The organism is Streptomyces sp. NPDC005805, assembly GCF_040630445.1.
In the GTDB taxonomy this organism is placed as follows: domain Bacteria; phylum Actinomycetota; class Actinomycetes; order Streptomycetales; family Streptomycetaceae; genus Streptomyces.
This window is the reverse complement of record NZ_JBEXXN010000013.1, coordinates 1-55,113: the sequence shown is the minus strand read 5'-3', so window position 1 is coordinate 55,113 and position 55,113 is coordinate 1. Positions and strand designations below refer to the sequence as shown.

Annotated in this window: 51 protein-coding genes, 1 tRNA gene and 3 pseudogenes (2 of these 55 cut by a window edge); 32 read left to right on the top strand and 23 right to left on the bottom strand. The window is 73.9% G+C overall.

Features of this window, described 5'->3' with window-relative positions; translation table 11 throughout:
• A pseudogene (locus ABZ457_RS10150) lies at positions 1-45 on the bottom strand (EamA family transporter); its annotated part reaches 111 nt to the left of the window's first position; the annotation flags it as partial.
• Between ABZ457_RS10150 and ABZ457_RS10145 the strand changes: the two are divergent.
• The 5 genes and pseudogenes from ABZ457_RS10145 to ABZ457_RS10125 all read left to right on the top strand — a co-directional run.
• Positions 1-534: pseudogene (locus ABZ457_RS10145) on the top strand (LysR substrate-binding domain-containing protein) (its annotated part extends 5 nt beyond the left edge of the window); the annotation flags it as partial. The pseudogenes ABZ457_RS10150 and ABZ457_RS10145 sit on opposite strands and share 50 nt — an antisense overlap.
• Positions 535-672: 138 nt before the next feature.
• The gene (locus ABZ457_RS10140) at positions 673-1,182 is read left to right on the top strand and encodes an HAD domain-containing protein (protein ID WP_359156105.1); all 510 of its coding nucleotides are present in this window, start codon (positions 673-675) and stop codon (positions 1,180-1,182) included.
• Positions 1,183-1,295: 113 nt separating this feature from the next.
• Positions 1,296-1,775: a helix-turn-helix domain-containing protein gene (locus ABZ457_RS10135; protein ID WP_359155953.1), complete on the top strand. Its 480-nt coding sequence runs from the start codon at positions 1,296-1,298 to the stop codon at positions 1,773-1,775.
• A gap of 34 nt (positions 1,776-1,809) precedes the next feature.
• Positions 1,810-2,430: a hypothetical protein gene (locus ABZ457_RS10130; RefSeq protein ID WP_359155951.1), complete on the top strand. Its 621-nt coding sequence runs from the start codon at positions 1,810-1,812 to the stop codon at positions 2,428-2,430.
• 134 nt (positions 2,431-2,564) lie between these two features.
• Positions 2,565-2,912 (top strand): DUF2516 family protein, encoded by a 348-nt coding sequence (locus ABZ457_RS10125; protein WP_359155949.1) that lies wholly within the window; start codon positions 2,565-2,567, stop codon positions 2,910-2,912.
• A 59-nt stretch (positions 2,913-2,971) separates the two neighbouring features.
• Here the strand turns inward: ABZ457_RS10125 and ABZ457_RS10120 are convergent, their stop codons facing one another.
• The 3 genes from ABZ457_RS10120 to ABZ457_RS10110 all read right to left on the bottom strand — a co-directional run bounded on the left by ABZ457_RS10120 (position 2,972) and on the right by ABZ457_RS10110 (position 6,786).
• Positions 2,972-4,213 carry a fused response regulator/phosphatase gene (locus ABZ457_RS10120; RefSeq protein ID WP_359155947.1) on the bottom strand — a complete coding sequence of 414 codons (1,242 nt, stop codon included), beginning with the start codon at positions 4,211-4,213 and terminating at the stop codon, positions 2,972-2,974.
• 357 nt (positions 4,214-4,570) lie between these two features.
• A complete protein-coding gene (locus ABZ457_RS10115; protein ID WP_359155945.1) occupies positions 4,571-5,671 on the bottom strand; it encodes an NlpC/P60 family protein in 1,101 nt (366 codons plus the stop codon).
• Positions 5,672-6,003: 332 nt separating this feature from the next.
• Positions 6,004-6,786 (bottom strand): class I SAM-dependent methyltransferase, encoded by a 783-nt coding sequence (locus tag ABZ457_RS10110; protein ID WP_359155943.1) that lies wholly within the window; start codon positions 6,784-6,786, stop codon positions 6,004-6,006.
• Positions 6,787-7,148: 362 nt separating this feature from the next.
• On the opposite strand from ABZ457_RS10110, the gene mshA reads away from it, so the two are divergent.
• The 3 genes from mshA to ABZ457_RS10095 all read left to right on the top strand — a co-directional run bounded on the left by mshA (position 7,149) and on the right by ABZ457_RS10095 (position 10,931).
• Positions 7,149-8,489 (top strand): D-inositol-3-phosphate glycosyltransferase, encoded by a 1,341-nt coding sequence (mshA, locus tag ABZ457_RS10105; RefSeq protein ID WP_359155941.1) that lies wholly within the window; start codon positions 7,149-7,151, stop codon positions 8,487-8,489.
• Positions 8,490-8,627: 138 nt separating this feature from the next.
• Positions 8,628-9,131, top strand: coding sequence for a YbjN domain-containing protein (locus ABZ457_RS10100; protein WP_359155939.1), 504 nt, complete (start codon positions 8,628-8,630; stop codon positions 9,129-9,131).
• Positions 9,132-9,260: 129 nt separating this feature from the next.
• Positions 9,261-10,931, top strand: a complete 1,671-nt coding sequence (locus ABZ457_RS10095) for an MFS transporter (protein WP_359155936.1) — start codon at positions 9,261-9,263, stop codon at positions 10,929-10,931.
• 79 nt (positions 10,932-11,010) lie between these two features.
• On the opposite strand, the gene ABZ457_RS10090 is transcribed toward ABZ457_RS10095, so the two are convergent.
• Positions 11,011-12,375 carry an MFS transporter gene (locus ABZ457_RS10090; protein WP_359155934.1) on the bottom strand — a complete coding sequence of 455 codons (1,365 nt, stop codon included), beginning with the start codon at positions 12,373-12,375 and terminating at the stop codon, positions 11,011-11,013.
• Positions 12,376-12,561: 186 nt separating this feature from the next.
• Between ABZ457_RS10090 and ABZ457_RS10085 the strand changes: the two genes are divergently transcribed.
• The 3 genes from ABZ457_RS10085 (at position 12,562) to ABZ457_RS10075 (ending at position 14,016) form a co-directional block, all read left to right on the top strand.
• Positions 12,562-13,323, top strand: a complete 762-nt coding sequence (locus ABZ457_RS10085) for a phosphoglyceromutase (RefSeq protein ID WP_359155932.1) — start codon at positions 12,562-12,564, stop codon at positions 13,321-13,323.
• Between the two features lie 147 nt (positions 13,324-13,470).
• On the top strand, positions 13,471-13,722 hold the full coding sequence (locus ABZ457_RS10080; RefSeq protein WP_359155930.1) for a DUF6332 family protein: 252 nt from the start codon (positions 13,471-13,473) through the stop codon (positions 13,720-13,722).
• Between the two features lie 144 nt (positions 13,723-13,866).
• Positions 13,867-14,016 (top strand): hypothetical protein, encoded by a 150-nt coding sequence (locus tag ABZ457_RS10075; RefSeq protein ID WP_359155928.1) that lies wholly within the window; start codon positions 13,867-13,869, stop codon positions 14,014-14,016.
• 70 nt (positions 14,017-14,086) lie between these two features.
• Here ABZ457_RS10075 and phoU read toward each other — a convergent pair whose 3' ends face one another.
• Complete coding sequence (gene phoU / locus ABZ457_RS10070) at positions 14,087-14,764, bottom strand: phosphate signaling complex protein PhoU (RefSeq protein WP_018847142.1); 678 nt, start codon at positions 14,762-14,764, stop codon at positions 14,087-14,089.
• 201 nt (positions 14,765-14,965) lie between these two features.
• Between phoU and ABZ457_RS10065 the strand changes: the two genes are divergently transcribed.
• Positions 14,966-16,282, top strand: a complete 1,317-nt coding sequence (locus ABZ457_RS10065) for an ATP-binding protein (RefSeq protein WP_359155926.1) — start codon at positions 14,966-14,968, stop codon at positions 16,280-16,282.
• Positions 16,279-16,959 carry a response regulator transcription factor gene (locus ABZ457_RS10060; RefSeq protein ID WP_018847140.1) on the top strand — a complete coding sequence of 227 codons (681 nt, stop codon included), beginning with the start codon at positions 16,279-16,281 and terminating at the stop codon, positions 16,957-16,959. The genes ABZ457_RS10065 and ABZ457_RS10060 overlap by 4 nt, the downstream gene beginning before the upstream one ends.
• A gap of 164 nt (positions 16,960-17,123) precedes the next feature.
• Here the strand turns inward: ABZ457_RS10060 and ABZ457_RS10055 are convergent, their stop codons facing one another.
• Positions 17,124-17,816 (bottom strand): DUF461 domain-containing protein, encoded by a 693-nt coding sequence (locus ABZ457_RS10055; protein ID WP_359155923.1) that lies wholly within the window; start codon positions 17,814-17,816, stop codon positions 17,124-17,126.
• 610 nt (positions 17,817-18,426) lie between these two features.
• Here ABZ457_RS10055 and ABZ457_RS10050 point away from each other — a divergent pair.
• From ABZ457_RS10050 to ABZ457_RS10025, 6 genes are all read left to right on the top strand, one after another.
• On the top strand, positions 18,427-18,909 hold the full coding sequence (locus ABZ457_RS10050) for a CarD family transcriptional regulator (RefSeq protein WP_003953493.1): 483 nt from the start codon (positions 18,427-18,429) through the stop codon (positions 18,907-18,909).
• 395 nt (positions 18,910-19,304) lie between these two features.
• Complete coding sequence (ispD, locus tag ABZ457_RS10045; RefSeq protein ID WP_359155921.1) at positions 19,305-20,042, top strand: 2-C-methyl-D-erythritol 4-phosphate cytidylyltransferase; 738 nt, start codon at positions 19,305-19,307, stop codon at positions 20,040-20,042.
• Positions 20,032-20,565: a 2-C-methyl-D-erythritol 2,4-cyclodiphosphate synthase gene (gene ispF, locus ABZ457_RS10040; protein WP_359155919.1), complete on the top strand. Its 534-nt coding sequence runs from the start codon at positions 20,032-20,034 to the stop codon at positions 20,563-20,565. Before ispD ends, ispF begins: the two co-directional genes overlap by 11 nt.
• A gap of 179 nt (positions 20,566-20,744) precedes the next feature.
• On the top strand, positions 20,745-22,148 hold the full coding sequence (gene cysS, locus ABZ457_RS10035; RefSeq protein ID WP_359155917.1) for a cysteine--tRNA ligase: 1,404 nt from the start codon (positions 20,745-20,747) through the stop codon (positions 22,146-22,148).
• 97 nt (positions 22,149-22,245) lie between these two features.
• The gene (gene rlmB / locus ABZ457_RS10030; RefSeq protein ID WP_359155915.1) at positions 22,246-23,196 is read left to right on the top strand and encodes a 23S rRNA (guanosine(2251)-2'-O)-methyltransferase RlmB; all 951 of its coding nucleotides are present in this window, start codon (positions 22,246-22,248) and stop codon (positions 23,194-23,196) included.
• A gap of 148 nt (positions 23,197-23,344) precedes the next feature.
• Entirely contained in the window at positions 23,345-24,958 is a 1,614-nt protein-coding gene (locus ABZ457_RS10025) for a DoxX family membrane protein (RefSeq protein ID WP_359155913.1), read from the top strand.
• Positions 24,959-25,187: 229 nt separating this feature from the next.
• Here the strand turns inward: ABZ457_RS10025 and ABZ457_RS10020 are convergent, their stop codons facing one another.
• The 3 genes from ABZ457_RS10020 to ugpC all read right to left on the bottom strand — a co-directional run bounded on the left by ABZ457_RS10020 (position 25,188) and on the right by ugpC (position 27,819).
• The gene (locus ABZ457_RS10020) at positions 25,188-25,910 is read right to left on the bottom strand and encodes a nucleotidyltransferase family protein (protein ID WP_359155911.1); all 723 of its coding nucleotides are present in this window, start codon (positions 25,908-25,910) and stop codon (positions 25,188-25,190) included.
• Between the two features lie 98 nt (positions 25,911-26,008).
• Positions 26,009-26,446, bottom strand: a complete 438-nt coding sequence (locus ABZ457_RS10015) for a hypothetical protein (protein WP_359155909.1) — start codon at positions 26,444-26,446, stop codon at positions 26,009-26,011.
• A 242-nt stretch (positions 26,447-26,688) separates the two neighbouring features.
• A complete protein-coding gene (gene ugpC, locus ABZ457_RS10010) occupies positions 26,689-27,819 on the bottom strand; it encodes a sn-glycerol-3-phosphate ABC transporter ATP-binding protein UgpC (RefSeq protein WP_359155907.1) in 1,131 nt (376 codons plus the stop codon).
• A 178-nt stretch (positions 27,820-27,997) separates the two neighbouring features.
• On the opposite strand from ugpC, the gene ABZ457_RS10005 reads away from it, so the two are divergent.
• Positions 27,998-28,074 (top strand) — tRNA-Thr (locus ABZ457_RS10005).
• A 191-nt stretch (positions 28,075-28,265) separates the two neighbouring features.
• Positions 28,266-30,393, top strand: a pseudogene (locus ABZ457_RS10000) (restriction endonuclease).
• 81 nt (positions 30,394-30,474) lie between these two features.
• On the opposite strand, the gene ABZ457_RS09995 reads toward ABZ457_RS10000, so the two are convergent.
• The gene (locus ABZ457_RS09995; RefSeq protein ID WP_359155905.1) at positions 30,475-31,866 is read right to left on the bottom strand and encodes an FAD-dependent oxidoreductase; all 1,392 of its coding nucleotides are present in this window, start codon (positions 31,864-31,866) and stop codon (positions 30,475-30,477) included.
• A 190-nt stretch (positions 31,867-32,056) separates the two neighbouring features.
• Between ABZ457_RS09995 and ABZ457_RS09990 the strand changes: the two genes are divergently transcribed.
• Positions 32,057-32,941 carry an aminoglycoside phosphotransferase family protein gene (locus ABZ457_RS09990; RefSeq protein ID WP_359155903.1) on the top strand — a complete coding sequence of 295 codons (885 nt, stop codon included), beginning with the start codon at positions 32,057-32,059 and terminating at the stop codon, positions 32,939-32,941.
• Between the two features lie 25 nt (positions 32,942-32,966).
• A complete protein-coding gene (locus tag ABZ457_RS09985; protein WP_359155901.1) occupies positions 32,967-33,467 on the top strand; it encodes a GNAT family N-acetyltransferase in 501 nt (166 codons plus the stop codon).
• On the opposite strand, the gene ABZ457_RS09980 is transcribed toward ABZ457_RS09985, so the two are convergent.
• Positions 33,456-34,472 (bottom strand): zinc-binding dehydrogenase, encoded by a 1,017-nt coding sequence (locus ABZ457_RS09980; RefSeq protein ID WP_359155899.1) that lies wholly within the window; start codon positions 34,470-34,472, stop codon positions 33,456-33,458. The genes ABZ457_RS09985 and ABZ457_RS09980 overlap by 12 nt on opposite strands.
• A 112-nt stretch (positions 34,473-34,584) precedes the next feature.
• Positions 34,585-35,784, bottom strand: a complete 1,200-nt coding sequence (locus ABZ457_RS09975; RefSeq protein ID WP_359155897.1) for an FAD-dependent oxidoreductase — start codon at positions 35,782-35,784, stop codon at positions 34,585-34,587.
• A 177-nt stretch (positions 35,785-35,961) separates the two neighbouring features.
• Between ABZ457_RS09975 and ABZ457_RS09970 the strand changes: the two genes are divergently transcribed.
• Positions 35,962-36,651 carry a pentapeptide repeat-containing protein gene (locus ABZ457_RS09970; protein WP_359155895.1) on the top strand — a complete coding sequence of 230 codons (690 nt, stop codon included), beginning with the start codon at positions 35,962-35,964 and terminating at the stop codon, positions 36,649-36,651.
• 38 nt (positions 36,652-36,689) lie between these two features.
• Here ABZ457_RS09970 and ABZ457_RS09965 read toward each other — a convergent pair whose 3' ends face one another.
• From ABZ457_RS09965 to ABZ457_RS09955, 3 genes are all read right to left on the bottom strand, one after another.
• Positions 36,690-37,190, bottom strand: a complete 501-nt coding sequence (locus tag ABZ457_RS09965) for a hypothetical protein (protein WP_359155893.1) — start codon at positions 37,188-37,190, stop codon at positions 36,690-36,692.
• Positions 37,191-37,300: 110 nt separating this feature from the next.
• Positions 37,301-37,921: a response regulator transcription factor gene (locus ABZ457_RS09960; protein WP_359155891.1), complete on the bottom strand. Its 621-nt coding sequence runs from the start codon at positions 37,919-37,921 to the stop codon at positions 37,301-37,303.
• Positions 37,918-39,168: a sensor histidine kinase gene (locus tag ABZ457_RS09955; protein ID WP_359156103.1), complete on the bottom strand. Its 1,251-nt coding sequence runs from the start codon at positions 39,166-39,168 to the stop codon at positions 37,918-37,920. The genes ABZ457_RS09960 and ABZ457_RS09955 overlap by 4 nt, the downstream gene beginning before the upstream one ends.
• A 374-nt stretch (positions 39,169-39,542) precedes the next feature.
• Here ABZ457_RS09955 and ABZ457_RS09950 point away from each other — a divergent pair, with 374 nt between their 5' ends.
• Together ABZ457_RS09950 and ABZ457_RS09945 are read left to right on the top strand one after the other, a co-directional pair.
• Positions 39,543-40,091: a heme-binding protein gene (locus ABZ457_RS09950; RefSeq protein ID WP_359155889.1), complete on the top strand. Its 549-nt coding sequence runs from the start codon at positions 39,543-39,545 to the stop codon at positions 40,089-40,091.
• Between the two features lie 268 nt (positions 40,092-40,359).
• Complete coding sequence (locus ABZ457_RS09945) at positions 40,360-41,769, top strand: M1 family metallopeptidase (RefSeq protein WP_359155887.1); 1,410 nt, start codon at positions 40,360-40,362, stop codon at positions 41,767-41,769.
• Between the two features lie 138 nt (positions 41,770-41,907).
• Here ABZ457_RS09945 and ABZ457_RS09940 read toward each other — a convergent pair whose 3' ends face one another.
• Complete coding sequence (locus ABZ457_RS09940) at positions 41,908-42,483, bottom strand: TerD family protein (protein ID WP_359155885.1); 576 nt, start codon at positions 42,481-42,483, stop codon at positions 41,908-41,910.
• 218 nt (positions 42,484-42,701) lie between these two features.
• Between ABZ457_RS09940 and arfB the strand changes: the two genes are divergently transcribed.
• A complete protein-coding gene (arfB, locus tag ABZ457_RS09935) occupies positions 42,702-43,136 on the top strand; it encodes an alternative ribosome rescue aminoacyl-tRNA hydrolase ArfB (protein ID WP_359155883.1) in 435 nt (144 codons plus the stop codon).
• Positions 43,137-43,199: 63 nt separating this feature from the next.
• On the opposite strand, the gene ABZ457_RS09930 is transcribed toward arfB, so the two are convergent.
• The gene (locus tag ABZ457_RS09930) at positions 43,200-43,703 is read right to left on the bottom strand and encodes a flavin reductase family protein (protein WP_359155881.1); all 504 of its coding nucleotides are present in this window, start codon (positions 43,701-43,703) and stop codon (positions 43,200-43,202) included.
• A gap of 517 nt (positions 43,704-44,220) precedes the next feature.
• On the opposite strand from ABZ457_RS09930, the gene cdgB reads away from it, so the two are divergent.
• Together cdgB and ABZ457_RS09920 are read left to right on the top strand one after the other, a co-directional pair.
• Positions 44,221-45,912 (top strand): diguanylate cyclase CdgB, encoded by a 1,692-nt coding sequence (gene cdgB, locus ABZ457_RS09925; RefSeq protein WP_359155879.1) that lies wholly within the window; start codon positions 44,221-44,223, stop codon positions 45,910-45,912.
• A gap of 140 nt (positions 45,913-46,052) precedes the next feature.
• Positions 46,053-47,078: a carbohydrate-binding protein gene (locus tag ABZ457_RS09920; protein ID WP_359155877.1), complete on the top strand. Its 1,026-nt coding sequence runs from the start codon at positions 46,053-46,055 to the stop codon at positions 47,076-47,078.
• A gap of 102 nt (positions 47,079-47,180) precedes the next feature.
• Here ABZ457_RS09920 and ABZ457_RS09915 read toward each other — a convergent pair whose 3' ends face one another.
• The 3 genes from ABZ457_RS09915 to ABZ457_RS09905 form a co-directional block, all read right to left on the bottom strand.
• The gene (locus tag ABZ457_RS09915; protein WP_359155875.1) at positions 47,181-48,110 is read right to left on the bottom strand and encodes a 1-phosphofructokinase family hexose kinase; all 930 of its coding nucleotides are present in this window, start codon (positions 48,108-48,110) and stop codon (positions 47,181-47,183) included.
• A gap of 147 nt (positions 48,111-48,257) precedes the next feature.
• Positions 48,258-49,412, bottom strand: coding sequence for an N-acetylglucosamine-6-phosphate deacetylase (gene nagA, locus ABZ457_RS09910; RefSeq protein WP_359155873.1), 1,155 nt, complete (start codon positions 49,410-49,412; stop codon positions 48,258-48,260).
• The gene (locus ABZ457_RS09905; protein ID WP_359155871.1) at positions 49,412-50,344 is read right to left on the bottom strand and encodes an ROK family protein; all 933 of its coding nucleotides are present in this window, start codon (positions 50,342-50,344) and stop codon (positions 49,412-49,414) included. The genes nagA and ABZ457_RS09905 overlap by 1 nt, the downstream gene beginning before the upstream one ends.
• A gap of 353 nt (positions 50,345-50,697) precedes the next feature.
• Between ABZ457_RS09905 and ABZ457_RS09900 the strand changes: the two genes are divergently transcribed.
• The 3 genes from ABZ457_RS09900 to otsB all read left to right on the top strand — a co-directional run bounded on the left by ABZ457_RS09900 (position 50,698) and on the right by otsB (position 53,273).
• Entirely contained in the window at positions 50,698-51,915 is a 1,218-nt protein-coding gene (locus ABZ457_RS09900; RefSeq protein WP_359156101.1) for an extracellular solute-binding protein, read from the top strand.
• A gap of 250 nt (positions 51,916-52,165) precedes the next feature.
• Positions 52,166-52,384: a DUF3263 domain-containing protein gene (locus ABZ457_RS09895; protein ID WP_359156099.1), complete on the top strand. Its 219-nt coding sequence runs from the start codon at positions 52,166-52,168 to the stop codon at positions 52,382-52,384.
• Between the two features lie 10 nt (positions 52,385-52,394).
• A complete protein-coding gene (gene otsB / locus ABZ457_RS09890) occupies positions 52,395-53,273 on the top strand; it encodes a trehalose-phosphatase (RefSeq protein WP_359155869.1) in 879 nt (292 codons plus the stop codon).
• On the opposite strand, the gene ABZ457_RS09885 is transcribed toward otsB, so the two are convergent.
• Entirely contained in the window at positions 53,270-54,667 is a 1,398-nt protein-coding gene (locus tag ABZ457_RS09885) for a trehalose-6-phosphate synthase (RefSeq protein WP_359155867.1), read from the bottom strand. The genes otsB and ABZ457_RS09885 overlap by 4 nt on opposite strands.
• Positions 54,668-54,725: 58 nt before the next feature.
• Positions 54,726-54,890: an LPXTG cell wall anchor domain-containing protein gene (locus tag ABZ457_RS09880; RefSeq protein WP_359155865.1), complete on the bottom strand. Its 165-nt coding sequence runs from the start codon at positions 54,888-54,890 to the stop codon at positions 54,726-54,728.
• Positions 54,891-55,113: the final 223 nt, after the last annotated feature.

The window sequence follows — 55,113 nt, the reverse complement described above, 5'->3', positions numbered from 1 at the left end:
GAGCACACCGAGCACGGCGGCCCGCCACCACCAGGACCCAGCAGGACCGGGCGAGCGCGGTCGCGGCGGTGGACATCCCCGAGGTCCTCCAGGACTCCGGGACCGGCACCCCCGTGTCCGGGCCGCCCTGCAGGTCGGCCGGAGCAACGAGTTGACGGCCCAGGTGGCGGCGGGGGAGCCGGACGTCGCCTTCCCCGGCCTTCAGGAACGGGACCGGCCCCGGGGCGTGGGGGTCCGCGAGCCGGCCCGGGACGCGTCGGTGGCGGTGCTGCCGGCCACCCCCTGGCGGGCGCGGCTCGTATCCCCCTGGCCCGGCTCGCCGACGAGCCCTTCGCCGACTTTTCCCGCCGGCTCCCCGGGCCACACCCGGAGCGACCTCGCCTTCGCCGAGGCCGGCCTCCAGCGCGAGGTCGCCTTCGAGGTCCCGACGCGGACCTGCTCAAGCGCCTCGTCCGCCGCGGCCTCGTCGTCGCGCTCCTGCCCGCGTCCTGCATCGGCACCGGCGGTGAGGCCCTGACCACCGTCCCGGTCCCGGACGGCCCGCGCCGCGTCGAGTACCTGATCCGGAGCGATTCCAACCCGCCCCCGGCCCCTGCACGCCTTCCTGGAGATCATGGACGGGCGCATGACGCGGGCTACGGTTCCCTCACGACCGGTCCCGGGCCGCGCCCTCTGCTCTTCCTCGACGTCGACGGCCCTCTCATCCCCTTCGGGGCCACGCCGGAGCAGTACCCGGAGGGATACCCGCTCTTCCGCCCGCCCTCCGCCCGCCGGACGGACGACACGAACCCGCTCCTCGCCCGGATCAACCCCGAACACGGGCCACGACTCCATGCGTTGGGGTGCGAACTGGTGTGGGCGACGACCTGGACGACGAACGCGAACGACCGCGTCGCCCCCTGGCTCGGCCTCCCGGCCCTGCCCGTGGTCACCTGGCCCGACGACCCCGACGACCCCGACGAGGGCGATCCCCACGGCCTCCACTGGAAGACCCGCCCCCTCGTCGACTGGGCGGCGGGCCGTCCCTTCGTCTGGCTGGACGACGAACTCACCGCCACCGAACGCACCTGGGTCTCCGCCCACCACCCCGGCCCCGCCCTCCTCCACCGCATCGACCCCCGCCACGGCCTCACGGACGCGGACTTCACGGCTGTGGCGGAGTGGGTGCGCGCCAACGGGTAGACGGACACGGGAAGCCGCCGCGTCCGCCGGGCCGGCGCCCGCGCGGGTGGTGGGCGACACTTTTGCAAGCAGGTGCTTGCAAAAGTTAGCAGCGGTGCGGCACCATCGAGGGCATGGCATCGCTCAACGTCGGCAATCTCGGTGACTACCTCCGCGAGCAGCGGCGCAGCGCGCAGCTCTCGCTGCGGCAGCTCGCCGACGCCGCCGGGGTGTCCAATCCGTATCTGAGCCAGATCGAGCGCGGGCTGCGCAAGCCGAGCGCCGAGGTGCTCCAGCAGGTCGCCAAGGCCCTGCGTATCTCCGCCGAGACCCTGTACGTCCGTGCCGGGATCCTCGACGAGCAGGAGCGGGATCCGCTGGAGACGCGGGCGGTGATTCTCGCCGACCCTTCGATCAACGAGCGTCAGAAGCAGGTGCTGCTGCAGATCTACGAGTCCTTCCGCAAGGAGAACGGGCTCGACGCGGCGGAGCCGTCCGGGGAAGCCTCCGTGGACGGTGACGCGGGCAGCGCCGGGGACACCGCCGATGACGGCCCCCGCACGGCCGGCGCGGGCGGTGCCGAACCGAGCAGGAACGATCCGAGCACGTACTGAGACCACCCCATCTGCGTTCGGGAGGACGACAGTCATGGCCATCACCGATGACCTGCGCAAGACCTTCAGCGACCCGACTCCGCTCTACTTCGCCGCCGGCACCGCCGACCTCGCCGTCCAGCAGGCCCGCAAGGTCCCCGCGTTGATCGAGCAGCTCGCCGCCGAGGCCCCCGCGCGCATCGACGCCGTGCGCAACACCGACCCCAAGGCCGTGCAGGACAGGGTTACCTCGCAGGCCAAGGAGGCGCAGGCCACGGTGCAGGCCAAGTTCGCCGAGGCCGTCGGCGGTCTCGACACCGACCTGAAGAAGCTCGGCGAGAGCGCCCAGGACCTCGCGCTGCGCGGTGTGGGCGTGGCCGCCGAGTACGCGGTCAAGGCCCGCGAGGCGTACGAGCGCGTCGCCGAGCACGGCGAGCAGGCCGTGCGCTCGTGGCGTGGCGAGGCGGCCGAGGAGATCACCGAGATCGCCGTGGCCGTCGAGCCGGAGCCGGTCGTCCCCGCGCCCGCCTCCCCGGAGGTCGTGGAGGCGAAGACCGCCGAGGCGAAGGCCGCTCAGACCAAGCCCGCGCCGGCCGAGGCGAAGAAGCCCGTGGCGAAGAAGGCCCCGGCGCGCAAGCCCGCCGCCAAGAAGGCGACCGGGCCCGCCGGAGCCTGATCCGGCAGCGGAACGTGACCCGGGACGGGGCGCCGCGGTGACGCGGCGCCCCGTCCGGCTCGTCGCGGCCGGAGCCTCCGCGGAGGTACCTTGGCCGCGAGGCGGCACACACGACTGACGAGGCGGTGCTCGGCATGCTGGCTGACAACTTCGACTTCGGGCTCATGATGATCACCAGACTGGTGTTCGTCGTGACCTCCCTGACGGCCCTGGTGATGGCCGCCATGGCACGCGAGGACGCCTACCGTGCCGCGGACAAGAAGACCAAGTCCTTCTGGCTGATCATTCTCGGCCTCGCCGCAGCCGTGAACCTGATCCCGTTCATCTCGATGCTCTTCCTGTCGATCGCCGGGCTCATCGCGGCCATCGTCTTCTTCGTCGATGTGCGGCCCGCGCTCCAGCAGGTCTCCGGTGGCGGCGGACGCCGTGGCCGGGGCTCCAGCAGCGACGGCCCCTACGGTCCCTGGAACGGCGGCCGGTAAGCGGCACCAGCGGGCGGGCTCCCGGCCCGCCTCGGCCGTCCCGCGGCGGCGCGCCCGCGTCAGCCGCGCCGTGTGTCCCGGCTGAGCAACAGCACCGCCACGTCGTCCGTCAGATCGCCGCCGTTCAGCTCGCGCACCTCGCCGACCGCCGCTTCGAGGAGGGCCTCGCCCTCCAGACCGTCGGCGAGCAGGCGGTTGACCGTCGCGAGCATGCCGTCCTGGCCGAGGCGCTGCCGGGTGTCCGGGCCCGTCCGGCCCTCGATCAGGCCGTCCGTGTACATCAGCAGGCTCCATACACCGCCGAGCTCCACCTGCCGGCGCGGCCAGCGGGCGCGCGGCAGCAGGCCGAGGGCCGGGCCGCCGTCCTCGTAGGGGAGGAGCTGCGCCGCGCGGCCGTGGCGGGCGATCAGCGGGGCGGGGTGGCCGGCGAGGCACAGGCCGGCCCGCCGCCCGTCGGGGGCGATGTCCACGGTGCAGAGCGTCGCGAAGATCTCCTCGCTCTCCCGCTCGTGCTCCAGGACCCGCTGGAGGGTGGAGAGCAGTTCGTCGCCGCACAGACCGGCGAAGGTCAGGGCGCGCCAGGCGATGCGGAGTTCGACGCCGAGGGCCGCCTCGTCCGGGCCGTGGCCGCAGACGTCGCCGATCATGGCGTGGACGGTGCCGTCCGGGGTGCGGACGGTGTCGTAGAAGTCGCCGCCGAGCAGGGCGCGGGAGCGGCCGGGGCGGTAGCGCGAGGCGAAGCGCAGGTCCGAGCCCTCCAGCAGCGGGGTGGGGAGCAGGCCCCGTTCCAGGCGGGCGTTCTCCTGGGCGCGCAGACGGGACTCGGCGAGCTTGCGCTGCGCGGTGTCGGCGCGCTTGCGCTCGACCGCGTACCGCACGGCCCGGCTGAGGAGCCGGCCGTCCAGCTCCTCGCGCACCAGGTGGTCCTGGGCGCCGACGCGGACCGCCTCGGCGGCCAGGTCGGCGTCACCGGCGGTGGTCAGCGCCAGGACGGCGTGGCGCGGGGCGAGCCGCAGGACGTGCTTGAGGGCGCCCAGCTCCTCGTCCTGGACACGGCCGGGCAGGGCCAGGTCGACGAGGACGCAGTGGACGTCGTCGGTGAGCAGTCGCTCCGCCTCGGTGAGGTTGCGGGCGGTGCGGATGCGGACCCGGGCGCCCGAGGCGTCGAGGAGTTCGGGGACGCCGAGGGTGCCCGCCGGGTCGTCCTCGATCACCAGGAGCGTCAGGTCGCCCCCGGTCTTGCCGCCAGGAGCGGTCTCCGCGACGGGGGCGTTCCTCTGTCGCGGTACGGGTACGGGCATCGGTGCTGTTTCCTTCCCTCCCCCCCGAGGGCGCGGCAGGCGCCGAACGACGTCCCGCCAGACGGGGACCATAGCGGTAGGCGGCGGCCGAACGGAATGGCGATCGGTGAAGAGTCATTGGCATATGCCGCGCATGGGGGCACAGTTGCCCGTCCGGTCATGACGAAGGTCACGCCCTGATGGGCGAGGCGCCCGATTCGCCCCATCCGGCAGGTGGCGCAGCTCACTTGTGGCACGCGGCGATGGACAGGCACCCGCCGCGGCGGGCACCGGCCCGCCCGGCCGTGGGACGCACATCACGCGCGCCGCGCCGGGCCGGAAGCCCCCAAGGGCGGTGCGGGCAGGCCCGGCCGGGGCCTACTTGTCGGGGCGGACGACCCCGAGAATCCGCATCGAGCCCGCGCCCGCCAGCGTCACATGCCGGCCCGGCCGGGGGGAGTGGACCATCGTGCCGTCCCCCACATACATCCCGACATGGCTGGCGTCGGAGTGATAGATGATCAGGTCGCCCGGGCGCATCTCCCCGACGGGTATCCGGGGCAGGAGCCGCCACTGCTCCTGGGAGGTGCGGGGGATGGTCCGCCCCGCGGCCGCCCACGCCTGCGAGGTGAGCCCGGAGCAGTCGTAGGAGCCGGGGCCCTCGGCGCCCCACTCGTACGGCTTGCCGATCTGAGCGGTCGCGAACTCGACCGCCTTGCGCCCCTGTTCGCTCGCCCGGCCGTCGAGCTCCTTCAGGGCGCCCGAGCCGAGCCACTGCGTCTGGGCCCGGTCCTGTGCCGCCCGCTCCAGCTGGAGGAGCCGCTGCCGCTCCTCCTTCTCCAGCTCGTCTTCCAGCTTCTTCGCCTCGGAGATCTTCTTGGTGATCTCCTTGCGGGCCTTCTCGCGCTTGAGGCGGTTGGCCTCCAGCTTCTCCCACTGGGAGCTGGCGTCCTTGCTGTAGGCCGCCAGATCGGCCTGGGCCTTGGTCAGTTCCGCGATGAGGTCCTTGGTGGCCTTGTGGCCCTGCCGGATCCGGCCCATCCCGTCCAGGAAGAGCCCCGGGTCGCCGGTGAGGGCGAGTCGGGCCTCCGGGGGCAGGCCGCCGCCGCGGTACTGGGCGCGGGCGGCCGCGCCCGCGCGGTCCTTGAGGTCGTCCAGCCGGGCCTGGCCCTCGGCCATGTCCTCGGTCAGCTTCACCATCTCCGCCGACTGCTTCTCCGCACGCTCCTCGGCCAGGTTGTAGGCGTCGGTGGCGGAGGCGGCCTGCTGGTAGAGCCTCTCTATCTTCAGGCGGACGGCTTCGAGCGACTCGCTCGGCGGCGGTGGTGCCATCGGGCCGGGCACGGTGACGGACGCCGGTGCCTGCGGGGACGGTTCGGGGGCGGCGTACGCCTGGCCCGGCGCCACGAGCACGGTCAGTGCCGTCAGCGCGCTGACCACGCCGATCGCGGCCGCAGTGGCGATGCGTCGTCGGTTCACGACTCCCCCTCCGGGTGCGCGCCCGATGCGCGCACCTGGTTAACCGTCAGTAACTTGCGCGTGACGTCCGTGATGGTGTCACGACGCGGTGGAAAACGACAGGCCCGACCGGCAGTTCGCCCCTTGCGCATGGCCCGCCCCGATGATGCCTGTGCGATGTCCGCCGGACGGAGACCCCCACCCCGTGTCTCCGTGCCCACCGTGACTGACGAGTGGAACGGGCAGGGTGTTCCCCTGCCGGCCCGCTTCACTCCTGACGGTGTACCGGATGCGTTGAAACATCCAGGATTCATCCGTGCCGGTGGTTTGAATCCAGGGAGTGTGCGGGGAGTTCAGCCCGCGGGTGCCACCGCGTGCCACTCCACCGTGACCTCGCCCTGCCGCCACCGCCGCCGGTCGTCCGCCAGCGGCCAGCAGGCCGCCAGATCGCCCACCGCCCTGACCCAGCGCTGCCGCGCGCCGAGCGAGGCGTACGGTGCCGCGGCCGCCCACGCGCGGTCGAAGTCCCGGAGGAAGGCGTGCACCGGCTCGCCCGGCACATTGCGGTGGATCAGCGCCTTGGGCAGGCGTTCCGCCAGGTCGGAGGGGCGTTCCAGGGAGCCCAGCCGGGTCGCGAAGGTCACCGTCCGCGGCCCCTCCGGTCCGAGCGCCACCCAGACGTGCCGGCGCCCGATCTCGTCGCAGGTCCCCTCCACCAGCAGTCCGCCCGGGGCCAGCCGGTCGCACAGCCGTGCCCAGACGGCGCCGACCTCGCCCTCGTCGTACTGGCGCAGCACATTGGCGGCCCGGATGAGCGCCGGGCGGCGCCGCGTCGGGACCTCGAAGCCGCCGTGCCGGAAGGTGAGGCCCGCCCGTTCGTACGGCGCCGCCGCGGCGACCCGGGCCGGGTCGATCTCGATGCCGACGACCTCGCAGCGGGGGTCCGCGGTGCGCAGCCGCCCCAGGAGTTCCACGGCGGTCCAGGGGGCGGCCCCGTACCCGAGGTCCACCGCGACGGGCGCGTCCGCGCTGCGGCGCAGGGCGGGTCCGTGCACGGCGGCGATCCAGCGGTCCATGCGGCGCAGACGGTTGGGGTTGGTCGTCCCGCGGGTGGCGGTGCCGACGGGGCGGTTCATGGCTCCGAGGGTATGCGGTGCGCCCAACGGTCCGACCGGGCCGGCCCCGACCCCGCCCGCCCCGGGAACCGGCCACCGGGCCCGCCCCGCCCGCGCCCACCCCGGGCCCGTCCCCGGCCCCGCGTACCCCGCCCGCGCCCACCCCGGGGAACCCGGCCCCCCTCGCCCCGAAGGCCCCCGGACCCCCTTCGACCCCGCTTCACCTGAGCCACCCCCGGTAATGATTTGGCAAAGTGCGGGGAGCCGGGAAATGGAATTCCCCACTCCGCTGTTGTGAGCCGTGCGGGACCCCACACCCCGCCCATTGCCGTGCCCGCAGTGCGCGCAATGACCGCCGTGCCCGCAGCGAGAGGACCGCCGACGTGAGCCAGTACGTCTCCCGCCTCGGCAGCAGCCGGATGGCCCCGCGCCTCCGGTTCCCCGGCGGCCACCGCAAGCCGCGCCGGGTGGCCATGCTCAGCGTCCACACCTCCCCGCTCCACCAGCCGGGAACGGGCGACGCGGGCGGTATGAACGTCTACATCGTCGAGCTCGCCAAGCGCCTCGCCGCCCTCAACATCGATGTGGAGATATTCACCCGGGCCACGGCCGGCGGCCTGCGCCCGGTCGTCGAGCTGGCCCCGGGCGTCCTCGTCCGCCATATCGACGCCGGCCCCTACGAGGGGCTCGCCAAGGAGGACCTGCCGCCCCAGCTGTGCGCCTTCACGCACGGCGTGATGCGGGCCTGGGCCGGCCACCGGCCCGGTCACTACGACCTCGTCCACTCCCACTACTGGCTCTCCGGGCACGTCGGCTGGCTGGCCGCCGAGCGGTGGCGCGTCCCGCTGGTGCACGCCATGCACACCATGGCCAAGGTCAAGAACGCCTCCCTCGCCGAGGGCGACACCCCCGAGCCCGCCACCCGGGTCATCGGTGAGACGCAGATAGTCGCCGCCGCCGACCGCCTGGTCGCCAACACCGCCGAGGAGGCGGACGAACTGGCCCGCTTCTACGACGCGGACCCGGCCAAGGTCGCCGTGGTGCACCCCGGCGTGAACCTGGACGTCTTCCGTCCCGCCGACGGCCGGGCCGCCGCCCGGGCCCGGCTCGGCCTCCCGCAGGACGCGTTCATCCCGCTGTTCGCGGGCCGGATACAGCCGCTCAAGGCCCCGGACGTCCTGCTGCGCGCGGTCGCCGTGCTGCTGGAACGGGACCCCTCGCTGCGCCACCGCGTCCATGTCCCGGTGGTCGGCGGACCCAGCGGCAGCGGACTGGCCAAGCCCGAGGGGCTCCAGAAGCTCGCCGCGCGGCTGGGCATCGCCGATGTGGTCCACTTCCGCCCGCCGGTCGGCCAGGAGCGGCTCGCGGACTGGTTCCGGGCCGCGTCCGTCCTCGTCATGCCCTCGTACAGCGAGTCCTTCGGCCTGGTCGCCGTCGAGGCGCAGGCGGCCGGCACGCCGGTCGTCGCCGCGGCGGTGGGCGGGCTCCCGGTCGCGGTCCGCGACGAGGAGACGGGCTTCCTCGTCCCCGGGCACGATCCGGCGCACTACGCCGACGTCCTGGCCGGTTTCGTACGCGACCCCGGCCGCTCCGAGCGCATGGGGCAGGCGGCCGCTCGGCACGCCCGGTCCTTCGGCTGGGACACGGCGGCCTCGGCCACCGCGGACGTCTACGCGGCCGCGATGCAGGAGCACCGCCAGCGCACGCGGGCCCACCACCACTGACGCCCGCCCGTCGCCCCCCGGCCGCCCGACGTCCGCCCGTCGCCCCCCGTGACGCCCGACGCCCGCCTGCCGTGACCCCCGACGTCCGCCCGCTGCGACGTACGCGCCCCGAGACGGCCGTGACGTACGCTCCCAGACATGTCTGACGCAGAGCGCGACGCGGCACAGGTCGTCGAACAGGCCCTGAAGGACGCGGAACTGGAGTGGGAGAGTCCGGCTCCGGGCAGTTACGTCGTCACCCTGCCCGGCACCCGCAAGCTGTCGACCACCTGCTCCCTGCGGATCGGGCGGCACTCCCTCTCGCTCAACGCGTTCGTCATCCGCCACCCCGACGAGAACGAGGCGGCCGTCCACCGCTGGCTGCTGGAGCGCAACCTCAAGCTGTACGGCCTGAGTTACGCGGTCGACCGGCTCGGCGACATCTACCTCGCCGGGAAGCTCCCGCTCGCCGTGGTCACACCGGAGGAGCTGGACCGGCTGCTCGGGACGGTTCTGGAGGCGGCCGACGGCGCGTTCAACACCCTGCTGGAGCTGGGGTTCGCGAGCGCCATCCGCCGGGAGTACGCGTGGCGGGTGTCCCGGGGCGAGTCCACCCGCAACCTGGACGCGTTCACCCACCTGACCCGGCGCTCCGAGGACTGACGGCCTCGACGCCCTCGTCCCCGGGCGGCCCGGGCCCCCGCCCCGGGGGTCCTGACGTCCGGCCAGCGCGAACGCGACCCGAGCGGGCCGCACATGCGCTTCCCGGCCCCCGGGTACAAACTCGATCTCATGGGTACCAAACGGTCCCCGGAGGGCTCCGCCGCCTCCTCGACGGCGGGCGCGCCGCACCAGACCCTCGCGCTCGCGGCGATGCTGTTCGCGGTGTCGATGACGTTCATCGACCAGACGATCGTCTCGATCGCCGCGCCGGACATCATCGAGGAACTCGGCCTCTCGTCCTCCGGGATGCAATGGGTCGTCAACGCCTATCTGCTCGCCCTCGCGGCGTTCTTCGCCCTCGGCGGCCGGCTCGCCGACCTCGTCGGACACCGCCGGATCATGCTGATCGGCACGCTCACCTTCGTCATCTCGTCCGTGCTGTGCGGCTGTGTCCCCGAGGGCGACTTCGCGCAGCCCTGGCTGATCGTCTTCCGGGCGACCCAGGGCCTGGGCGCGGCGCTGATGTTCCCGGCCGCGCTGGCCGTGGTCGTCAACGTCTTCCCGGTGGAGAAGCGCGGGCGGGCGCTCGCGCTGTTCTTCGGTCTGTCGGGCGCCCTGACGGCGCTCGGCCCGCTGCTGGGCGGCTGGCTCACCGGCTGGACCTGGCGGGCGATCTTCTGGGTCAACGTCCCGGTCGCGCTGATCGCCATCGTCCTCACCTTCATGGCGAAGATCCCGGAGACCCGGCGGCCCGAGAAGCTCGATGTCCCGGGCGCCGTGCTGGTCGCGGTGGGCATGGGCCTGAGCGTCCTCGGCCTCCAGCAGGCCCAGGCGTGGGGCTGGAGCAGCGTGCTGACCTGGGTGTGCATCATCGGCGGCCTCGCCGTGCTCGCGGTGTTCGTCCGCTACGAGCTGGGCGTGGAGCAGCCCCTGATCAAGATGAAGGTGTTCCGGGACAAGGCGTTCACCGTCGACAACCTGGTGCTGTTCTTCTCGATGATCGCGTTCGTCCCGGTGTTCTTCTTCGCCTCGGTGTACGCGCAGGTCTCGCTCAGCGCCTCCCCGAACCAGGCGGCCATGTACCTGCTGTACTTCTTCATCGGCTTCGCCGTCACCTCCCAGTGGGGCGGCCGGATCCTGGACAAACGGGGCGCCCGTCCGGCCATGAAGATGGGCACGGCGCTGGGCGCGGTCGGCTTCGCGCTGTGGGCCGGCAAGCTCACCGACCTGTCGATGCACGACCAGTGGCCGTATGTCGCCCTGGCCGGCGCGGGCATCGGCTTTCTGCTGGCCCCGGCCTCCACGGACGCGGTCAACCGGGCCATCGGCGCCTCGTACGGCGAGGTCACCGGCATCACCCAGACCGTGCGCAACTTCGCGGCCAGTGTGGGTCTGGCCGTCTTCGGCACGATCCTGACGCACATGACCACCAACCGGGTCACGGACACCCTCCAGAGCCGCGGCCTGCCCGAGGACGCGGCGCGGGAGGCGGGACGTTCGGTCGCCCAGTCCGTCACCGGCCACGCGGACGGCCGGACGCCGACGGGCGACGGCCCGGTGGAGACGGTGATGCGGGACTCGATGAACGCGATCCGGATGGACTTCGCCGAGGCCAACCAGTGGGTGTTCTACGGGATGGCGATCATGCTCGCGGTGGCGTTCCTGTGCGCGCTGCGCCACCCCGGGTCGCGGGTGACGGCGGACTCCGCAGCAGGGTCCGGGGCGCCGGGCCCGTCCGGAACCCCGGAGGCGCCGGGCACCGCGCCCGGCACGGCGTCCGGGACGGCGGCGGACCGCTGACCACCGCCCGCCGCACGACGGTGGCCCCCGCGGAGTGCGGGGGCCACCGTCGTGCGCCCCGCTCGGGGCAGGGCGCTCGCTAGGCGATCGCGCCCAGGTCCTTCTTCGCCGCCGGGACCGCCGAGTCGGGGGCCGTCGCCTCCACGGGCTCACCGGCCCCACTGGCTCCACCGGCCCCACCGGCCTCCGCGCCGGACAGGCCGCGCTCCTCGGCGGGCAGGCCGCGCAGCACCAGCGCGTAGCCCACCGCGCCGACCGTGCCGATCACCGCGCACAGCCCCCACAGCCACGCCGACCCCCAGGTGTCGACGACGTACCCGGACATCAGCGGGGCCACCAGCGCCGCCGCCGACCAGGACAGCGCGTACATCCCCTGGTAGCGGCCACGGGCGTGCACGGGCGAGAACCGCACGACGAGGCTGGTCTGGGTCGGCGCGTTGACGATCTCGGCGAGGGTCCACACGGAGACGGTCAGCGCGTAGAAGGCGAGGGACGACCCGGCGAACGCGGTGAGGCCGAAGCCGTAGCCCGCGACCAGCGCGGACAGCACCAGCAGCCGGCCCGGGTCGCGGTGCTCGATGAACCGGGTGACGGGGATCTGGAGAATCACGATCAGCAGGCCGTTCACGGCGATGACCAGGCCGAAGTCGGAGCTGCTGAACCCCTCGGAGGCCATGGCCAGCGGCAGGCCCATGTGCCCCTGCATGAAGACCAGCGCGACCAGGAACGACAGCCCGACGACGGCCATGAAGCGCCGGTCCCGCAGTACGGTGCCGAGCCCGGCCCCCGCGTCCTTGCCGACAGCGCCCGTGCCCGCGCCGGTGCCGACGCCCCCGCCCGCGGGCTTCTCGGGCCGTGACTCCGGGAGCTTGACGAACACCACGATCGCGCAGGCCAGGGTCATGGCCGCCTCGCCGAGGAAGCCGACGAGGTAGCTGTACTCGGCGATGAACCCGGCGGCCACCGAGGACACCGCGAAGCCGAGGTTGATCGCCCAGTAGTTGAGCGAGAAGGCCCGCACCCGGTCCTCGGGCGGCACGATGTCCGCCATCATCGCCTGGACCGCCGGCCGGGAGGCGCTGCCGGCCGCGCCGACGACGAAGGCGACGGCGGCGATCGCGGCCGGCTGCTGGACGAAGCCGAGGAGGGCGACCGAGAGCGCGGTCGAGGTCTGCGCGATCAGCAGCGTCGGACGGCGTCCGAGCCGGTCGGCCATCACCCCGCCGCCGAGGGAGGCGACGACTCCGCCGAGACCGTGCAGCGCCACGACGAGACCGGCGAAGGTGGCCGGGTATCCGCGTTCGATCGTCAGGTAGAGGGTGAGGAAGGTGGCGACGAAGCCGCCGAGACGGTTGACGAGGGTGCTCGTCCACAGCCACCAGAACGCCGGGGGGAGCCCGGAGACGCTCTGGTCCACGGCACGTCGCACAGCGGCGATCGACATACGGGTCCCCCACGGGTGTAAGTGTCCGGATCGGCATCCGCACGTTACGAGCGCGGGGGTCCCGGTCGCCACCGGATTGACGCCGACCGTCAATCGTCCGGCCGCCGGCGGGGCCGCCGTCCCTGCCCTGTTCCGCTCCTCGGGCAGGCGCGCGGGGCGCGGGAGGCGTCGATTAGGCTCAAGCCCATGGCCGACGCACCGTACAAGCTGATCCTCCTCCGCCACGGCGAGAGCGAGTGGAACGCGAAGAACCTGTTCACCGGCTGGGTGGACGTCAACCTCACGGAGAAGGGCGAGAAGGAGGCGGTCCGCGGCGGTGAGCTGCTGAAGGACGCCGGTCTGCTCCCCGACGTGCTGCACACCTCCCTCCAGAAGCGCGCCATCCGCACCGCGCAGCTCGCCCTGGACTCCGCCGACCGCCAGTGGATCCCGGTCAACCGCTCGTGGCGGCTGAACGAACGCCACTACGGCGCCCTCCAGGGCAAGGACAAGGCGCAGACGCTGGCCGAGTTCGGCGAGGAGCAGTTCATGCTCTGGCGCCGTTCGTACGACACCCCGCCGCCCCCGCTGGAGGACGGCGCGGAGTTCTCCCAGTCGGACGACCCCCGCTACGCCTCCATCCCGAGCGAGCTGCGCCCGCGCACCGAGTGCCTCAAGGACGTCGTCGAGCGGATGCTGCCGTACTGGTACGACGGCATCGTCCCCGACCTCCTCGCCGGCCGCACGGTCCTGGTCGCGGCCCACGGCAACAGCCTCCGCGCCCTGGTCAAGCACCTGGACGGCATCTCCGACGAGGACATCGCGAGCCTGAACATTCCGACGGGCATCCCCCTCGTCTACGAACTCGACGAGGACTTCCACCCGATCAACCCGGGCGGCACCTACCTCGACCCGGACGCGGCCGCGGCGGCGATCGAGGCGGTCAAGAACCAGGGCAAGAAGAAGTAGCCCGCACAGCGTCAGGCCCCTTCCCGGAGTACCCCCGGGAGGGGGCCTGTTCGTGGTCCGGAGCGGCTCGCCCCGGAAGCGTTGCCTCCGGGAGCGGGTGGCCGGTAGCTGTAAAGAGGGATGACGGCGGCGGGCGGGGAGAGGCCGATGGCTGGGCGGCGCAGTCAGGGGGAGCGGGACGCGGCGACCGTGGAGATCGGGTTCGCGCTGGTGTCCGGGGTGGTGCTGGCGCTGGTGGCCGGGCTGGTGCTCGCGAGTCCGATTCTGGTGCTGGGGCTCAGCGCGGGCGCGATGCGGGGCGTCGGGGTCGTCGCGGTGGCCGGGGCCGGGGTGGTGCTGGTGTGGCGGGTGGTCGCGGTGCTGGTGCGGTTCGAGCGCGGGTGGCGGCGCCCGGGGTGAGGGGGCGCGCGGTGGTGTGCGCGGCGTGGGCACGGGCGCTTGCGCGTGTGCGCCGTTGAAGCGGCGCGGACGGCGGGCGTGCAATGGGCGCAGCAGCGGCATGTCCGTGCCGGTGATCAGCGCAGCTCAGGAGGACGCGTCCCCATGACCGAGACCCCCGTGAACGACCCCCAGGACGCCCGCCCCGCCGGGGCGGTGCCGCTGACCGTCCTCGGTGCCTGCGGCTGCGGATCGGGCTGCGGGTGCGGCTGCCAGTCGGGCAGCCCCTGCCAGTGCGGCGGCTGCTCCGGCTGACGGGCAGGCAGGGGCAGGGGAGGGCGAGGAAGGGGGGCGGACGCCGGCCGGCCCGGCGTCCGCCTGTCGGCTAGGCGCCCTCGACCGGGGTCGGCTGCTGGAGCTCGTCCGCGTGCTCGCCCGTCACCAGGTAGACGACCCGCTTCGCGACCGAGACCGCGTGGTCCGCGAAGCGCTCGTAGTAGCGGCCGAGCAGGGTCACGTCCACCGCCGTCTCGATGCCGTGCTTCCAGCGGTCGTCCATCAGGTGCTGGAAGAGCGTGCGGTGCAGCAGGTCCATCTCGTCGTCGTCCTGCTCCAGCTGGAGCGCGAGGTCGACGTCCTTGGTGATGATCACTTCGGCGGCCTTCGCCATCAGCCGCTGCGCGAGCTGTCCCATCTGCAGGATCGTCGCGTGCAGGTCGTTCGGCACCGCACGGTCCGGGAAGCGCAGGCGGGCCAGCTTGGCGACGTGCTGGGCCAGGTCGCCCGAGCGCTCCAGGTCGGCGCTCATCCGCAGCGAGGTCACCACGATCCGCAGATCCGTGGCCACCGGCTGCTGCCGGGCGAGGAGCGCGATCGCCCGGGCCTCCAGGTCGTGCTGGAGGTCGTCCACCTTCTGGTCGGCGGCGATCACGCTCTCGGCGAGCTTGAGGTCGGCGTCGAGCATGGCCGTCGTGGCGCGCCCGATCGCCGACCCGACGAGTCGGGCCATCTCGACCAGGCCCTCGCCGATCGAGTCCAGTTCCTCGTGGTACGCGTCCCGCATGGGAAGTCCCTCTCTTGTTCGGGCCGGGGTCCGGGTGGGGCTCCGAGACCCCCACGCTCCCACGTTCGGTTCCCGAGTGGTCCGGACAGTCCCCCGCAAATGAACCGGCACCGTCCCCTCGGTGAACTCTGGGCGACGACTGTTCGAGGTGCCACCCTTACGGCTGGGAGCGTCCCCGGCGACCCGCATAACCTGGTGAGCATGGACGTGAACGCGGCAGTCGCCGCAGCCGCAGCGATTGCCGGTCTGTGCACCGGTGTCATCGCGGTGCTGGCGTTCCGCTGGAGCGAACGCGAACAGAAGCGCCCCACCCGCAGCTCGCTCCACACCGACGCGGTCCTGCCCCCGGGTGTCGACACGGTCCTGTCCGTGCTCCGCTCCTCGGCGGTCGTCCTCGACGAGTCGGACTCGGTCGTCAAGGCCAGCTCCGCCGCGTACGCGCTCGGGCTGGTCCGGGGCGGGAAGCTGGCCGTCGAGCCCATGCTCCACATGGCCCGGGACACCCGCAGGGACGGCGAGATACGGCAGGTCGAGCTGGATCTGCCCCGCCGCGGCACCGGCCGCGGCGAGGCGCTGGCGGTCTCCGCCCGGGTGGCGCCCCTCGGCTCCCGCCTGGTCCTCCTCCTCGTCGAGGACCTCACCGAGGCCCGGCGCATAGAGGCGGTGCGGCGCGACTTCGTCGCCAACGTCAGCCATGAGCTCAAGACCCCCGTCGGCGCGCTGAGCCTGCTCTCCGAGGCGGTCATGGACGCCTCCGACGACCCCGAGGCGGTCACCCGCTTCGCCGGCCGGATGCAGATCGAGGCGACCCGGCTCACCAACCTGGTGCAGGAGCTGATCGACCTCTCCCGGGTGCAGAACGACGACCCGCTGGAGGACTCCGAGCCCGTCCGCGTGGACGAACTCGTCGCGGAGGCCATCGACCGCTCCCGGCACGCGGCCTCCACCAAGCAGATCACCATGGCCGTCGGCGGGGCCGCCGCTCCGGGCGAGGGCGGCACCGGCGGCGACGACCTGCGGATCTGGGGGAACCGGGGCCAGCTCGCCGCCGCCCTCGGCAACCTCGTCGAGAACGCCGTCAACTACTCGCCCGCCCGCACCCGGGTCGGCATCTCCGCCCGCAGGGTGGCCGCGCCCGGCGCCGCGGGCGGCGGCTCGGGGACCCTCGTCGAGATCGCGGTGACCGACCAGGGCATCGGCATCCCCGAGAAGGACCGCGAGCGGATCTTCGAACGCTTCTACCGCGTCGACCCCGCCCGCTCCCGCGCCACCGGAGGCACCGGCCTGGGCCTCGCCATCGTCAAGCACGTGGCCGCCTCGCACGGCGGGGAGGTCACCGTGTGGAGCTCCGAGGGCCAGGGCTCCACGTTCACCCTGCGGCTGCCGGAGGCGGCCGCGGCCCGAGACCGAGACCGAGACCGTTCGACCCACGGACCGGACCGCGCCGAACAGGACGACGACCGGCCTTACGACACCGATCCGACCAGTGAGATCCCAGCCCCGGAGGTCCTTCCGTGACCCGAGTGCTCGTCGTCGAGGATGAGGAATCCTTCAGCGACGCCCTGTCCTACATGCTCCGCAAGGAGGGCTTCGAGGTCGCGGTGGCGACCACGGGGCCCGAGGGGCTCGACGAGTTCGAGCGCAACGGCGCCGACCTCGTCCTCCTCGACCTGATGCTCCCCGGCCTGCCCGGCACCGAGGTGTGCCGCCAGCTGCGCGGCCGCTCCAACGTCCCGGTGATCATGGTGACCGCCAAGGACAGCGAGATCGACAAGGTCGTCGGGCTGGAGATAGGAGCCGACGACTACGTCACCAAGCCGTTCTCCTCCCGCGAGCTGGTGGCCCGTATCCGGGCCGTGCTGCGGCGGCGCGGCGAGCCCGAGGAGGTCACCCCGGCGGCCCTGGAGGCCGGGCCGGTGCGGATGGACGTGGACCGGCACGTGGTCACGGTCTCCGGGGGCAAGGTGGACCTGCCGCTGAAGGAGTTCGACCTGCTGGAGATGCTGCTGCGCAACGCGGGCCGGGTGCTGACCCGGATGCAGCTGATCGACCGGGTCTGGGGCGCGGACTACGTGGGGGACACCAAGACCCTGGACGTCCACGTCAAGCGGCTGCGCGCCAAGATCGAGCCGGACCCGGGCGCGCCCCGGTACCTGGTGACGGTGCGCGGGCTGGGCTACAAGTTCGAGCCGTAGAGACGGCGGCGGCCGGGCGCGCGAGCCCGGCCGGCTGAGGTGTGAGCGACGAGGGGCGGCCACCGCGTGATGCGGTGGCCGCCCCTCGGGCGTTCGCGGATGCGACGGGTTACGGCGGGCGTGAGGGGCACGACGGGCGGGAGGCCCGGCGTGCCCGGTGGCCGTCAGTTGCCGGTGCCGGCCTCGGGCGTGGTCCCCGCCTCGGGAGTGGTGCCGGTCGCCGGGTCGGCCGCCTCGCCGCCCGCGGCCTCCGGGGACGCGCCGTCGGCCGGGGTGCCCTCGGGGGTGCCGGACGGGGTGGCCGCGGGAGTCTCGGCGGGGCCGGCGGCCGGCGGCTTCGGCAGCGTGCTCGGGCCGAAGTCCTTGAAGAAGCTGGTCGCGGGGACGACGAAGGCGAGCATCCGCACATCGCCCGTCTCGCTGAAGCGGAACAGGATCTCCTGCACACCGCCGTCCTGCACGGCCTCCCGGCCGTCGGCGATCACGGCGGAGGCGTTGCCCTGGCCGCCGATGATCACGCGGCCGCCCGCGGGGACGGTGAGCGGGCCCGAGCCGGTCGCCGGCTTCAGCTCCACCGTGGCGTTCGAGCCGGGCAGGGTGATCGACTCCAGGGTCTGCGCCTTGGTGCCGTCGTTGAAGACGGTGACGGCGATGACCGCCGGGCCCTCGGCGTCGGGCTTGGGCTGCGTGATGACGGTGCCGTTCTGCAGCTTGAGGCTGTCGACGGCGGTCGCGGCGTTGTCCGGCCGGACCCCGAGGGTCTGCGCGTTGTTGCCCGCACCGCAGGCGGAGAGCGAGGCGATCGAGAAGACGACGGCAGCGCCGGCAAGGGCACCGCGTCGAAGGCTGCGGCTCACGGCGGCGGCATCTCCTTGGACGTACGGACTGCGGACGGGTGGGGTGACTGTCACCGGCCCGAACCGGACGGGGGCGTCAGTTCCGGCTCAGGTTACCGAGTGGCCGGTCACGCCCCGCACCCGACCCGCCCTTTGCCGTCACCCGCGGCCCGCGGCGGAGAAGCGGGGAGGGCCGGCGGTGAGGCGTGTGGGACATACACACGCCGTTCACAAAACCGGGTGTTGATCAATTTCCGGGATGCCCGCCGTTTTCCGTGCGAATAGCTCCGGGAGGACTCCGGAGGCCAATGGTGATCAATTCCGGATTCGCCGGCGCGTACGTCCGTGCGGGTGATCGATGCTCGAACGGAGTAGTTGATCTCGACGCCCAAGAACCGGGCAAATCAGGACGTTCAGCCTCTTGGGTCGGGGTGGTGCGGTGTGTAACGTGTGCGTTTCTGTGCGCCCGCGCAGCCGCTCCGACCTGCGAATACCCCCTTCCGGAAGCCGGTCGCAGCACGTTCCGGTCCGTGTTGTCAAGCCCCGAGATATGCCCTGACCTGCGAAAACGCCATTCAGAACCCGCTGTTTCCGTGTTACCCTGGATAGCCACGGAAGGGGTACCTGTCACATGACGTTCAAGGTTGGCGACACCGTGGTCTATCCCCATCACGGGGCCGCGCTGATCGAGGCCATCGAAACTCGCCAGATCAAAGGCGTGGACAAGACCTACTTGGTGCTCAAGGTCGCCCAGGGCGACCTGACGGTTCGTGTACCGGCTGACAATGCCGAGTTCGTGGGCGTGCGCGATGTGGTCGGTCAGGATGGGCTGGACCGGGTCTTCGAGGTGCTGCGTGCACCCTACGCCGAGGAGCCGACGAACTGGTCCCGTCGCTACAAGGCAAATCTCGAGAAGCTCGCCTCCGGCGATGTCATCAAGGTCGCCGAAGTGGTGCGCGACCTGTGGCGTCGTGAGCGCGAGCGCGGGCTGTCCGCCGGTGAGAAGCGGATGCTCGCAAAGGCGCGCCAGATCCTGGTGAGCGAGCTCGCCCTCGCGGAGAACACCAACGAGGACAAGGCCGAGGCCCTGCTGGACGAGGTCCTCGCGTCCTGACGCACCATTGATGCCGCAGTGCCCGACGGCACACCGGGAAACCCGCCAGGAGATCCGGTCCGCCGTCGGGGCACTGCGGCATGTTTGCGACGTTTCACCCGCACATCGGCGCATCCGGCACCCCGGGCGACCTTGTGCGGGGCCCCCGGACGCTCCCCTCGGCGGGCACGCACGGCCCGCCCGCCGGGAAGCCTGCTCCGGGCGCGCGGGCGGGAACCGCTCGAACGCCCGGTGACGTTGCTCTGGTGTGCCGGGCCCGGGCGGATGGCGCAGACCGAGGTCACGGAAGGGTCCGGTCACGTGCCCCGCCCGGCACAACCCCCAACCAACGGCCGGGGGTTCCCCTAGGCCATACCCATGTCGGCCGAGGAAACAAACCTGCCGGAGAGCAACCGATGCCAGACCAACCGCGCCCCCCTCGCACCGCGGCCGTGATCCCGGCCGCCGGCCGGGGCGTGCGCCTCGGACCGGGCACCCCCAAGGCGCTGCGCACGCTGAACGGAACGCCGATCCTCGTCCACGCCGTCCGCGCCATGGCCGCCTCCCGGTCCGTGTCGCTGGTCGTCGTCGTGGCCCCGCCCGAGGGCGCCCCCGAGGTCAAGCGCCTCCTCGACGCGCACACCCTGCCCGAGCGCACCGAGTACCTGGTCGTCCCCGGCGGCGAGACCCGCCAGGAGTCCGTGCGCCTGGGCCTCGACGCGCTGCCCGAGGGTGTCGACATCGTCCTCGTCCATGACGCGGCCCGGCCCCTGGTGCCCGTCGAGACGGTGGACGCCGTGATCGAGGCCGTGCGCGAGGGCGCGCCGGCCGTGGTGCCCGCGCTGCCGCTCGCCGACACGGTCAAGGAGGTCGGGCCCGCCGAGGACGGCGGCCCCGAGCCGGTCGTCGCGACCCCCGTGCGGTCCCGGCTGCGCGCGGTGCAGACCCCGCAGGGCTTCGACCACGCCACCCTCGCCCGCGCGCACCGGACGGTGACCGGCGAGGTCACCGACGACGCGAGCATGGTCGAGCAGCTCGGGCCGGGGGTCGTCGTGGTGCCCGGCCACGAGGAGGCGTTCAAGGTGACCCGTCCGCTGGACCTCGTCCTGGCCGAGGCCGTACTCGCCCGCAGGAGGGCCAACGATGGATTCTGAGCGTCCCCCGCACGCGCACACTCCGCTTCCACCCGGGGTTCCGCTCCTTCCCCTGGTGGGGATCGGCACCGATGTGCACGCCTTCGAGCAGGGGCGCGAGCTGTGGTGCGCCGGGCTGCTGTGGGAGGACTCCGACGGCTGGGGCCTCGCCGGCCACTCCGACGGGGACGTCGCCGCGCACGCCGCCTGCGACGCCCTGTTCTCGGCTGCCGGGGTCGGCGACCTCGGCGCGCACTTCGGCACCTCCCGCCCCGAGTGGTCCGGTGCCTCCGGTGTCACCCTGCTCGCCGAGGCCGCGCGGATCGTGCGGGCCGAGGGCTTCGAGATCGGGAACGTCTCCGTGCAGGTCATCGGCGTACGGCCCAAGATCGGCAAGCGGCGCGAGGAGGCGCAGAAGGCGCTGTCGGCGGCGGTCGGCGCGCCGGTCGCGGTCTCCGGCACGACCACGGACGGGCTGGGGCTGACCGGCCGGGCCGAGGGGCTGGCCGCGATCGCCACCGCGCTGGTGGTCCGCACCCGCTGACGACGCCGGGCGTCCGGGGCACGGGTCCGTGCCGCAGGGCCGGGCCGCGGCTCCCCGGACGCCCGGCCGTCGGGCATGGCGACGCCCGCGCGCGCCCCGGCCCGCGGGCGTGGCGAACTCCTCGCGCGAGTTGTCCACAGGGGCGCTGGGCACTGCCGCGCGCCCACTACCCTTGATGCGTGACTATTCGCCTGTACGACACCAGCGCCCGGCAGATCCGTGACTTCACCCCCCTCGTGCCGGGTTGTGTCTCGATCTACCTGTGCGGTGCCACCGTGCAGGCCGCGCCGCACATCGGCCACATCCGCTCCGGCCTGAACTTCGACATCATGCGCCGCTGGTTCGCCTACCGCGGCTACGACGTCACCTTCATCCGGAACGTCACGGACATCGACGACAAGATCATCACCAAGTCGGTGGAGCAGGACCGCCCCTGGTGGTCCATCGGATACGCCAACGAGCGCGCCTTCAACGACGGGTACGAGGCCCTCGGCTGCCTCCCGCCCACCTACGAGCCCCGTGCCACCGGCCATGTCACCGAGATGGTCGAGATGATGCGCGGTCTCATCGAGCGCGGCCACGCCTACGAGGCCGACGGCAGCGTCTACTTCGACGTGCGCTCCTTCCCCGAGTACCTCTCCCTCTCCAACCAGGACATCGACGATCTGCGCCAGCCCGCCGAGGAGGGCATCACCGGCAAGCGGGACCCGCGCGACTTCGCGATGTGGAAGGCGACCAAGCCCGGCGAGCCGGACTGGGAGACGCCCTGGGGCCGGGGCCGTCCCGGCTGGCACCTGGAGTGCTCGGCGATGGCCCACAAGTACCTGGGCCCCGCCTTCGACATCCACGGCGGCGGGCTCGACCTGATCTTCCCGCACCACGAGAACGAGATCGCCCAGGCCAAGGCGTTCGGCGACGACTTCGCCCGGTACTGGGTGCACAACGCCTGGGTCACCATGAGCGGCGAGAAGATGTCCAAGTCGCTCGGCAACTCGGTCCTCGTCTCCGAGATGGTCAAGCACTGGCGCCCGATCGTCCTCCGCTACTACCTCGGCACTCCGCACTACCGCTCGATGATCGAGTACAGCGAGGAGGCGCTGCGCGAGGCCGAGTCCGCGTTCGCGCGGATCGAGGGCTTCGTGCAGCGGGTGGTCGAGAAGGCGGGCGGGGTGGTCGCCCCGGCCGAGGAGGTGCCGCTCGCCTTCGCCGAGGCGATGGACGACGACTTCGGCGTCCCGCAGGCCCTCGCGGTCGTCCACACCACCGTCCGCCAGGGGAACTCTGCCCTCGCCGCGGACGACAAGGAGGCGGCCGTCGCCCGGCTCGCCGAGGTCCGGGCCATGCTCGGGGTCCTCGGTCTGGACCCGCTGGACGAGCAGTGGGCCGGCCAGGGCGTGGACCGGGGCGACGACCTGCACGGCGTGGTCGACACCCTGGTGCGGCTGGTCCTCCAGCAGCGCGAGGCGGCCCGCGGCCGCAAGGACTGGGCGACCGCCGACGCCATCCGCGACCAGCTGAACCAGTCCGGCCTGGTCATCGAGGACGGCGCCGACGGTCCCCGGTGGACTCTCGGGCCCCGCTGACACACGGCGATGTGCCGCCCGGACCCCCGGGCGGCACACTTCATTGCATACACACTTTTGTTTGAGCGAGCTTCACAGAAACAGGTAGGTCTAGGTCATGGCCGGAAACAGCCAGCGCAGGAACCGCCGCACGTCCAACAAGAAGGGCGCGCAGGTCGGCAGCGGTGGCAACCGGCGCCGCGGCCTGGAGGGCAAGGGGCCGACCCCGCCCGCCTCCGCCCGTAAGGGGCACATCAAGAACCGGATCGCCAACGCCAAGGCCAAGCAGACGCAGCGGCGGCCCGTGGCCCGCCGGGGCGGCAAGGGCACCAGCGAGATGGTCGTCGGCCGGAACCCGGTCTTCGAGGCGCTGCGCGACGGCGTGCCCGCCACCACCCTGTACGTCCAGCAGTTCATCGACAACGACGAGCGGGTCCGCGAGGCCCTCCAGCTCGCCACCGGCCGCGGCACCATCAACATCATGGAGGCGCCGCGCCCCGAGCTGGACCGGATGACCAACGGGCTGAACCACCAGGGCCTGGTCCTCCAGGTCCCGCCGTACGAGTACGCGCACCCCGAGGACCTGGCGGCGGCCGCGTTCGACGAGGGCGACGACCCCCTGATCGTCGCGCTCGACGGCGTCACCGACCCGCGCAACCTGGGCGCGGTCGTCCGCTCGGTGTCGGCGTTCGGCGGGCACGGGGTGGTGGTACCCGAGCGGCGCGCCGCCGGGATGACCGCGGGCGCGTGGAAGACCTCGGCCGGCACGGCCGCGCGGACGCCGGTGGCCCGGGCCACCAATCTGACCCGGGCGCTGGAGTCGTACCAGAAGGCCGGTCTCGTCGTGGTCGGCCTCTCCGCCGACGGGGAGACCGAGGTCGGCGAGCTGGAGGCCCTCGGCGGTCCGGTCGTGGTGGTGGTCGGCAGCGAGGGCAAGGGTCTGTCCCGCCTGGTCGGCGAGACCTGCGACTTCCTGGTGCGCATCCCGATGCCGGGCGGCGCGGAGTCGCTGAACGCGGGTGTCGCGGCGGGCGTGGTGCTCTACGAGGCGGCCCGGCGCCGCGCCTGAGCGGTCAAAAACGTACAAGAGAGGCTCTTGACGGGTCTCGGACACATCGGGCCGGGTCTGGCCGTGCCCTAAACACACATCACTCGGTTAGATGAGTGTGGACACCAGAACACCCCGGTCCGGGTTCGATGATCAGCCTGCGCTGAGCATGGTCAAGGTGCACTGCGATCCGGCGCAGGTCATCGTCAACCACGCCAGCTTCCGGGTCCAGCTCCCCCGGAGCCCCCGCCCCGTGCGTGGCCTGGCCGACACCGCGCGGCTCGCCTCCGTCGGCGCCGGAGCGGCCGGTGCCGCGGGCCTGGCGGGAGCGGCGGGCAGATCAGCGCGGCGGCGGGCGCCCGTCGTCTGGAGCGGCAGGTCCGCACCCGGGGACTCGGGCGCGACCGGCCTCCTCCAGGCCGTACGGAACTCCACGACGGAGACGCCGGCGCCGTCCGTGCAGGACCCGTACAGCACCGGCGCCACGCAGGTCATCCCGCGGGTGGACCTCGGCGGCGACACCGTGCTGCACCCCGCCGTCACCGACACCGGCGGCCTGCGGCGGGACAAGCCGCTGCTGCCGCCGATGCGGCAGGCGGTCGGGGCGTACGACACCCCGGCGTACGGGAGCGAGGGCGCGGGCCGGGACACCGGGGCGTACGACCTGGAGCCTCCGCCCGCCGGCGACCGGGGTCGGCCGGGGCCCTCGCACCGGGCCGGCGGCGACCACACGCGGCACGCCTACTACCCGGACCGCCGGGTGAACCTCGGTGTCGTGCTGCTGCCGCTGCGCATCCTGCTCGGCCTCATCTCCGTCTACGCGGGGATGGGCAAGCTCTGCGACCCCGTGTACTTCGACGGCGGCGAGCGCGGCTCGATGGTCCGCTGGCTGGGGTCGCTGGAGCCGTGGGCGCTCGCCGAGCCGATGCGGGACTTCGCCCTGGCCCACCCGGTGGGCTCCGGGCTCACCGTGGCGTTCCTCCAGGTCATCGTGGGTGTGCTGACCCTGCTGGGCCTGTGGCAGCGGGTCGCGGCGGTGGTCGGGGCGCTGCTCTCCGCCGCGCTGATCCTCACGGTGAGCTGGCGCACGGTCCCGGTCTACGACGCGCCGGACATCATCTTCCTGGCCGCCTGGTCGCCGCTGATCATCGCGGGCGCGCCGGTCTACTCGGTCGACGGGCGTCTCTCGGGTGAGGCGTGGCGGACCCTCGGGCCGCGCTCGGACCTCTGGGACCTGCGGCGGCGGGTGCTGCGCCGCGGGGGGCTCCTCGCGGGTGTCGTGGTCGGCCTGACCATGCTGATCGGCTCGATGCTCGGCGGAGCGGTCCGTTCCACCCAGGTGGTCACGGTCCCGGGGCCGGGTCAGGCGCCGACCAACCACCTGCCCGGGGCGCCGCTCCCGCAGGAGTCGGGTACCGACCGGGGCCCGGCGCAGCGCAAGAACACGCCCACCCCGGCCGCGACGCGTTCGGCGACGCCGGAGTCCCGCACCTCGGCGCCCGCGCAGGGGACGGTCCGCGAGACGGCGGGCGCGAGCAGCGGGGCGCCGAGCCAGACGCAGGGCACGGGCGGCGGGCAGCCGGTGACCGGCTCCCGCCCGGCCCCGCCGCCCGCCACCAGCTCCGGCCCCGCGGCCGACAGCGGCACCGGCTCCGGCGGCACGGGTTCCGGCGCCCCGTCCGGCGACGGCCCGGGCGGCTCGGGCGGCGACGAGGGCTCTTCCTCGGGCGGCAGCGGCGGTGGCAGCGGCGGCGGCAAGGTGATCGGCGGCCTGCTGGGCTGAGGGCGGGCGCCCCGGAGGGGCGCGTGCCGTGTGAAGGGCGGTCGCCGGACCAGGTCCGGTGACCGCCCGTCCGCGTGCGCGGAGCCGGTGCCCCCGCCCCGGGACGCGCTGCCCGAGGGCCGGGCCCCGGGTGAGCCAGGACCCCGCCCTGGGCGGGCGTCTCTTCGACGCCGGGGCGGGCGGCCCGGGCCCCACCCGCCCCCGGGGATGGGGTGCCGGCCCCGGGGCCTCAACGTGCGTGCGTGGACAGTTCCTTGGCCGCCTCCGTGAGGTCCTTCGCCGTGTCGATGGCGCGCCAGTAGGCGCCCTGGGGCAGCGGGAAGCCCGCGAGGCGCTTTTCGCGGGCGAGGCGCGGGAAGGTGGTCCGTTCGTGGTCGCCGACGTCCGGGAGGAGGGCGGTGAACGCGGCGGAGAAGACGTACACGCCCGCGTTGATCAGGAACGGGGACGGCGGGGACTCGATGAAGTCCGTGATGTGGCCGAAGGTGTCCGTCTCCACCGCGCCCCACGGGATGCGCGGCCGGGCCAGGGCCAGGGTCGCCGTCGCGTCGCGCTCGGCGTGGAACGCGGCCATCTCCCGCAGCGAGAAGCGGGTCCAGATGTCGCCGTTCGTCGCGTACCAGGGCCGGTCCGGATGCGGCAGGTCGGCCGCCGCGTACTTGAGGCCGCCGCCGCGGCCCAGTGGCTCCGTCTCCACGACCGTCGTCACCCGCAGCGGCAGGTCCGCGCCGGCCAGCCACTCCTGGAGTACCTCCGCGAGGTGGCCGCAGGAGACGACGGCGTCGGTCACGCCCTCGGCCGCGAGCCAGGCGAGCTGGTGCCCGATGATCGGCGTCCCCGTACCCGGGATCTCGACCATCGGCTTCGGGCGGTCGTCGGTGTAGGGGCGCAGCCGGGAGCCCTGGCCGCCCGCCAGGACCACGGCCTGCGTGGGATGCGTAGGCGTTTGCATGCCGTGAACGATATGTGCAGCCCCGGACGCGACACGGACCGGACCCGTGGTGACGGGTCCGGTCCGTGGGCCGCCCGGGAGGGGCGAGGCGCGTGGGGTCAGTGCCCCATGGCCTGCTGGGAGACGCCCGTGGCGAACGAGGTGTCGCAGACGGGGCGGGAGAAGCGCTGGGCGCGCGTCGGGCCGTACTTGTCGACCGCGGCGCGACCGAGGGAGCGTGCGAGACCGAAGCAGTGCTCGGCGAGCGACGGGCGCGCCTCGACCGCGCGCTGGAGCTCGGTGAGCGCCACGCCGGGGTCCTTGGTGTCCAGCGTGGTGAGCAGCTTCTCGCGCAGTACGTCCTGCGGCTCGGCGGGCTTGGCGTCGGTGGCGGCCTTCTCGGAGGTCGTCGCGGTCGACGCGGTGAGCAACTGCGACGACTCGGCGTTCTGCCCGGCCCACGGAACGGTGGAGACCGCGAGGGTTCCGGAGAGCACCAGGACGACGGGCAGAACGAGGGCGAGGGTGCGGCCGATTCGGCGGGCTGTGTGGGTCACGGCAGCGAGCGTAGCGGCCGGTGACGGTTTGGCGACATTCAGTCACTCGCGTGGGGGACGGTTCGAGCCCGGCTTTCGAATCGTGTGTTGACGTGCTGGTATGAAGTGCCCTGGTTTCGCGGGTATTTGTCCTACCGCGAGGGTGGTGGGGAGCCGGGCCCCGGGAACGGGCCGGGCCCGTACCGCGGGTGCGGTACGGGCCCGGAACGTGCTTGCGCGGACCGGGAGTTGCCGGTGCCGCGTCAGTCGCTGAGGCGCTCGCCCGTCGACGTCGAGAAGACGTGCAGCTCGCCCGGGCGCGGGACGACGTGCAGCTCGCTGCCCTTGTCCGGGACGCTGCGGCCGCCGACGCGCACCACGAGGTCCTTGTGCTCCCCGCCGACGTCGGCCGAGCCGTACACATAGCCGTCGGCGCCGAGTTCCTCGACCACGTTCACCGAGACGGCGAGACCGGCCGGGGCCTCCTTGGAGAGGGAGGAGCCGGCGGTGGCGCCGCCGTGCTCGACCACGTCGAAGTGCTCCGGGCGGACGCCGACGGTGACGGTCCGGTCACCGCGGTCGGTGGCGGCGGACAGGGCCTCGCGGGAGACCGGGACGACGCTGTTGCCGAACTTCACGCCGCCGTCGATGATCGGGACCTCGACCAGGTTCATGGCGGGGGAGCCGATGAAGCCGGCGACGAAGAGGTTGGCCGGGCGGTCGTACATGTTGCGCGGCGAGTCGACCTGCTGGAGCAGTCCGTCCTTGAGGACCGCCACACGGTCGCCCATCGTCATGGCCTCGACCTGGTCGTGGGTGACGTAGACGGTGGTGATGCCCAGACGGCGCTGGAGGGACGCGATCTGGGTACGGGTGGAGACGCGGAGCTTGGCGTCGAGGTTCGACAGCGGCTCGTCCATGAGGAAGACCTGCGGCTCACGCACGATGGCGCGGCCCATGGCCACACGCTGGCGCTGACCGCCGGAGAGGGCCTTGGGCTTGCGGTCGAGGTACTCGGTGAGGTCGAGGATCTTCGCGGCCTCTTCGACCTTCTTGCGGATCTCGGCCTTGTTGACACCGGCGATCTTGAGCGCGAAGCCCATGTTGTCGGCGACGCTCATGTGCGGGTAGAGCGCGTAGTTCTGGAACACCATGGCGATGTCCCGGTCCTTGGGCGGCAGGTGCGTGACGTCGCGCTCACCGATGCGGATGGCGCCGCCGTTGACGTCCTCCAGGCCCGCGAGCATGCGCAGGGAGGTGGACTTGCCGCAGCCGGAGGGGCCGACGAGGACGAGGAACTCGCCGTCCTCGATCTCGATCTCGAGCTGGTCGACGGCGGGCTTCTCGGAGCCCGGGTAGACCCGGGTCGCCTTGTCGAACGTGACAGTGGCCATGCTGATGCGTCTCCTTCACCGGCAGGAACGTGCCGGACGATCCGAGTAAGGGAGTGGTGTAGTCCAAAAGGGATGGACCTGCGGTGACGCTACCTGGCGAACGCGGATCTGTCAGCAGCCGGCGGCCGCCGGAATTCCCGGCCGGGGCGTCGGAGGCGTTGGTTACACTGCTCTCGCTGCCTCCTTAGCTCAGTTGGCCAGAGCGCTTGACTTGTAATCTTGAGGTCGTCGGTTCGATTCCGACAGGAGGCTCCACAGCACGGGACCCCCGCCGTTCACGGCCGGGGGTCCTCGGCGTTTCCGGGACCGTGCGCCGGGACGGGTCCCGAGCTCGGTGGTCCCCGGCATTCGTGCAAGCAGGTGCCCAAGAGCCCCTTGATCCAGGAGACTTGTGCCTTCACGGGGGTGTGGGGCGTTTCGGGTGGACCTGGGGAGGGGTGCGTCGGATGGGGCGACGTTCGGGCGGGTTGATCTCGGCATGGGCCGAGGCGCAGCGGCAGCAGCAGAGACAGCGCGAGGCGCAGCAGCTCGCGGTGGTGCGGCAGCAGCGCGAGCAGGAGCGGCGGGAGCGGGAGTACGCGCGGGACATGGCCCGGATGCACCGGGAGCAGCGTGCCGCGTACCGGAGCCGGCGGGAGCAGGACGTCCTGGTCCGGACGCGGGAGATCGACGCGCAGGTCGCCGCGCTGGAGGGGCTGCTGGCGGAGGGGTGCCGGGCGGCGCCGTTCCGGGTGGAGGCGCTGCGGCAGGAGGAGCGGGTGGAGGCGTTCGCGCCGGGGGCCCTCGTCCAGCCCGTGGTGATGCCCGATCCCGCCCGGTACCAGGCGCACGCGGGCGCGTGGACGGCGGCGGGGCGGGCGCAGGCCGAGCAGGAGGCGCGGGCCCGCTTCGAGCGGGACTTGGTACGCGGCGCAGGCGGCCGAGCAGCGGCGGCAGGCGGACCTGGCCGCGTACCGGCAGCAGTACGAGGCGTGGGCGGCGGCCCGGCTGGCGGAGGTCCGGGCGCACAACGCGGGCATCGAGGAGATGGTCCGGGCGCTGCGCGCCGGGGAGCCGGACACCGTGGTCGAGTACTTCTCCGCCGCCCTCTACGCGTCCACGGCCTGGCCCGAGGGCTTCCCCCGGCAGGTGTCCGCCGCGTACGACCGGGGTGCGCGGCAGCTGGTGCTCGACTGGGAGCTGCCGGCCTTCCCGGTGGTGCCGGAGGCGAAGGGCGTGCGCTATCTGGTGGGGACCGACCAGGAGAAGGTGGTGCCGCGCCCGGTGGCCCAGCGGCGCTCCCTCTACCGGGACGTGCTGGCGCAGAGCGTGCTGCTGGCCGTGCGGGAACTGTTCGCCGCCGATGAGCAGAGCGTGCTGGACGGGGTGGCCCTCAACGGCTTCGTCGACGACGTGGACCCGGCGACCGGCCGGGCCGGCCGGGTCGTCGTCGCCTCGCTCGCGGTCGGCCGGGCCGAGTTCGACGTGGTCAACCTGGAGCTGGTCAGCGCGGTGGACTGCCTGACCGGCGGGCTCGGCGGGCAGCTCTCGGGCCGCCCGGACCAGCGGACGACGGTGCGTCCGGTGCGTGATCCGGCACAGGTCGGCTCGGGGATGGTCTCGCACGGGGGCGGCGAGGAGCCGGATCTGCTGGCGATGGACCCGATCGCCTTCGAGGCGCTGGTCGCCGACCTCTTCCGGGCCCGGGGCTTCCAGGCGATGACGACGCAGCGCTCGGGCGACGGCGGGGTGGACGTGGACGCCGTCGACCCCGACCCGATCAGCGGCGGGAAGATCGTCGTGCAGGTGAAGCGGTACCGCAGGACGGTGCCGGTCGCGGCGGTGCGGGAGCTGTTCGGCACGGTGCAGGCGAGCGGCGCCAACAAGGGCGTCCTGGTGACCACCTCGGGCTTCGGCCCGGGGTCTTACACCTTCGCCAACGGCAAGCCGCTGACCCTGGTGTCCGGGGCGGAGCTGGTCGAGCTGCTGCACGCGCACGGGCTGCGGGGGCGGCTGGGGGACGGGACGGGAGCGGCGCCCGCGCTTCCCCCGGACTCCGCCGGCGGGGACGCGGACGGTGGCCCGGCCGGGGACGCGGCGGACTTCGACGAGGACTTCAACGTCCTGGGCATGTCCTGGTCCGGCGGGGTGGCCCTGGATGTCTGCGCGCTGGTCTGCGCGGGCGGGCGGGTGCTCGGGGACGACCACTTCGTCTTCTTCAACAACCACGCCACCCCGGAGGGCTCGGTGCGGATGCTGGGCCCGTTCGCGGGTGACCGGGCGGCGGTGCGGGTCGCCTTCGACGCGCTGCCGGCCGCCGCGGACCGCCTGGTGCTGGTGGCCGCCGTGGATCCGGAGGTGAACCCGGACGCCGACCTGGCGAGCTTCACGGACGCCGGCATCCGGCCCCGGGACGCCTCCGGTGCGGAGCTGGACCGGCTGGTCGTGTCGGACGGGCGGCCCGGGGAGACGGCCCTGGTGCTGGGGTCCTTCCGGCGGCGGACGAGCGGTGACTGGGACTTCGTGCTCGGCGGCAAGGGCTACCGGGGCGGGCTGGAGGAGCTGGTGGGGGACTTCGGTATCGAGGTGGCGTGACGGGGGTGCCGGCCCCCACCCCGGTGGTCGGAGCCGGGCGGGGCCTGTGCCGGGCCGCCCGGACCGCCGCCCGGCCCCGTGTCAGTGCCGGCCCGAGATCCGGTCCGCAAGGACCGCCAGGCGGGCGGTGGACGCCGTGTGGGTGGTGGCCTCGCGGTGGTCGGCGCGGCGGTAGGCCGCGTAGAGGGCGTGGACGCCGAGCCAGCGCAGGGGTTCCGGTTCCCACTTGCGGACCTTGTGGCCGACCCAGGGGAGGGCGGTCAGATCGGTCGGGCCCGACTGGCCGGAGTCCTGCTGGATCAGATCGCGCAGGGTGCGGGCCGCGAGATTGGCCGTGGCGACGCCGGAGCCGACGTAGCCGCCCGCCCAGCCCAGGCCCGTGGAGCGGTCCAGGGTGACGGTGGCGCACCAGTCGCGGGGCACGCCGAGGACGCCCGACCAGGCGTGGTCGATCCGGACCCCGGCGAGCCGGGGGAAGAAGCGGACCAGGATGTCGCGCAGGGCGTCGACGGTGGCCGGCTGGGTGCGGCCGTCGTTGTCGGTGCGCGAGCCGAAGCGGTACGGGACGCCCCGGCCGCCGATGGCGATGCGGTCGTCGGCGGTCCGCTGGGCGTACATATAGGCGTGCGCCATGTCGCCGAGGGTCTCCCGGCCGGCCCAGCCGATCTCGTCCCAGACCTCGGCGGGCAGCGGTTCGGTGGCGATCATCGAGGAGTTCATCGGCAGCCAGGTCCGGTGCTGGCCCTTGAGGGAGGCGGTGAAGCCCTCGGTGCAGCGCAGCACATAGGGCGCGCGGACCGTGCCGTACGGGGTGACCGCGTGCTTGGGGCGGATCTCGGTCACCGGGGTGGACTCGTGGATCGTGACGCCCAGCGCCTCGACGGCGGCGGCGAGGCCCTTGAGGAGCTTGACCGGGTGCAGCCGGGCGCCGTGCGGGGTCCAGCTCGACGCGACCGCGCCGTTGACGCGTATCCGCTCGGCGGTCTCGCGGGCGCCGAACAGCCGGCGGTCCTTCTCGCCGAAGGCGATCTCCACGCTGTGGAAGTCCTTGAGGCGGGCGAGCTGGGCCGGGGTGTACGCCACCTCCAGGACGCCGCCCTGGTGGATGTCCGCCTCGATGCCCTCCTCGGCGGCGGTCCGGACGACCTCGTCGACGGTGTCGTTCATGGCCTGCTGGAGGCGGACGGCGGCCTCGTGGCCGTGGGCGCGGGCGTAGCGGTCCCGGCCGGCGATGCCGTTGTAGAGCCAGCCGCCGTTGCGCCCGGAGGCGCCGTAGCCGCAGAACCGGGCCTCCAGGACGGTGATGTTGAGGAAGGGGACGGCCTTCTTCAGGTAGTAGGCCGTCCACAGGCCCGTGTAGCCGCCGCCCACGATGCAGACGTCGGCGGTGGTGTCGCCGGGGAGGGGTTCGCGGGGCGCGGAGGCGCCGTCCTGCGCGTACCAGAACGATATGCCGCCGTTGACGGTGTTCATGTGGATCGCTGCTTTCCCTGCCGGTGGTGCGCCTGCGCGCGTTGTGTGGGGTGGACCTGTGTGGCACGGACCCATGTGGGGGTGGCCTATGTGGCGCGGCCCTGTGTGGGGTGTCGCCGTGTGGCGGGAATCTACTGCTCCGCCCGCGCGGGCGCGACGCGTGGGGCGCCCGGTCCGTACGCTCACGGGCGTGATCGAGATTCCGGACGGGCTGGCGGCATCGCTGCGGGAGTACGGGGAGGAGTCCGCGCGGGCGCTCCTGGCGGAGCTGCCGGGGCGCGCGGCACGGTTCCTGGAGCGCTGGGACCTGCGGGTCGCCGGCCCGTCGATGCACGGCCGCGTCTCCCTGGTGCTCCCCGTCACCCGGGCGGACGGGACCCCCGCCGTCCTCAAGCTCCAGCAGGTGGACGAGGAGACGGCGGGCGAGTGGCTGGCGCTGCGCACCTGGGACGGAGACGGCGCCGCGCGGCTGCTGGCGCACGACGAGGCGACGGGCACCCTCCTCCTGGAGCGGCTGCGCCCCGGCACGCAGCTGGCGTCCCTGCCGGACGGCCGGGCCGCGGTGCGGGTCCTGGCCGGTGTCCTCGCGCGGCTGTCCGCGGTCCCCGCCCCGCCCGGGCTCCGGCGGCTCGGGGACGTGCTGGCCGACACCCTGGCCGCGCTGCCCGGCGCGCTCGCCGGACCGGTGGACGAGGAGGGCCGGCGCCTGCTGCGGGAGTGCGTGGCGGCGGTGCGCGAGGTGGCCGACGAGCCGGGGGACCGGCTGCTCCACTGGGACCTGCACTACGAGAACGTGCTGGCCGCCCGGCGCGAGCCGTGGCTGGCGATCGACCCCAAGCCGCTGGCGGGCGACCCGGGCTTCGAGCTGCTGCCGGCGCTGTGGAACCGCTTCGATCCGGCCGAGGTGCGGTGGCGCTTCGACCTGCTGACGGAGGCCCTGGGGCTGGACCGGGAGCGGGCCCGGGCGTGGACGCTGGGCCGGGTGCTGCAGAGCGGGGTGTGGGAGGCGGAGGACGGCGAGACCCGCCTCGACCCCGAGCGGACGTTCATCGGGTGGACCCTCCTCGCGCGCTGAGGCGGCGCCGGTGCAGGCTGGGCGCATGATTCGTACCGCAGCGCCCGCCGATGTGCCCGTGATCCACGAGATGGTCCGCGAACTCGCGGACTACGAGAAGGCCCTCCACGAAGTGCGGGCCACCGAGGAGCAGTTGCGCGAGGCGCTGTTCGGCGAGCACCCGGCCGCCTTCGCGCACATCGCGGAGACGGACGACGGGCGGGTGGCCGGGTTCGCGCTGTGGTTCCTCAACTTCTCGACATGGCGCGGTGTGCACGGCATCTATCTGGAGGACCTGTATGTGCGCCCGCACCTGCGCGGCGGCGGTCACGGCCGGGCGCTGCTGGCGGAGCTGGCGCGGATCTGCGCGGCGCGCGGGTACGAGCGGCTGGAGTGGTCGGTGCTGAACTGGAACGCGCCGTCGATCGCGTTCTACGAGTCCCTGGGGGCGCGGCCGCAGGACGAGTGGACGGTGTACCGGCTGACGGACGAGGCCCTGGCCCGGCTCGGCGCGGTGGCCCCGGTGCGCCCCGTCTCAACTGCCTGAGGAACCGGCCGGGTCGGGGACGAGGACGACCTTGCCGACCGTCTCCCGGCTCTGGAGCGCGCGGTGCGCCTCGGCCGCCCGGCGCAGCGGGAAGCGGGTCACGGCGGGGCGCAGCCGGCCGGCCGCCGCCTCGGCGAGCGCGCGGGTCTCCAGGGCGCGCAGGCCGCCGGCCCGCTCCAGCATGGCCGGGCCGAGGACGCCCTCGGAGGTGATGTCCCGGGCGGCGAGTTCCGCCTCGGTGAAGACGGGCGGGGCGTCCTCGAAGCCCTGGCTGGACCAGCCGAAGACGATGATCCGCCCGCCCTTGCCGAGGAAGCCCGCCGCCTCCCGTGCGACCTCGCCCCCGACGGAGTCGTAGAGCACGGTGGCCCGGCGGTCGCCGAGGTGTTCGCGGACCCGGTCGGGCCAGTCGGGGCGGGTGTAGTCGACGGCCAGGTCCGCGCCGTTCGCGCGGACGCGTGCGGTCTTCCCGGGCCCGCCGGCGAGCCCGACGACGCCCGCGCCGGCGTTCTTCGCGTACTGGACGACAAGGGTGCCGATGCCGCCTGCGGCCGCCGGGACGAGGACGGTGTCGGCCGGGCCGAGGTCGGTGAACTGGAGGATGCCGAGGGCGGTGCGGCCGGTGCCGATCATGGCGACGGCGCCGGCCGGGTCGAGACCGTCCGGGATCGCGTGCAGGCGGTCGGCCCCGGTGACGGCGAGTTCCGCGTAGCCGCCGGGGTTCATGCCGATGTGGGCGACGACGGACCTGCCGAGCCAGGCCGGGTCGACGCCCTCGCCGAGGGCCTCGACCGTGCCCGCGATCTCGCGGCCGGGGACCGTGGGCAGTTCGACGGCGGTCGGGTAAGGGCCCTGGACCCCCTCGCGGAGGGCCGCGTCGAGGAGGTGGACCCCGGCCGCGGCGACGGTGACGCGCACCTGGCCGGGGCCGGGGACGGGGTCCGCCACGGTCTCGTACACGAGGTTCTCGGCGGGACCGAAGGCGTGCAGGCGTACGGCGTGCATGAGGCGGGCTCCCTGGGGCGGTCCGGACGCGCCGTCCGGAGGTGCGCTCTGGGCGGGCGTTCCGGATGTGGTCGGCTGGGAGCCCACTCTCCGACCTCAAGTCCGCTTGAGGTCAAGGGGTGCCGACGGCCCCCGAGGGCGCGGAGGGTCCGGCCGCCCGGCGCCCGCCGGCGCGCAGCGCGAGGGACACCGCCTCCAGGGCGGAGGTGAAGGACACCTCGCTGAGCAGTCCGGGCGCCGCTACCTGGTCGCCGACCAGGTAGACCCCGTCGCCCCGGTCGATTGCGGGCCGGTCGCGCCAGGTGGTGTCGGGGAGGTCGACGGCGCCGGTGCGGCCCTGGGAGAGGGCGTCGCGGCGCCACTCGGTGCGGTCGCGCCAGCCGGGGAAGCCGAGGTCGAGGAGGGCGTCGGCATGTGCCCCGCCCTCGGCCTTCGACTCCTCGGGGGCGACCGGCAGATGGCACTGGAGCAGGGACTGTCCGGCGGGGGCGAGGGTGCGGTCCTGCGCGCTGAAACGTTCGACCCAGCCGGGGGCGTCCAGGTCGGAGACGATGAACGGGTCGCCCTTGCGGGTGCGCAGGGCGAGGTCCACGAGGGTGGTGCGCCCGCCCGGCCAGCTCAGGGTGTCGTCACCGAGGAGCGAGCGGGCCGCGTCGAGGGAGGTCGCGACGACGACCGGGCCGTGGTCCGCGGGGAGCGCGTCGACGCGGGCGGTGGTCTCGATACGGACGCCGAGTTCCCGGGCCCGGTCGGCCATCCGGTCCACGAGGGTGCCCCAGCCGCCGACCGGGTAGCGGGCCTGCGGCGGCAGCGCGGTCACCCGGCGCAGGCGCTCCTGTACGAAGCGGGCGGAGAGTGAGCCGGGGTCGTGGTGGAACAGGGCCACCCCGATGAAATGCGCGGCCGCCCGCGCCGCCGTCTCCCCGGCGACGCCGGTGGCCCAGCTCAGGTAGTCGCTGTCCACGGGCGCCTCGGCGGCCGGGCGGCGGACCAGGCCGAGCAGCCCGCGCGGCGGGGCGACGCGGAGGGCGCCGCCGCGGCGGAAGCGGAACCGGAGCAGTTCGCGCGCCGGTACGGAGGCCACGGAGCCGCGGGGCAGCAGGCCGTGCCGGCTGAGCCAGCTCCAGTGGGGGCCGCTGCGGTAGAGGGCGTGCGGGCCGTCGTTGGTGCGGTAGGTGCCGTCGGCGGTGCGGGCCCGTCCGCCGAGGGTGTGGTGCGCTTCGTGGAGGGTGACCCGGGCGCCGGACTCGGCGGCGCTGATGGCCGCGGTGAGTCCGGCGAAGCCGCCGCCGACGACCGTGATCTTCTGCATGTCCGCTCTCTCCCTGAGGTGCCGTGACGTGCTGTCGTGACGTGCTGTGTGGTGCTCTGCGGGCTGTGCGGTGTGGGCTGTGGGCGCGGGGCCCGTCACGGATACGACGGGCGGCGGGCGCGCGGATGTGACATCGCGGCCGGGGCGTTGTCAGTGGCGTGCGTCACGATGGAGGGCATGGCGAGGACGCGTGGGAAGGCGGCGCCCACCGTGGCGGTCGCGCGGGTGACCGGGGTGCGGCTGCCACCGCTGGCTCCCTTCGCGGGAACCGGCCTGGAGCCGGACGGGGACTACGACGGGGTGGAGTTCGCCGGGCTCGATCTCGGCGGGCAGCAGGGGGCGGGGGCGCGCTTCATCGACTGCGCCCTGCGGGAGTGCGCGCTGGAGGGGACGGGGCTGGCCGGCGCCCGGTTCGTGGACAGCGTGCTGGACGGGGTGCGCGGGGTGGGCACGGACCTGGCGAGGGCCTCGCTGCGGGACGTGGAGATCAGGGAGGCCCGCCTCGGCGGGGCGCAGGCGCACGGTTCGGCCCTGACGGGCGTGCTGGTGAAGGGAGGCAAGATCGACTATCTGAATCTTCGGGAGGCGAAGCTGACCGATGTGGTCTTCGACGGGTGCGTGCTCGCCGAGGCCGACTTCGCGGGGGCGAGACTGGAGCGGGTGGCGTTCCGGAACTGCGTGCTGCGGCGGGTGGACTTCACCGCCGTGGTGATGAAGGACGTCGACCTGCGGGGCGCGGCGGAGCTGGACATCGCGCGCGGGGTGGAACGCCTCACGGGCGCGGTGATCGACTCCGGGCAGCTCTTCGACCTGGCCCCGGCGTTCGCGGCGCAGATCGGGGTGCGGGTGGTGGACGGCGGCGCCTGAGGGGCGCAGGTCCCAAGGGTGGGGTGTGCCGGTGTCGGTCAGGGCGTGCGGGGGAAGCGGGCCTGGAGGTCCCAGACCGCCGGGTTGTCGGCCAGGGCCTCGTGCATGTCGCACAGGTCGGCGACCAGGTCGTGCAGGAAGTCCCGCGCCTCGCGGCGCAGTTCGGCGTGGGCGAAGGTCAGCGGCGGCTCGTCGCCCGGCATCCAGTCGGCCTCCACGTCGACCCAGCCGAAGCGGCGCTCGAAGAGCATCCGGTCGGCGGACTCGGTGAAGTCGATCTCGGCGTACTGCGGTTTGGCGGCGCGGCTGCCGAGCGGGTCGAGGTCGAGCCGCTCGACGGTGTCGCACAGCGCCCAGGCGAAGTCGAGGACGGGCACCCATCCCCAGGCTGTGGACACCTCGCGGTCGGCCTTGGTGTCCGCGAGGTAGACGTCGCCGCAGAAGAGGTCGTGGCGCAGCGCGTGGACGTCCGCGCGCCGGTAGTCGGTCTGCGGGGGGTCGGGGAAGCGCCGGGAGAGGGAGTAGCCGATGTCGAGCACACAGGGATGGTGTCATGCGTCGGCGGGCGCCCGGCCGTGCGGTCCCGGGCCGGCGGCGGACCGGGCCGTGCGGTCCTCCCGGCCCCGGGGTGGGGAGAGGGCCGGGCCGGTCAGGGGAGCAGGCGCTGTTCCTTGGCCACCGCGACCGCGCCCGCCCGGGTGTCGACGCCCAGCTTGGCGTAGATGCGCCCGAGGTGGGTCTTCACCGTCGCCTCGCTGATGAACAGGGCCCGGGCGATCTCCCGGTTGCCGAGGCCCTGGGCGAGCTGGCCGAGGATGTCGCGTTCCCGGTCGGTCAGGGTCGGCCCGGCCGCGCCGCGCATACGGTCCATGACCCGGCCCGCGACCGGTGCGGAGAGCGCCGTGCGACCCTGCGCGGCGGACCGGATCGCGGCGAACAGCTCCTCCGGGCGCTCGGCCTTGAGCAGATAGCCCGTCGCGCCCGCCTCGATGGCGCGGGTGATGTCCGCGTCCGTGTCGTAGGTCGTCAGCACCAGGACGTGCACCTCGGGGGAGGCGATGCGGCGGGTGGCCTCCACGCCGTCGATGCCGGGCCCGAGCTGGAGGTCCATCAGGACCACGTCCGGGGTCAGCTTGGCGGCCATCGCGACGGCCTCCTCGCCGCTGCCGGCCTCGCCGACGACCTCGATGCCGGCGACGCTGCCGAGCAGGGCCAGCAGCCCGGCGCGGACCACGGCGTGGTCGTCGCAGAGCAGGATCCGTACGGTCACGGGGTCTCCCACGGGGGTTCCAGGGGGATGGCGGCGGACAGGACCGTCCCCTCGCCGGGTGCGGACTCGACGGTGACGGTGCCGCCGAGCTGCGCGGCGCGGGCCCGGATGGCGGGCAGGCCGTGGCCGCGCACGCCGCGGTCCGAAGGAGCTCGGCCCTCGGAGCCGGACCGGTCATCGGGGTCCGCGTCGCCCGCCTCGCCCTGTGCGCCGGGGCCCGCGTCGCCCGGGCCCGGGCCGGGCGTTTCGGCGGGGTCGACGGCGGGCCCGGCCGGGTCGAAGCCGCGGCCGTCGTCGGTCACGTCCAGGACGACCTGGTCGCCGAGGTAGGTGAGGGTCACGGCGACGGTGGCCGCGGCCGCGTGCTCGCGGACGTTCGCCAGCGCGCCCTGGGCGATGCGCACCAGCGCGGACCGCACCCGGTCCGGCAGCGGGACCGGTGTGCCGTCGACCCGGAAGGCGGCCCCGTCGCGGGCCGCGACCGTCCGCAGCGCCTCGTCGAGCCCGCCGCTCCCGGCGAGGTCCGCGGGGGCCAGGTCGTGCACGAAGCGGCGTGCCTCGGCCAGGCTGTGCTCGGCGATCGACTCCGCGGTGCGCACATGCCGGCGGGCGGTCGGCGGGTCGCCGTCCCAGACCCGGTCGGCGGCCTGGAGCAGCATCTGCTGGCTGGACAGGCCCTGCGCCAGGGTGTCGTGGATCTCCATGGCGAGCCGCTGGCGCTCGGCGAGGGTGCCCTCGCGGCGCTCGGTGGCGGCCAGTTCGCGGCGGGTGCGGATCAGGTCGTCGATCAGGGCGCGCTGGCGGGCGGCGAGGCGTTCGGAGTGCACGAAGACGGCGGTGGCCACGGCGGCGACGGCCGGCGGCGCGATCAGCAGGTTGGGGTCGAAGCCGCCGCTCGCCAGCTCCAGTTGGGCGGTCACGACGAACACGGTGAGCAGGGCGACCAGCACGATCGCGGCCCGGGGCGGCAGGGTGCGCAGCCCGGTGTAGAAGAGGGGCACCGCGCACCAGGCGAAGCTGGGCGCCAGCACGACCAGGACCATCCACACGGCGACGACCCCGGCCAGCCACGCCAGTTGCCGGGGAGTGGCCCGGGCGGCGCGGGAGGCGAACGCGGGCCCGAGGACGTAGAGCGCGGCGAGCGCGGCCGACAGCCCGACGATCCACGGGGAGCGGTCCTCCCAGGGGTGGCGCAGCAGATAGCGGGCGAGGGACGCGCCGAGCAGCAGGAAGAACGCGGTGTGCATGACGCGGGCGAGCCACCGGCCGTCCGGATCCCGGTCCCGCTCCCGGACGCGGCCCCGGTCGAGGTCCCGGTTTCGGTCCCCGTCCCGGTCGCCGGGCGAGGGCTGCGGCACCGTGCCCACCTCGCTCTCCTCACCTGCCCGTACGCGTCCCGTGGGCCCTTCCGGGCCGGGCGCGAGCTGCTGTGACGTGACCATCGTGGCCCCTGTGGACCAGGGCGGCATCAACCGATCGGCTGACACGCCCGTCCGCCGCCCCGCGTGGCGGAGGCATCCGCTCCGCCGACCGGCCGGGCCCGGATCCGGCCGGAGGATCGATGGCGGAGGGCGAACAAGCCACCACCTACCGACCCCACCACCTCCCGAGGAGCCCCGCCATGAAGAAGACCAAGAAGGCCCTGATCGGCACCGCCGCCGCCGTCGCCGTCACCGCCGGGGTGTTCGGCACCGTCTCCGCGAACGCGGCGGCCCCGGCCGCCGAGACCCGCGCGGCCGTCGCCCGGGACGTCGGCAACCGCGACCTCCAGCAGTCGACGCACCTGACCGTCGACGCGGCGACCAGGGCCGCCGAGGCCACGCTGAAGGCGGCCGAGAAGGAGAACCAGCGGGTGTCGGTCGCGGTCGTCGACCGCAACGGCAACACGATCGTCACCCTGCGCGGCGACGGCGCGGGCCCGCAGTCCTACGAGTCGGCGGAGCGCAAGGCGTTCACGGCGGTCTCCTGGAACGCGCCCACCTCCGAGCTGGCGAAGCGCCTGGAGCAGGCGCCGAACCTCAAGGACATCCCCGGCACGCTGTTCCTCGCGGGCGGCGCCCCGGTGCAGGCGAAGGGCGCGCCGATCGCGGGCATCGGCGTCGCGGGCGCGCCCAGCGGCGACCTGGACGAGAAGTTCGCCCGCGCGGGCGTGGCGGCGATCACCCGCTGACGCGACCCGGGCCGCGCCCCCGGCCCGGCGGAGCCCGCCCCTGCCCCCGTCCGGGCCGCGCCCCCAGCCCGCGCCCGGTCCGGGACGCGCGCCCCGGCCCTCGCCCGGCCCGGCCCTCGCCCGGCCCGGCCCCGGCGGCGCGGTGCCGGCCCCGGCTCGCCCGGACCGCGCCCGGCCGCGACACGGCCCGCCCGGCCCGGCGGAGCCCGCCCAGCGACCCCGCCCCGTCAGGCGGGGCGCAGCGCACCCGCGGCCTAGGATCTTGACTGTGGAACCGCGTGCCCCCTTCCGTCCCCTCGCCGCCGGTCTCGTCGTCCTGACGGTCCTGCTGGGCGCCGGGTGCACGCCGGTCGCGACGGGTGTGCGCGGCGAGCCGGGGGCGGCCGGGCTGCGCGACCCGTACTTCCCGAAGCAGGGCAACGGCGGGTACGACGTCCAGCGGTACGACCTGACCCTCGGCTACGACCCCGCCACCGGCCGGCTCGACGGCACCGCCGAGGTCACCGCCCGGGCCACCCAGGACCTCAGCGCCTTCCATCTGGACCTGCACGGGCTGACCGTGCGCGAGGTCACGGTGGACGGGCGGCGGCCCGCCGCCGCCAACCGGGCCGGCGACGAGCTGACCGTCCGCCCCCGCCGGGACATCCACGAGGGCGCCCGCTTCCGGACCGTCGTCCGCTACACCGGCGTCCCGGCCACGGTCACCGACGCCGACGGCTCCCGCGAGGGCTGGCTGCCCCTGCCCGGCGGCGGCGCGGTCGCCCTGGGCCAGCCCACCGGCTCCGCGGCCTGGTTCCCCGGCAACCACCACCCCTCCGACAAGGCCGCCTACGAGATCACGGTCACCGTGCCCGAGGGCACCGACGCCGTCGCGGGCGGCGAGCGGACCGCCGGGCGCACCCGCGACGGACGGACCACCACGGTGTGGCGCTCGGCCGAGCCCATGGCGAGCTATCTCGCCACCCTCGCCATCGGCGAGCTGCGGGTCACCACCTCCCGCACCGCCTCCGGTCTGCCGGTGATCACGGCGGTCGACCCGGCGTCGGCCGGGAGGGCGGCGGGACTGCTGCGCAGAATCCCGGAGTTCGTGGAGTGGTGCGCGGCACGTTTCGGCCCGTACCCGTTCTCCTCGGCGGGGGCGGTCGTCGTCCCGGCCGGGCGGGTGGGCTACGCGCTGGAGACGCAGACCCGGCCCGTCTTCCCGCTGGACGCCTTCGACGAGGAGACCGTCGTCCACGAGTTCGCCCACCAGTGGTTCGGCAACTCCGTCACCCCCGAGTCCTGGCGCGACCTCTGGCTGAGCGAGGGCTTCGCCACCTACGCGGAGTGGCTGTGGCTGGACGACTCCGGCCGGACACCGGTCGCGAAGAGCTTCACCGCGGCCTACGAGGACGAGGCGAACTGGGCGTTCCCGCCCGCCGAACCGCCCGGCCGCGAGGACCTGTTCGCCCCGCCGGTGTACGAGCGCTCCGCGATGGTGCTCCACCGGCTGCGCCAGGAGGTGGGCGACCGCGCGTTCTTCGCGATCGTGCGCGGCTGGGCGGCGGAGCACCGCCACGGGAACGCCTCCACCGAGGAGTTCACCGCCTACGCGCAGGCGCGGGCCGGCGGCCGGGACCTCGGGCCGTTGTGGGGCGCCTGGCTGTACGGGGACGGCCGCCCGCCCCTCGCCCGCTGAACCGGCCCCGGTCCCGAGCGGCGGCCCGGACGCCAAAGCCCACGCCAAAGCCCACGCCAACGCCCACACCAACGCGACGGCCCCGGCCTGCGGCGCGCACGCCGGGACCGGGGCCGTGGGCCGCTCGGGACGGTCGGGTCAGATGTTGACGCCGAAGTCGCGGGCGATGCCCTCCAGACCGGAGGCGTAACCCTGGCCGACGGCGCGGAACTTCCACTCCGCGCCGTTGCGGTAGAGCTCGCCGAAGACCATCGCGGTCTCGGTGGCCGCGTCCTCGCTCAGGTCGTAGCGCGCGATCTCGGCGCCGCCGGCCTGGTTGACGATGCGGATGTAGGCGTTGCGCACCTGGCCGAAGTTCTGCGAGCGGGCGACCGCGTCGTAGATGGAGACCGGGAACACGATCTTGTCGACGTCGGCGGGGAGGCCCGCGAGGTTGACGTTGATCTGCTCGTCGTCGCCGCCGCCCTCGCCGGTGCGGTTGTCGCCGGTGTGGACGATGGTCTGGTCCGGCGTCGCCTTGTTGTTGAAGAAGACGAAGTGGGCGTCGGAGGCGACCCTGCCCGCGGCGTTGACGCCGATCGCGGAGGCGTCGAGGTCGAAGTCCGTGCCGGTGGTGGTGCGGACGTCCCAGCCGAGGCCGACCGTGACGGCGGTCAGGCCCGGTGCCTCCTTGGTGAGCGAGACGTTGCCGCCCTTGGACAGGCTTACTGCCATCGGGAAGTCCCCTTCGGTTCGGGTGCGGGCCGTGTCTGCGGCCGTCGGTTGCCGGCGAAGTTACCGTCATCCGTCATAACGCGGACAGGGGACCGCCAGGTTCCACGATCCGCGCGCCTTCTCGGCGGGCGGCCGGCGGCGGTCCGGGAGCGACCCGGCGCGGCCCGGGGCGGCCGGCCGGGAAATGCGCGTGACGGCCGTGTCCCGGACGGGGGACCATGGGTGTCATGTCCGGGCCCTACATCATCCGCGGTTCGGTCTCCCTGCCGGAGGCCGAGCTCCAGTGGCGTTTCTCGCGCTCCTCGGGGCCGGGCGGCCAGCACGTCAACACCAGTGACTCGCAGGTCGAGCTGCGCTTCGACCTCGCGGGCACCCGGGCGCTGCCACCGGTCTGGAAGGAACGCGCGCTGGAGCGGCTGGCGGGCCGCCTGGTGGACGGTGTGATCAGTGTTCGCGCTTCGGAGCACCGCTCTCAGTGGCGCAACCGCGAGACGGCGGCGGTGCGGCTCGCCTCGCTGCTGGCGGAGGCGTCGGCCCCGCCGCCGAGGCCGCGCCGCCCGACGAAGATCCCCCGGGGCATCAACGAGCGGCGCCTGCGCGAGAAGAAGCAGCGCGCCGAGACCAAGCGGGGCCGCTCGGGCCGCGACTGGTGACCCGGACCGGCCCGCCACGGGCCCGTCACACCGGACCCGGCCGCGCGGCCCCCCGCCCCCGCCTCACCTCAACTGCCGGTACCGCCCCTTGAAGTACGTCAGCGGGCCCCCGCCCTCCCCGGCGTCGACGTCCGCCGCCAGCACCCGCCCGATCACCAGGGTGTGGTCCCCCGCCTCGACCCGCTGCTCGGTGCGGCACTCCAGCACCGCGAGCGCGCCCCCGATCAGCGGAGCCCCGCACACCTCGCCCCGCCGCCACTCCAGGTCCTCGAAGAGCAGCCGGTCGCTGACCCGGCCCTTCATCGCGAACCGGCCGGCGATCTGCCGCTGGTGCTCGGCGAGCACCGAGACGCCCCACAGCGGCTGTTCCGCGAGCAGGTCGTCCATCCGGGAGCCGTTGCGCAGGCTCACCATCACCAGCGGCGGGTCGAGCGAGACCGACAGGAACGCGGTCGCGGTCATCCCCACGTCCTCACCGCGCGGGCCGTGGTCCTCGTCGAACGCGGTGACCAGCACCACGCCCGCCGCCAGGCGGGACATCGCGGCGCGGAACTCTTCGTTGCTCACCCCTTCAGCATGGGGGACGGCTGCGGCGCGGGGGACGGCGGCGCCGGCGGACGCGGCTTCGGCGGGAGCGGGGATCGTCGGGAACACAACAAGCACGCTAGTCGCGCCCGCCCGCCGCCCGCATCGGACCTCGGAACCAGCCAAGTCCTAGGACTTCCGGCGCCACCCGGGTACATTTCCCCGCACGTTCGCCGAATGCCTCCCAACCGGGGCGCGATCCGGCCGCGTGGGCGTGCGCACCGCGCGGACCACCGGTTACCGGGAGTAGGCCCAGCGGGAAGGCCGGGAGACTGGTTGTGCGTTCAAGAAGGCGAGGCCGGCGGGGGTGGAACGCGATCAACCCTTCATCAGCCGATGTGACTTGAGTCACAGAGCGCAGTATTTGTTGACCCTGTGTACCGGCTAGGCAGCTCGCTGTGATTCAGTGGCCGGGATACCGCGACGAGTAGGCCGAACGAAGTACGCCGATCACCACCCTGGAGTTTGCTGTCGAAGTCTCGGGGAGAGCGAGCGAGCAATGGAGACCGAGTCGGAGCCCTACGTCCGTCTTGCGACCCTGCGGCAGCTTCACCAGGTCGTCGCCGAGCTGAACACGGCCCGCAGCCTGGCCGACACCCTGCAGACCGTCGCCGACGGCGTGGTCGCGGGCCTCGGCTACGAGCTCGCCTGCGTCAACCTCGTCCGCCCCGACGGCGATCTGGTCGTCGCCGCGTTCGCCGGGAGCGCCGCCGCCGAGGCCCTGATCACCGGCCGGGTCGGCTCGCGCGCCTCCTGGGAGCGCCGGCTCTCCATGGGCGAGGGCTGGGGCGACCTGCGGTTCATACCGCACACCGAGGGCTGGGTCCTGATGGAGGACGACGTCCCCCAGTGGCACACCGACGGCCCCGAGCCCCGCTTCGAGGACGAGTGGCACCCGCAGGACCGGCTCTACGCGCCGATGTACGCCTCCGGCGGCGGGCGCGAGCTGCTCGGCGTGATCTCGGTGGACCGCCCGCGCAACGGCCGCCGCCCCGGACCCTGGGGTCAGGAAGCCCTCCAGATGTACGCCTCGCAGGCCGGTATCGCGATCAGCAACGCGCGTCTGCGTGCGAACATGCAGCGCGCCCTGGTCCGGCTGGAGCGCGAGCAGCAGGCCCTGCGCGCCAGCGAGGAATCCTTCCGGCAGGCCTTCGAGTACGCCCCCAGCGGCATGGCCATCGCGGAGATGGGCGGCGATCAGCACGGCCGCCTGCTGCGCACCAACGACGCGCTCTGCCGCCTGCTGGGCCGCCCCGCCTCCGCGATGCGGCGCTACGCCTTCGCCGACCTCGTCCACCCCGACGACGTCGGCACCCTGCTGCGTACCTCGGCCGAGGGCGGCCGGGCCGAGATACGCCTCAGCCGCCGGGACGGCAGCTATGTCTGGGTCTCCCTGCGCAACTCCGTGGTCGCCGACACCGCCGACGGCCCCCGCTTCCTGCTCACCCACGTCGAGGACATAGAGGACCGCAAGCGCCATGAGCTCCAGCTCGCGCACCGGGCCTCGCACGACGCCCTCACCGGCCTCCCGAACAGCGCCGAACTGAGGGCCCGGCTCAGCGCCCGGCTCTGCGAACGCCCCGAGGCCGGCCGCCCCAGCGACGTCGACGCGCTGGACGCGGCCTACGAGGAGGCCGTGTACGCCGGTGACGGATACGGCGGTGACGGTCGTCACGGCGACCGCCACGGTGACGGATACCACGACGACGGCTTCGGCTTCGACGCCGTCGGCAGCCGCCCGTACGACCACCACGTCCACATGGTCGCGCCGGACGACGAGTACGACGACGGCACCAAGGGCCTCGCGGTCCTCTTCTGCGACCTGGACGGATTCAAGTCGATCAACGACCGCTTCGGGCACCAGACGGGGGACGCGGTCCTGGTCGAGGTCGCCCGCCGGCTCACCACCGGCGTCCGGGACGGGGACACCGTCGCCCGCCTCGGCGGCGACGAGTTCGTGGTCCTCGCGGACGGCCTCGGCGCGGCGGACGCGGCCGATCTCGCCGTCCGCCTGCGGAACGCCATCATCCTGCCGATCCGGGTCGGCGGCCGGGGCGTCCGGGTCGGGGCCAGCTTCGGTATCGGCTGGGCGAGTTGCGGGATGTCGGTCGACGAGGTCCTCACCTCCGCCGACCAGCGGATGTACGTGGAGAAGCGCTCGCGGTCCAAGGTCCACCGCCGCGCGGGCTGAGCGGCGGGCTGAGACGAGCCTCACAGCGGTGGGCAGTTGCGGCACCGGCGGATGAGGCACAGGACACCCAATGGGGTGAGTGGAACCGGGTAGGCTCGCCTGGCGTCGGCATCTGTCGACGAGAGGTGAGGAGTGACTGGATGACGGCCGCGAACAACGGCGCAGGCACGCCCGAGGACGACGACCCGTTCGGCTACCTGTACGAGGACGGGCAGCAGGCGGGCGCCACCCCGCCCGGCCAGGGCCGCGGCGGCTACGGCTACCCGGGCCCGGCCCCGCAGCCGGGCGTCCCCCGGACCTCGTACAACCAGGTCCGCACGGTCGGCGAGCGCCGTCAGTACGCCCAGCAGGTCCCCCCGCAGCAGCAGGGCGGCGGTTACGGCTACCCGCCCCCGCAGCAGCCGTACGGTCAGCAGGGCTACGGCCAGCCGACCGCCGCGTACGCCGCCCCCGAGACGTACCCGGGGGCGCCGAACCGCCAGACCGCGGCCATGCCCTCCGGCGGCCCGGCCCAGGGCGGCCGCGGCGGCCGAGGCGGCGGCCCCAACACCCGCGGGCTCCTGATCGGCGCGATCGCGGTGGTCGCGGTCGTCGTCATCGGCATCGGCGCGGCGCTGATGACCGGCGGCGACGGGAAGGACAACGCGAAGGGCGACCCGGGCGCGGGCACCTCCCCGACGGCGGCGGAGTCGGTCAAGCCGAGCGAGCCGCCCTCGAAGAAGCCCGAGGCTCCGGTGGAGCTCCCGAAGCAGGACGCGGCGACGCTCACCCTCGGCGGCCCGGCGGCCACGGGCACCGACGTGCCCGGCGCCAAGGGCACCGGCGGCGCCTATGTGATGTTCAACGGCGAGGGCGGCTCGGCGAGCTGGTCCGTGGAGGTCCCCGAGGCCGGCCCCTACACGATGTACCTCACGTACAGCGTGCCGGGGAAGGACGCCAAGACCTCGCTGACCATCAACGGCCAGCAGCCGCGCGAGATCAACATGTCCAACTTCGCGAAGGCCGCCGAGGGCGACTGGGAGAAGGGCTGGACCAACACCTACTCCTTCGTCGAGCTGGAGAAGGGCAAGAACGACCTCAGGATCTCCTGCGAGTCGGGCAACCAGTGCGAGGCCTACCTCGACCAGGTGTGGCTGGAGGCCGGCCACAAGAGGAAGAGCGGCTGACGCCTCTGATCCGCTGTCCGCGACCCCTGCCTCCGGGCGGGGGTCGCGGCGTTTCCGGCCCCGGTTGGCCGGGCCCTTTCGTCGGCCCGGTCGGCCGGGGGCTCAGCCCGCCCCCGCCCCCACCTCCGTCACCGTCACCCCGCCCAGGAACTCCTCGTACGCCCCCGCGTCGAACTCGCCCGCCGCCGGGGCGAGGACCGTCGCCGAGGCGAGGGCGGTCGCGCGGGTCAGGCGGGCCGGCCAGTCGAGGCCCTCGGCCAGGGCCGAGAGGAGGCCCGCGACCGCCGAGTCCCCCGCGCCGGTCGGGTTGCCGCGGACCGGGGACGGCGGGGCCGCCCGCCAGACGCCGTCGGCCGTCGCGGCGAGCAGCCCGTCCGGGCCGAGGGAGCCGACGACCGCGTGCGCGCCCCGGCGCCGCGCGTCCCGCACCGCGCGCAGCGGCTCGCGGGAGCCGGTGAGCCCGGCCAGCTCCTCCGCGTTCGGCTTGATCACGTCCGGCCGGGCGGCGACCCCGCGCCGCAACGGTTCTCCGCTGGTGTCCAGGAGGACGGGGACGCCCGCGGCACGGGCGCGGCGGACCAGGTCCGCGTAGGCGCCGACATGGACGCCCGGCGGGAGGCTGCCGCAGAGCGCGACCGCCCCGGCCCCGGCCAGCAGGCCGTCGTACGCGGTGAGGAAGGCGGCCCACTCGTCCGGTGCGACGGCCGGGCCGGGCTCGTTGAACTGGGTGGTGTCGCCGCTCGCGGCGTCCACCACCGCGAGGGTGCGGCGGGTGGCCCCGGCGACCGGCACCAGCGCCTCGCGCACCGGCAGCGGCGCGAGCAGCTCCCGCAGCACCGCCCCCGTGGGCCCGCCCGCGAAGCCGGTCACCGTGCAGTCGTGGCCGAGCGCGGCGAGCACCCGGGCGACGTTGACGCCCTTGCCGCCGGGGCGCTCGCGCACCCCGGTCGCCCGGTGCACACCGTGCGGGACGAGGGCCGGGACGTCGTAGGTGATGTCCAGGGCGGCGTTGAGCGTGACCGTCAGGATCACCCGTGCACCCCTTGCGCCATGGCCCCGGCCGGGAGCGGGACCCGGGACCGTGCCTGCTGAGCTCGTACGGTCCTGATCATGCCAAACGCCGGGGCCCGGCCCAAGGCCGAAGCCGCGGACCGGGCCCCGGCGGGCGTCCGGCGGTGCTCAGCCCGCGACCGGGTCGACCACCCACTCGCCCTTGCGCATCACGCCCTTGAGCCCGAAGTCCGCGTCCAGCACCACCAGGTCCGCGTCCTTGCCCGGCTCCAGGGAGCCGATCCGGTCGTACGCGCCCAGCAGCCGGGCCGGGTTGGCGGCGATCGCCTCGACCACGTCCTCCACCGGGAGCCGGTCCACCGTGACCGCTCGCCGGAAGGCGGTGTCCAGGGTGAGCGTGGAGCCCGCGATCGAGCCGCCCTCCACGAGCCGGGCGACGCCGTCCGTGACCTCCACGTCCAGCGGCCCGAGCCGGTAGCGCCCGTCGCCGAAGCCCGCCGCGTCCATCGCGTCGGTGATGAACGCGACCCGGCCCGCGCCCGCGCGGTGGAAGGCCAGTTCCAGGGCGGCCGGGTGCAGATGGACCCCGTCGTTGATCAGCTCGACGGTGACCCGCTCGTCCTCCAGCAGGGCCGCGATCGGGCCGGGGGCGCGGTGGCCGAGCGGCGGCATCGCGTTGAACAGGTGGGTGGCGACGGTGGCGCCCGCGTCGATCGCCTCGACGGTCTGCTCGTAGGTGGCGTCCGTGTGCCCGACGGCGGCGATCACCCCGTGCTCGGCGAGCAGCCGGACGGAGTCCAGCCCGCCGGGCAGCTCGGTCGCGAGGGTGACCATCTTCGCCGTGCCGCGCGCCGCGTCCAGCAGCTTGCGCACGTCCGCCGGGTCCGGGTCGCGCAGCAGGGCCTCGCTGTGGGCGCCCTTGCGGCACGGCGAGATGAACGGGCCCTCGAAGTGGATGCCCGCCAGATCGCCCTGCTCGACCAGCTCGGAGAGGAAGCCCGCCCGGTGCGCCAGGAAGTCCATCTCGCCGGTCACGGTGGAGGCGACCAGGGTGGTCGTGCCGTGCCTGCGATGGGTCTCGACGCCCGTCAGCACCTCCTCCGCCGTGCCCGAGGTGAAGGAGGCCCCGCCGCCGCCGTGGTTGTGGAGATCGACGAAGCCGGGGACGATCCAGTGCCCGGAGAGGTCGGTCACCGGGGTGTCGTCCTCGGCCGCGCCGGCGATCCGGCCGCCGTCGACGACCACCCGCCCGCGGTCGACGATGCCGGTCGGCAGCACCACACGGGCTCCGGCCAGAACGGTGGCTGTGGCGCGAGCGGCCATCAGGCGGTTACCTCCGTGGCGAGTAGATCCCAGGCGAGCAGCCCTGCGCCCAGGCATCCGGCGGTGTCCCCGAGGGCCGCCGGGACGATCGCGGGCAGTTTCTGGAACGTCACGCGCTCCTCGACCGCCGCCCGCAGCGGTGTGAACAACACTTCCCCCGCCTCGGCGAGCCCGCCACCGATGATCAGGGTCCGGGGGTCCAGCAGGGTGAGCGCGGTGACCAGGCCGTCGGCCAGCGCCTCGACCGCCTCCTGCCAGACCGTCGCGGCCTTCTCGTCGCCGGCGGCGACGGCCTTCGCGCAGTCCGCCGCGTCGGCGTCCGGGTCGCCGGAGGCGGCGGCCCAGGCGCGGCTGACGGCGGACGCGGAGGCCAGGGTCTCCAGACAGCCGCGCTGCCCGCAGCCGCACTCCGGGCCGAGCGGGCGGACGACGATGTGCCCGATCTCGCCCGCGTACCCGTGCGCGCCCGCCTCGATCGTCCCGGCGATGCCGATGGCGCCCGCGATGCCGGTGCCGAGGGGGACGAAGAAGAAGCGGTCCGCGCCCTGTCCGGCGCCGATCCGGCCCTCGGCGAGCCCGCCGGTGCGGACGTCGTGCCCGAGGGCGACCGGGATGCCGCCGAGCCGCTGGCCGAGCAGCGCCCGCAGCGGCACGTCGCGCCAGCCGAGGTTGGCCGCGTAGACGGCGATGCCCCGGCCGGCGTCGACGATGCCGGGGACGGCGACGCCCGCGGCCTCGGCCGCGCGGCCGAAGTGCTCCCGGCCGTGGGCGCGCAGATCCGCGGCGAAGCCGAGGATCGACTCCACGACGGCGTCGGGGCCGCGCTCGCGCCCGGTCGCCCGCCGCGCCTCGTGCAGCAGGGTGCCGTCCGCCCCGACGAGGGCCGCCTTCATGCCGGTGCCGCCCACATCAAGGGCGATGACGTGTCTCACGGGGGACAGTCTCGCCCGCGGACGGCGAATAGGTCTAGTCCAGTTGCCGAGATTGTTGCCACGCCATACAAACGGGCCCGCGCCCCGGCAGGGCACGGGTGGGACGCGGGCGCGGCGCGGACGGGCCGCGGACGGGACACCGGTGGGGCGTGTTGCGAAAGCGAGACCGGCACTGGTGTAGACCTCATGGCCGCCCATGGGACAATCTACGTTCACTCGCAGGACGTCGACGGGGGGTCGGCCTGGGGCGATCCGACGACGATCAGTTGAGCAGCAAAGGGTGGGGGAGAGCCGTGCAGCGTCCCTTCAAGCGTTCCTTCACAGGTCTGACCGCGGCTGCCGCGGCGCTGGGCATGGCGGTCTCGCTGACCGCCTGCGGAGGCGGCTCCGGCGATGTGACCCTCCACCTGGTCGCCGCCGACTACGACGTGGCCGGCGGACAGAGCAGCAAGACCTACTGGGACGAGCTGACCGCGAAGTTCGAGTCCACCCACCCGGGCGTCAAGGTCGAGGTCCAGATCGAGTCCTGGAACGACGTGGACCGCAAGGTCGCCGAGATGGTCAAGGACGGCAACGCCCCCGACATCGCCCAGATCGGCGCGTACGCCGACTACGCGGCCGACGGCAAGCTCTACTCGGCGGACCAGCTCCTCTCCGTACCGGTGCAGTCCAACTTCCTCGTCCCGCTGACCGACGCCGGTGAGTACAAGGGCACCCAGTACGGGCTGCCGTTCGCCGCGTCGACCCGGCTGCTCTTCTACAACAAGGAGCTCTTCGCCGAGGCCGGCATCAAGGGCACCCCGAAGACCTGGGACGAGCTCGCCGAGGACGCGGCGGCGATCAAGGCGAACACCAACGCCAAGTTCCCCTTCGCCCTCCCGCTCGGGCCGGAGGAGGCCCAGGCCGAGACCATGATGTGGCTGCTCAGCGGCGGCACGGGCTACACGGACGCGGTCGACAAGTACGCGATCGACTCCGCGACCAACATCTCCACCTTCGAGTGGCTGCGCGACGAGCTGGTCAAGCCGGGGCTGACGGGTCCGGTGGCGCCGGGCGAGCTGAACCGGAAGGACGCGTTCGCCGCGTTCACCCGGGGCGAGGTCGGCATGCTCAACGGCCACCCGTCGCTGATGCAGGCCGCCGAGAAGCAGGGCATCGACGTCGGCAAGGTCGCGCTGCCCGGCCGGGACGGCGAGGCCAAGGCGTCGATGGGCGTCGCCGACTGGATCATGGGCTTCAAGGAGAACGGCCACCGCAAGGAGATCGGCCAGTTCCTGGACTTCGTCTTCAGCGACGAGAACGTGCTCGCCTTCGCCGGGCAGAACGACCTGCTGCCGCCGACGGTCACCGCGTCCGAGGCGATGGAGAAGGACCCGGAGCACAAGGACCTGCGCGAGTTCCTCCAGGAGCTGCCGAACTCGATGCTGCCGCCGGTCGGCAAGACCTCGTGGGCCGCGGTCAGCGACAACATCAAGAAGAAGATCGGCTCCGCGGCGGCGCCGAACGGCAACCCGACCTCCACGCTGGGCGTGATCGACCGCGAGGCGGCGGAGGCCGAAGCGGCGGAGTGAGCCCGCGTCGCCCGGGCGCTCCGTTCCCGGGCGCGGGGCGCGGCTTGTCGGCGGGGGCCGTTACGTTGGTCCCGTGACCGACGACCACGCTGAGCCCCTGATCCCGGGCGCGCCTGCCCTCGGCGGGGACGGGCCTGTTGCGGGTGGGCCCGCGCCTGGTGGGGATGAGCCCCGGGACGGCGAGGGTGCCGGGCCCGGCGCCCCTGACCCCGCCGAGGGTGCGCCGAGTGGGGGCGAGCCCGAGGGCGGGCTGAGCGCGGTCGCGGAAGCCGTGCTGGCGACCGAGCGGCGGTCGTGGGGGGCGGCCGGGGCGAAGGAGCGGGTGATCAGGGAGCGGCTCGGGATGTCGCCCGTGCGGTACTACCAACTGCTCAACGCGCTCCTCGACGATCCCCGGGCCCTCGCCCACGACCCCGTGACCGTCAACCGGCTCCGCCGAGTCAGGGACGCGCGGAGGACGCGCCGATAGGGTCGGGGCCATGGGCAGCTCCCCGAACTCCCCGAACCCGACGGACTCCCCGCACCCCGTGCCGGCCACCCCGGCCGGCCGCGAGGGCCTCGCCGCCGTCCTGCGGCACCCCTCCTCCGCCGTGGTCGCCCTCGACTTCGACGGCACCCTGGCCGAGATCGTCCCCGACCCGGAACAGGCCCGCGCCCACCCCGACGTGGTGCCCGCGCTCGCCGCGCTCGCCCCGTACGTCGCCTCCGTGGTCGTGGTCACCGGCCGGCCCGCCGGGGTCGCCGTGCGCTACGGCGGCTTCGCAGGCGTCCCCGGACTGGACCACCTCGTCGTCCTCGGCCACTACGGCGCCGAACGCTGGGACGCCGTGACCGGCACCGTCACCGCGCCCGACCCGCACCCCGGGGTCGCCGCCGTCCGCGCGGAGCTGCCCGGGCTGCTGGAGAGCGTCGGCGTCTGGCACGGCACCTGGATCGAGGAGAAGGGCCGCGCGGTCGCCGTCCACACCCGCCGTGCCGAGGACCCGCAGGCCGCGTTCGACGCCCTGCGCGAGCCGCTGGCCGCGCTCGCCGCGGAGCACGGACTCGTCCTGGAACCGGGCCGGATGGTCCTCGAACTGCGCCCGCCCGGTATGGACAAGGGCGTGGCGCTGACCGAGTACGTCAAGGAGACGGGCGCCGGGGCCGTCCTCTACGCGGGCGACGACCTGGGCGACCTCGCGGCCTACGCGGCGGTCGAGAAGCTGCGTTCGGACGGGACCCCGGGCGTCCTGGTGTGCAGCGGCGACGAGGTCCCGGACCTCGCCGACCGCGCGGACCTGGTGCTGGCCGGCCCCGCCGCCGTGGCCGCCCTCCTCGCCGGCCTCGCCGCACAGCTCGGCGGAGCCGGGACGACCTAGTCCCGCAGTGCGTCGAGCTGGTCCAGGAACCAGCGGCGCGGGGGGAGGGCGGTGGCCGCCGCCGCGAGGTGCTTGGTGCGTTCGGCGCGCTCGGCCGGGGGCATGGCCAGGGCCCGGTGCAGGGCGTCCGCCGTGGCGGTCACGTCGTACGGGTTGACCGTGATCGCGTGGTCGCCCAGCTCCGCGTACGCGCCCGCCTCCCGGGAGAGCACCAGCGCGCAGCCCTCGTCCGAGACGACCGGGACCTCCTTGGCGACCAGGTTCATGCCGTCCCGGATGGGGTTGACCAGGGCCACGTCGGCCATCCGGTACGCGGCGAGCGAGCGGGCGAAGTCGTCCTTGACGTGGATCAGGACCGGGGTCCAGCCGGGCGTGCCGTACTCCTCGTTGATCTCCGCCGCGAGCCGGGACACCTCGGCCGTGTACTCCCGGTAGACGGCGAGGTCCTGCCGGGACGGATAGGCCAGCGCGATGTGCACCACCCGCTCCCGCCACTCCGGACGGGTCGCCAGCAGGGTCCGGTACGCCAGCAGCCCCCGGACGATGTTCTTCGACAGCTCGGTCCGGTCCACCCGGACGATCGTGCGCCGGTCCGGGCCGACCGCCTCGCGCAGTTCCGCCAGGCGCTCGCCGACGTCCGGCCGGTGGGCGCGCTCGCGCAGGAAGCCGGCGTCCGCGCCGAGGCCGTACACCCCGGTGACCGTCGAACCGGTGCCGCCCACGACCTGCGTGGCGCACGCCGTGAACGCGTCCGCCCAGCGCTGGGTGAGGAAGCCGAGCCGGTCCGCGCCGAGCATCCCGCGCAGCAGCTCCTCCGCGATGTCGTCGGGGAGGAGGCGGAAGTAGTCCGGCGGGGCCCACGGGGTGTGCGAGAAGTGGCCGATGCGCAGGTCCGGACGCCGCTCGCGGAGCATCCCGGGGGCCAGGGCCAGGTGGTAGTCCTGGATCAGCACGGCCGCGCCCTCGGCCGCCGACTCCGCCAGCGCGTCGGCGAAGGCCCGGTTGTAGGCCCGGTAGGCGTCCCACTGCCGACGGAACTCCTGGTCGAAGGCCGGTTCCAGCGGGGTCTGGTACAGCAGGTGGTGCAGGAACCACAGCACCGAATTGGCGATGCCGTTGTACGCGTCGGCGTGCACAGCCGGGTCGATGTCCAGCATCCGGACACCCGGTTCACCGACGCCCCGCCGCACGGCCTCCCGGTCGCCCTCGCCGAGCGCCGCGCACACCCAGAGCGACTGCTCGTCGGAGCCGATGGCCGACAGGCCCGAGACGACCCCGCCCCCGCCGCGCCGGGCGTCCAGTCCGCCGTCCTCGGTCAGCGTGTACGAGACCGGGCCGCGGTTGGACGCGACGAGGATCCGGGCAGCGTCGATCTGGGCGGCGTCGGTGACCATGTAGGCGAACGTAGCCCGTACCACCCGCCCTCAAACGTGCGTGCGGCCCCGCCGCAGGTCAGTGGTCGCGATTCCGGCCACGGGCGGCGGCGAGGGCCACGATCCCGGCGGCGACGAGGCTGAGGGCGACCCCGCCGAGGAGCCAGAGCTGCTCGGAGGCGGAGCCGGTGCGGGCGAGTTCGGCGGCGTGGACGAGCGCGTCCACATGACTGAGCGAGTCCATAAGGAGGAAAGGTAGACAAAACGACCATACTTTTCCGGGTGTGGCCGTCCACCGGGCGCGTCGCCGCCCGGATCGGCCCCCCTCGCGCCCGGGGTGGCGCCTCTCGGGCCGCTCAGAAAGTGTTGGGTATTGATCAACTGCTGCTTGTAGTCGACGGTGGTGATCTTCGCGGTCTGAGAGTTCGCGAAGATCACCGTCATGTGTGTCTGCACGTGCAAGCCCG

Coding starts and splice junctions, on each gene's coding strand:
- ABZ457_RS10135 (WP_359155953.1), top strand. CDS start 1,296: ATGGCATCGCTCAACGTCGGCAATCTCGGTGACTACCTCCGCGAGCAG.
- ABZ457_RS10130 (WP_359155951.1), top strand. CDS start 1,810: ATGGCCATCACCGATGACCTGCGCAAGACCTTCAGCGACCCGACTCCG.
- ABZ457_RS10125 (WP_359155949.1), top strand. CDS start 2,565: ATGCTGGCTGACAACTTCGACTTCGGGCTCATGATGATCACCAGACTG.
- ABZ457_RS10120 (WP_359155947.1), bottom strand. CDS start 4,213: ATGCCCGTACCCGTACCGCGACAGAGGAACGCCCCCGTCGCGGAGACC.
- ABZ457_RS10110 (WP_359155943.1), bottom strand. CDS start 6,786: ATGAACCGCCCCGTCGGCACCGCCACCCGCGGGACGACCAACCCCAAC.
- ABZ457_RS10100 (WP_359155939.1), top strand. CDS start 8,628: ATGTCTGACGCAGAGCGCGACGCGGCACAGGTCGTCGAACAGGCCCTG.
- ABZ457_RS10095 (WP_359155936.1), top strand. CDS start 9,261: ATGGGTACCAAACGGTCCCCGGAGGGCTCCGCCGCCTCCTCGACGGCG.
- ABZ457_RS10090 (WP_359155934.1), bottom strand. CDS start 12,375: ATGTCGATCGCCGCTGTGCGACGTGCCGTGGACCAGAGCGTCTCCGGG.
- ABZ457_RS10085 (WP_359155932.1), top strand. CDS start 12,562: ATGGCCGACGCACCGTACAAGCTGATCCTCCTCCGCCACGGCGAGAGC.
- ABZ457_RS10080 (WP_359155930.1), top strand. CDS start 13,471: ATGGCTGGGCGGCGCAGTCAGGGGGAGCGGGACGCGGCGACCGTGGAG.
- ABZ457_RS10075 (WP_359155928.1), top strand. CDS start 13,867: ATGACCGAGACCCCCGTGAACGACCCCCAGGACGCCCGCCCCGCCGGG.
- phoU (WP_018847142.1), bottom strand. CDS start 14,764: ATGCGGGACGCGTACCACGAGGAACTGGACTCGATCGGCGAGGGCCTG.
- ABZ457_RS10065 (WP_359155926.1), top strand. CDS start 14,966: ATGGACGTGAACGCGGCAGTCGCCGCAGCCGCAGCGATTGCCGGTCTG.
- ABZ457_RS10050 (WP_003953493.1), top strand. CDS start 18,427: ATGACGTTCAAGGTTGGCGACACCGTGGTCTATCCCCATCACGGGGCC.
- ispD (WP_359155921.1), top strand. CDS start 19,305: ATGCCAGACCAACCGCGCCCCCCTCGCACCGCGGCCGTGATCCCGGCC.
- ispF (WP_359155919.1), top strand. CDS start 20,032: ATGGATTCTGAGCGTCCCCCGCACGCGCACACTCCGCTTCCACCCGGG.
- rlmB (WP_359155915.1), top strand. CDS start 22,246: ATGGCCGGAAACAGCCAGCGCAGGAACCGCCGCACGTCCAACAAGAAG.
- ABZ457_RS10025 (WP_359155913.1), top strand. CDS start 23,345: ATGGTCAAGGTGCACTGCGATCCGGCGCAGGTCATCGTCAACCACGCC.
- ABZ457_RS10020 (WP_359155911.1), bottom strand. CDS start 25,910: ATGCAAACGCCTACGCATCCCACGCAGGCCGTGGTCCTGGCGGGCGGC.
- ugpC (WP_359155907.1), bottom strand. CDS start 27,819: ATGGCCACTGTCACGTTCGACAAGGCGACCCGGGTCTACCCGGGCTCC.
- ABZ457_RS09995 (WP_359155905.1), bottom strand. CDS start 31,866: ATGAACACCGTCAACGGCGGCATATCGTTCTGGTACGCGCAGGACGGC.
- ABZ457_RS09985 (WP_359155901.1), top strand. CDS start 32,967: ATGATTCGTACCGCAGCGCCCGCCGATGTGCCCGTGATCCACGAGATG.
- ABZ457_RS09980 (WP_359155899.1), bottom strand. CDS start 34,472: ATGCACGCCGTACGCCTGCACGCCTTCGGTCCCGCCGAGAACCTCGTG.
- ABZ457_RS09975 (WP_359155897.1), bottom strand. CDS start 35,784: ATGCAGAAGATCACGGTCGTCGGCGGCGGCTTCGCCGGACTCACCGCG.
- ABZ457_RS09970 (WP_359155895.1), top strand. CDS start 35,962: ATGGCGAGGACGCGTGGGAAGGCGGCGCCCACCGTGGCGGTCGCGCGG.
- ABZ457_RS09955 (WP_359156103.1), bottom strand. CDS start 39,168: ATGCACACCGCGTTCTTCCTGCTGCTCGGCGCGTCCCTCGCCCGCTAT.
- ABZ457_RS09950 (WP_359155889.1), top strand. CDS start 39,543: ATGAAGAAGACCAAGAAGGCCCTGATCGGCACCGCCGCCGCCGTCGCC.
- ABZ457_RS09940 (WP_359155885.1), bottom strand. CDS start 42,483: ATGGCAGTAAGCCTGTCCAAGGGCGGCAACGTCTCGCTCACCAAGGAG.
- arfB (WP_359155883.1), top strand. CDS start 42,702: ATGGGTGTCATGTCCGGGCCCTACATCATCCGCGGTTCGGTCTCCCTG.
- cdgB (WP_359155879.1), top strand. CDS start 44,221: ATGGAGACCGAGTCGGAGCCCTACGTCCGTCTTGCGACCCTGCGGCAG.
- ABZ457_RS09920 (WP_359155877.1), top strand. CDS start 46,053: ATGACGGCCGCGAACAACGGCGCAGGCACGCCCGAGGACGACGACCCG.
- nagA (WP_359155873.1), bottom strand. CDS start 49,412: ATGGCCGCTCGCGCCACAGCCACCGTTCTGGCCGGAGCCCGTGTGGTG.
- ABZ457_RS09900 (WP_359156101.1), top strand. CDS start 50,698: ATGGCGGTCTCGCTGACCGCCTGCGGAGGCGGCTCCGGCGATGTGACC.
- otsB (WP_359155869.1), top strand. CDS start 52,395: ATGGGCAGCTCCCCGAACTCCCCGAACCCGACGGACTCCCCGCACCCC.
- ABZ457_RS09885 (WP_359155867.1), bottom strand. CDS start 54,667: ATGGTCACCGACGCCGCCCAGATCGACGCTGCCCGGATCCTCGTCGCG.
- ABZ457_RS09880 (WP_359155865.1), bottom strand. CDS start 54,890: ATGGACTCGCTCAGTCATGTGGACGCGCTCGTCCACGCCGCCGAACTC.